Below are 57,671 nucleotides of genomic sequence, written 5' to 3' on the forward strand. Positions count from 1 at the left end.
CGGTGCGCCCCCGGGAGCCGGTGGCCTCGCCGGGGCGGACCGCTGCCCGGTGCGGCCAGGAGGAGTAGCCCCACCCGGACACGGGACCGCCGGCACCGGTCCCGGCACCGCGGGCGTCCTGCGGCCGAGCCCGCCCGGCGGCCGCGCCGCGCGCCCGGACGTCCGGCGCCGAGTGCCGCCGCAGCGGGTCCGTCCCGTGCCCCGGCCGCCCTGCCGGGCGCGCGTGCTCCGGTTTCCCGGGGCGCTGCCGTGCGGTGCGGTCCGCACCCAGGGCACCGGCCGAGGGGCCGGGGACCGGGCGGGGGCCGTGCGGCGCCGCGTCGCCGTCCGCCGGACCGCTGCCCGCCGGTGCCTCGGGCGCCTCGCCGTGCCCATCCGCCTCCCCCTTGCCGTGTCGTCTCTTGTCGTGACCGTCGTCGTCGTGCCGGTCCTGCGCCCGACGGCCGCCTTCGCCGTGCCGCCCCTCGCCCTCCTCGCCCCCGCCGTGCCGGCCGTGCCCCAGCACGTCCCTCCCGGTGGCCGGGACCGGCTCGGGGCACGGATCCGGCGCTTCCTCGCCGTGGTCCTCGCCGGATGTGCCCGACCTGTCCGACGTCAGGTCCGGAGGGGCGTCGGGGCTGCCCGGGGCGGAGTGGTCCGGGGGCGCCGGGTCGAGGGGGCGGGGGGTCATGACAGGGCCTCGGAGTCGTCGTACGGAGTGAGCAGATCCGCGATGTCCAGGACGTGGTGGCCACGCATCGAGGGGAGGCAGCTGCCGCGGACGGGGCCGATCGCGGCGGCCCAGTCCGACGGGATGGCGGAGGCGCCCGACATCGCGCCGGCCAGCGCCCCCGCGACCGCCGCGGTGGTGTCGGCGTCGCGGCCCATGTTCACCGCGGTCAGCACCGACGTGCGGAAGTCGCCGCGGGCCGCCGCGAAGGCCCCGAAGGCGAGGCCGACGGCCTCGGGAGCCAGGTCGGTCCACGGGTAGCCGCCGACGACGACGGCGGAGCGGACCGTCCGTTCCCGGCCGAGCGGGTCCGTCCCGGCGCGTTCCGCCGCGACGACCGCCCGGCGCATGGAGCGCGAGGTCCAGGAGTCGAGGGGGACGACGGACAGGGCCGCCCCGATCACTCCCGCCGGGCCGGCCCCGGCCATCGCCGCGGCCACCCCCGCCGCCACCGCCTGCCCGCCGTAGATGCCCTCGCCGTCGTGGCTCACGGAGCCGTCGACGGCCACCAGCCGCGCGGCCTCGTCGGGCCGGCCCGCGGCGAACACGCCGAACGGTGCCGCCCGCATCGCGAGCCCGTCGCTCCAGGCGTGCCGGTGCTGCGCGGTGATCGGAGCCGCCAGCCCCCGACGCAGGTTCTCCAGTGTGCCGCGCTCGCTGAAGCCGGCGCCGCGGAACGGCCCCTCGTCCAGGTCCGCGATCCAGTGGTGCCACGCCTTCTCGACGTGGGCCACCGTCAGCGCCGATCCGTGCCGGGCGAGCAGCAGCCCGGAGAAGATCGCGTACTCCGTGTCGTCCGTGCCGGCGGGGCTGTCGGTCACGAAGCCCTCGATGCGGCCCCAGCGGCGGCGGATCTCGGACGGCCGCATGTTCTCCGCCGGTGCGCCGAGGGCGTCGCCCACCGCCAGCCCCAGAAGTGCGCCGCGGGCCCGATCGCATGCAATCCAGTCCACCGCGCCACTCCTTCGCACCCCCTCGGGCCTGTTCCCCGATCTGTCCCCCGCGGGGCGCCGGGTGGGGGCGCGGGGGACATCGGTTCACGCGTCCGGCCCAAGGAGGGAGTGCACCGCGCGCCAGGTAAGTAAAGCCTGCCTTGCTGGCGCGCCCCTTACATCGCGCGTACTTTCGAGAGCGGGAAAAGGGGCGGGACGCGGACGCGGACCGTTCGGGTTCGAGGGGAGAGCTGTGTCCATCATCGAGACCGAGGCGACGCTTCACGAGGCGCACCGCGACAATCACACGCACCGCGACGTCAGCGGCGGCTGGCTGCGTCCCGCGGTGTTCGGCGCGATGGACGGGCTCGTGTCCAACCTCGCCCTGATGACCGGGGTCGCCGGGGGCTCCGCCTCCCCGCAGACCATCGTGATCACGGGCTTCGCCGGTCTCGCGGCCGGCGCCTTCTCGATGGCCGCCGGTGAGTACACCTCGGTCGCCTCGCAGCGCGAGCTCGTCCAGGCGGAACTGGACGTCGAGCGCCGTGAGCTGCGCAAGCACCCGGTCGACGAGATGGAGGAGCTGGCCGCGCTGTACGTGGCCCGCGGTGTCGAGCCCCGGCTGGCCCGCGAGGTGGCCATCCAGCTGTCCAGGGACCCGGAGCAGGCGCTGGAGATCCACGCCCGCGAGGAACTGGGCATCGACCCGGACGAGCTGCCCTCGCCGGCGGTCGCCGCCGTCTCGTCGTTCGCATCGTTCGCCCTGGGCGCGCTGCTCCCGGTCCTGCCGTACCTGCTGGGGGCCGCCTCGCTGTGGCCGGCGGTGCTGCTGGCGCTCCTGGGGCTGTTCGCCTGCGGCGCGCTGGTGTCCAGGGTGACCGCCCGCGGCTGGTGGTTCAGCGGGCTGCGGCAGCTGGCCCTGGGCGGTGCCGCGGCGGCGGTGACGTACGGGATCGGGAACCTGGTCGGCGCCGCGGTGTAGGGCGTGTTCCGAAAGCGGCGTCGTCACGGCCTACGGAGGGGGCCTCCGGAGGCTGTGACCTATGTCCTGCTGCCCTATCGGCCCGTGAAGTGCGACACTTGGTCTTGGCCTCACATCATGAGCCGTTACCCGGCGGTTTCGAATCCTTAACCGCGGGGCATGAGCCACAAGCGCTGTGGGCAACGAAGCCTGCTCAGCATCCCGGGTCCGTGGACGCCGATCCCAAGCCGATCTTGTCCGCACCCGCCCCCACCTGCGCCGCCATCAGATCCCCATAGCGCGGTGTCCGCATGTTGGAATGGGCTATCCGCTTCCCGAGAACCACTCCATCATGTAACCTGCACGAAATTTCAGCGGAGGGCCAACGTCGTCCCTCGGCACCGCCACATGCCACGACGACGACGGGAGAGCCGATGCGTTCCGACGCCTGGTCGCCCATGGACGGTCGCCCCGCTCCGCAGGGGATGTACGACCCCCGTAACGAACACGACGCCTGCGGTGTCGGGTTCGTGGCCACCCTCACCGGTGTTGCCAGCCATGAGCTGGTCGAGCAGGCGTTGACCGTTCTGCGCAACCTCGAGCACCGCGGCGCCACCGGCTCCGAGCCCGACTCCGGCGACGGGGCCGGCATCCTGCTCCAGGTCCCCGACGCCTTTCTGCGCGAGGTCGCCGGCTTCGAGCTCCCCGAGGCCGGTTCGTACGCCGTCGGCATCGCTTTCGTCCCCCAGGGCACCGAGGACGAGGCCGTCTCACGGATCGAGACGATCGCCGCCGAGGAGGGGCTCGATGTCCTCGGCTGGCGCGACGTCCCCGTCGCCCCCGAGCTGCTCGGCGCCACCGCCCGTTCGACGATGCCCGTCTTCCGCCAGCTCTTCGTGAGTGGTGGTACCTCCCAGGCCGAAGGCCCCGGGGGAGGCGAGATCAGCGGGATCGCCCTCGACCGCAAGGCGTTCGTGCTGCGCAAGCGCGCCGAGCGCGAGGCCGGCGTGTACTTCCCGTCGCTCTCCGCCCGCACCATCGTCTACAAGGGCATGCTGACCACCGGCCAGCTGGAGCCCTTCTTCCCGGACCTCTCGGACCGCCGTCTCGCAACCGCCGTGGCCCTGGTCCACTCGCGCTTCTCCACGAACACCTTCCCGAGCTGGCCGCTCGCCCACCCGTACCGCTTCGTGGCGCACAACGGTGAGATCAACACCGTCAAGGGCAACCGCAACTGGATGCGTGCCCGTGAGTCGCAGCTGGTCAGCGACCTGTTCGGGGACAGGGACCTGGACCGGGTCTTCCCGGTCTGCACCCCGGACGCCTCGGACTCCGCCTCCTTCGACGAGGTCCTGGAGCTGCTCCACCTCGGCGGCCGCTCGCTGCCCCACAGCGTGCTGATGATGGTCCCCGAGGCGTGGGAGAACCACGACTCCATGGACCCGGCCCGGCGCGCCTTCTACCAGTACCACTCCACGATGATGGAGCCCTGGGACGGCCCGGCGTGCGTCACCTTCACCGACGGCACCCAGGTCGGCGCGGTCCTCGACCGCAACGGCCTCCGCCCCGGCCGCTACTGGGTCACCGACGACGGCCTCGTCGTGCTCTCCTCCGAGGTCGGCGTCCTGGACATCGACCCCGCCAAGGTCGTCCGCAAGGGCCGCCTCCAGCCGGGCCGGATGTTCCTCGTCGACACCGCCGAGCACCGCATCATCGAGGACGACGAGATCAAGGCGTCACTGGCCGCCGAGCACCCCTACGAGGAGTGGCTCGATGCCGGGATCATCGAGCTCGGCGACCTGCCCGAGCGCGAGCACATCGTCCACACCCACGCCTCGGTCACCCGCCGCCAGCAGACCTTCGGCTACACCGAGGAGGAGCTGCGCGTCCTGCTCGCGCCGATGGCCCGCACCGGAGCCGAGCCGATCGGTTCCATGGGCACCGACTCTCCGATCGCGGCCCTCTCGGAGCGCCCGCGGCTGCTCTTCGACTACTTCACCCAGCTGTTCGCGCAGGTCACCAACCCGCCGCTGGACGCCATCCGCGAGGAGCTCGTCACCTCGCTGATCTCCTCGCTCGGCCCGCAGGGCAACCTGCTGGAGCCGACCGCGGCGTCCTGCCGCTCGGTCACCCTGCCGTTCCCGGTGATCGACAACGACGAGCTGGCCAAGCTCATCCACATCAACGCCGACGGCGACATGCCCGGTATGAAGGCCGTCACCCTGTCCGGTCTCTTCCGGGTCTCCGGCGGCGGCGACGCCCTCGCCGCCCGGCTGGCCGAGATCTGCGCCGAGGCCGACGCCGCCATCGAGGGCGGCGCCCGGCTGATCGTGCTGTCCGACCGGCACTCCGACGCCGAGCACGCGCCGATCCCCTCGCTGCTGCTCACCTCCGCCGTCCACCACCACCTCATCCGCACCAAGCAGCGCACCCACGTGGGCCTGCTGGTCGAGGCCGGCGACGTCCGCGAGGTGCACCACGTCGCGCTGCTCATCGGCTTCGGCGCCGCCGCGGTCAACCCGTACCTGGCCATGGAGTCCGTGGAGGACCTGCTGCGCGCCGGTACGTTCATCGAGGGCCTGGAGCCCGAGCAGGCGATCCGTAACCTGATCAAGGCCCTCGGCAAGGGCGTCCTCAAGGTCATGTCCAAGATGGGCATCTCGACCGTCGCCTCCTACCGCGGCGCCCAGGTCTTCGAGGCCGTCGGTCTCGACGACGCCTTCGTCGCCAAGTACTTCGACGGCACCGCCACGAAGATCGGCGGGGCCGGTCTCGACGTCGTCGCCGAGGAGGTCGCCGCCCGGCACGCCAAGGCGTACCCGGTCAGCGGCATCGCCCCGGCGCACCGCGCGCTGGAGATCGGCGGCGAGTACCAGTGGCGCCGCGAGGGCGAGCCGCACCTGTTCGACCCGGAGACCGTCTTCCGCCTGCAGCACGCCACGCGCACCAAGCGGTACGACATCTTCAAGCAGTACACGGGCCGGGTGAACGAGCAGTCCGAGCGCCTGATGACGCTCCGCGGCCTGTTCGGCTTCAAGTCCGACCGCCCGTCGATCCCCGTCGACGAGGTCGAGCCGGTCAGCGAGATCGTCAGGCGCTTCTCCACCGGCGCCATGTCGTACGGCTCCATCTCCAAGGAGGCGCACGAGACCCTCGCCATCGCCATGAACCAGCTGGGCGGCAAGTCCAACACCGGTGAGGGCGGCGAGGACCCGGACCGCCTGTACGACCCGGCGCGCCGCTCCAGCATCAAGCAGGTCGCCTCCGGCCGCTTCGGCGTGACCTCCGAGTACCTGGTCAACGCGGACGACATCCAGATCAAGATGGCCCAGGGCGCAAAGCCCGGCGAGGGCGGTCAACTGCCCGGCCCCAAGGTCTACCCGTGGGTCGCCAAGACCCGGCACTCCACCCCGGGCGTCGGCCTGATCTCCCCGCCGCCGCACCACGACATCTACTCGATCGAGGACCTGGCGCAGCTGATCCACGACCTCAAGAACGCCAACCCGGCCGCCCGCATCCACGTGAAGCTGGTGTCCGAGGTCGGCGTCGGCACGGTCGCCGCGGGCGTCTCCAAGGCCCACGCGGACGTGGTCCTCATCTCCGGCCACGACGGCGGCACCGGCGCCTCGCCGCTCACCTCGCTGAAGCACGCGGGCGGCCCCTGGGAGCTCGGCCTCGCCGAGACCCAGCAGACGCTGCTGCTCAACGGCCTCCGCGACCGGATCGTCGTGCAGACCGACGGCCAGCTGAAGACCGGCCGTGACGTCGTCATCGCCGCGCTCCTCGGTGCCGAGGAGTTCGGTTTCGCGACCGCTCCGCTCGTCGTGTCCGGCTGCGTCATGATGCGCGTCTGCCACCTGGACACCTGCCCGGTCGGCATCGCCACGCAGAACCCGGTCCTGCGCGAGCGCTTCAACGGCAAGGCCGAGTTCGTCGTCAACTTCTTCGAGTTCATCGCCGAGGAGGTCCGCGAACTGCTCGCCGAGCTGGGCTTCCGCACCCTGGACGAGGCGGTCGGCCACGCCGAGCTGCTGGACACCACCCGGGCCGTGAACCACTGGAAGGCCCAGGGCCTCGACCTGGCACCGCTGTTCCACGTGCCAGAGCTGCCCGATGGCGCCGTCCGCCACCAGTTGGTCGAGCAGGACCACGGCCTGGAGAAGGCCCTGGACAACGAGCTGATCAAGCTGTCCGCGGACGCGCTGGCCGCGGCCACCGCCGAGGAGGCCCAGCCGGTCCGCGCCCAGGTCGCGATCCGGAACATCAACCGGACCGTCGGCACCATGCTCGGCCACGAGGTGACCAAGAAGTTCGGCGGTGCGGGCCTGCCCGACGACACCATCGACATCACCTTCACCGGCTCCGCCGGCCAGTCCTTCGGCGCCTTCCTGCCGCGCGGTGTCACGCTGCGCCTGGAGGGCGACGCCAACGACTACGTCGGCAAGGGCCTCTCCGGCGGCAGGGTCGTCGTCCGCCCCGACCGCGGCGCCGACCACCTGGCCGAGTACTCGACCATCGCGGGCAACACCATCGCCTACGGCGCCACCGGCGGCGAGCTGTTCCTGCGCGGCCGCACCGGCGAGCGCTTCTGCGTCCGCAACTCCGGTGCGCTGGTGGTCTCCGAGGGCGTGGGCGACCACGGCTGCGAGTACATGACGGGCGGCCACGCCGTCGTCCTCGGCGAGACGGGACGCAACTTCGCGGCCGGCATGTCCGGCGGTGTCGCGTACGTCGTCGACCTCGACGAGGACAACGTCAACGCCGGCAACGCGAACGCCGTCGAGGCCCCGAGCGACGCCGACAAGGAGTGGCTGCACGACGTCGTGCGCCGCCACCACGAGGAGACGGGTTCCACCGTGGCCGAGAAGCTCCTCGCCGACTGGCCCGCCGCCGCGGACCGGTTCAGCAAGATCATCCCGACCACGTACAAGGCCGTGCTCGCCGCCAAGGACGCCGCTGAGCTCGCCGGTCTCTCCGAGCGGGAGACCACCGAGAAGATGATGGAGGCGGCGACCCATGGCTGACCCCAAGGGCTTCCTGACCACCGGGCGCGAGGTCGCCGAGACCCGCCCCGTCGCCGAGCGCGTCAAGGACTGGAACGAGGTCTACGTTCCCGGCTCCCTGCTGCCGATCATCAGCAAGCAGGCCGGGCGCTGCATGGACTGCGGCATCCCGTTCTGCCACAACGGCTGCCCGCTCGGGAACCTCATCCCGGAGTGGAACGACTACGCCTACCGCGAGAACTGGCAGGCGGCCAGCGAGCGGCTGCACGCCACGAACAACTTCCCGGAGTTCACCGGACGGCTGTGCCCCGCCCCGTGCGAGTCGGCGTGCGTCCTCGGCATCAGCCAGCCCGCCGTCACCATCAAGAACGTCGAGGTCTCGATCATCGACAAGGCGTGGGACACGGGTGACGTCAAGCCGCAGCCGCCGGAGCGGCTGTCCGGCAAGACCGTCGCGGTGATCGGCTCCGGGCCGGCGGGCCTCGCCGCCGCCCAGCAGCTGACGCGGGCCGGCCACACCGTGGTCGTCTACGAGCGCGCCGACCGCGTCGGCGGGCTCCTCCGCTACGGCATCCCCGAGTTCAAGATGGAGAAGCGGCACGTCAACCGCCGTATCGAGCAGATGCGCGCGGAGGGCACCAAGTTCCGTACGGGCATTGAGATCGGCCGCGACCTCACGGCGACGGACCTGCGCAAGCGGTTCGACGCGGTCGTCATCGCCGCCGGTGCCACGACCGCGCGCGACCTTCCGGTGCAGGGCCGCGAACTGAACGGCATCCACCAGGCGATGGAGTACCTGCCGCTCTCCAACAAGGTCGTCGAGGGCGACTTCGTGACCCCGCCGATCACCGCCGAGGGCAAGCACGTCGTCGTCATCGGCGGCGGCGACACCGGCGCCGACTGCGTCGGTACCGCGCACCGCCAGGGCGCGGCGTCCGTGACCCAGCTGGAGATCATGCCCCGGCCGGGCGAGGAGCGCAGCTCCGGCCAGCCGTGGCCGACGTTCCCGATGCTCTACAAGGTGACGTCCGCGCACGAGGAGGGCGGCGAGCGGGTCTACTCCGTCTCCACCACCCACTTCGAGGGCGACGCCGAGGGCAACGTCCAGTCACTGCACCTCGTCGAGGTCGAGTTCGTCGACGGCAAGCTCACCCAGAAGCCGGGCACCGAGCGTGCCATCCCGGCCCAGCTGGTCACCCTCGCCATGGGCTTCACCGGCACCGACGTCGAGAACGGCCTGGTGTCCCAGTTCGGCCTGGCGCTGGACGAGCGCGGCAACATCGCCCGCGACGCGGACTTCGCCACCAACATCGACGGCGTCTATGTCGCCGGCGACGCGGGCCGCGGCCAGTCCCTGATCGTCTGGGCCATCGCCGAGGGCCGCTCCGCGGCGCGCGGAGTGGACCGCTACCTCACGGGCGCGAGCGAACTGCCCGCCCCGATCCGCCCGACGGACCGCGCGCTGACGGTCTGACCCGGCAGCCCACCATCCGGGCCGTTCGCTGACGGCCCCTCACATACGTCCCGTACAAAGGCGTACGGAACAGACGCGGCGCCTGCCCCCGTCCCCGACCGGATGATGGGCAGGCGCCGCGGCGTCTTCCGCGGTGACGGTACGCGCGCGTAGCCTCGCGGTCCGCGCACCCGGGTGGCGCGTGTGCGGACCCTCGCCCCGGATTCCGGGCATTCGCCCCCTGCGCATCCCGGTTCCGCGCGTAGTCTCACGGCACGGGCGCGGCCCGGAGCGGCACCCGAGAGCCCGGCGAACGGAGACACGTCCATGGCGGCGATCAGCCTGCGCAAGATTGAGGAGACCGCTCCGGCGCTCGTCAGCCTCTACAAGTCCGCGGCGGTGTCGCTGGCGAAGCACGGGCTGGGGGACCGGCGCGCGGCGGTCTACCTGGTGCTCGACCACTCCGGTTCCATGAGGCCGTACTACGGGGACGGCAGCGTCCAGGCCCTCGCGGACCGGGTCCTCGGGCTCTCGGCCAATCTGGACGACGACGGGCGCGTCCCCGTCGTCGTCTTCTCCACGGACATCGACGCCGAGACCGACATCGAACTCGCCGACCACGAGGGCCGGATAGACCGGATCGTGGCCGGGCTCGGTCACATGGGCAGGACCAACTACCACCACGCCATGGACGCGGTCATCGACCACTATCTGGACAGCGGCGCAACCGAGCCCGCACTGGTCGTCTTCCAGACCGACGGCGGCCCCAGCAACCGGGCCGCTGCGGAACGCTATGTGTGCAAGGCGGCCAAGCTGCCTATGTTCTGGCAGTTCATCGGCTTCGGCGACCCCGGCAGCCGGCAGTTCGAGTTCCTGCGCAGACTCGACGACCTCGCGGTCCCCGCCAAGCGCCCCGTCGACAACGCGGGCTTCTTCCACGCCGGGCAGGACCCGCGGAAGGTCCCGGACGCGGAGCTGTACGACCGCCTGCTGTCCGAGTTCCCGGTGTGGCTGGCGAACGCGCGCGAGTTGGGGATCGTACGCTCCTGACCCCGGTGTCCCCCGGACCCCCGGCACCTCCCCGGGCCCCGACCGGGTCGCGGTACGAGGTGGCCGCCGTCGGGGTGATGCGCCGGCCGTCACGGCACCCTGCTCGGGACACCGGACGGCAGATGTCCGGTATTCGGGGTTTCCTGGGCCCATGAGCAACAGCTGGGCAGGTCGTGGCGGTGCCACGTTCGCCCGGTCGCCGGAAGGGGGGCGCCCCGCGCGGTCCCGGGCGGTAGCTCAGAGCCCGGCCACCTTGGCGCTCGCCGACAGTTCGTAGACCAGTGTGACCGTGCGGTGGCCGCCGGGCGGGAGGGCGACGTCCCAGCGGGCCATGCCGTCGGCGTCGAGCACGTCGGGCGCCGGCGAGCAGGCTTCCTTGCGCAGGCTGACCTCCACCGCCGAGACCTCGGACACCGGGATCCGCTCGCGGAGGACGACCACCCGGTCCCCGTGCTCCCCGGGGGCGGAGAAGCGGGACACGTGCAGCCGGACCGTGCGGGTGACCACGGTCCGCTGGGTGAGCCCGGCGGTGGCGCGGGTCTCCTCGGCCTCCCTCACCACACGGTGGTCGTCGGAGCTGCCGAAGGCCAGCTCGACGGGGGCGCCCGGGGCCGTGAAGCCCAGCGCTCCGCGGCCGGTGAAACCGCTGTCGCGGATCAGGTCCACGGGCCCCGCGAGCAGTGCGTGGCCGGACCGGTTGTCGCACCACACCACCTGTGTGACCAGCGGGGACAGTTCGGGGGAGCAGGCGAACTCACTTCGCGCGTCGGTCGTGAAGGCGGACACCGGCACCCGGTGGGCGCGACCGTCGCCGGCCACCGAGACCGGGGCCGGGGACTCCAGCACCCGCACCTCGCCTCCGTCGTCCACCCCGGGCAGGCCGACCACAGGGACCGGGCCGAGGTCCCCGATCTCCTCCTCGCGCAGTTCGACGTCGACCGTGCGGCGCTCGGCCGCGGAGCGGTCCCTGAGCGTCAGCCGGTCCTCGCCGAGCCGCGGCGGGTCGGTGGCCAGTGCCGAGCGGGCGGTGGAGAACGTCAGCCGTGCGTCCGACCAGTCCTCGCCGGTGCGCTGCCAGACCATCGCGTCGGTCTCCAGCGTCAGGGTCCCGCCGTCGAGCACGGCCCGGTAGGCGGGCCGCCACAGGGCACACGGAGTCAGATGGGTCAGCCGCAGGCGGGCCGGTCCGGCCGCCGCGGCGTCCACGGTCAGCTCGACGTGGCCGATCAGCTCGGCGGGCTCCGTCTCGGCGAGGGCCAGCGCCCCTCGGGTCTCCCCGAGTCCGGCCGCGACGGCGGCCAGCCGGGCCTCCACGGTGCGGAGTTCCTCGCCGTAGGTGTCGCGCTCGGTGTCCACCCGGTCCAGTTCGCGGGCCCAGCGTTCCGGTTCGGCCTCGCCCGCCCCGGCGCCCTCGCCGATCTCCCGCAGCAGATCGGCGGCGAGCCGACCGAGCAGGTCGAGGCGGGCCCGGAGGCGGTCGCGCCGCTGTTCCAGGGCCCGCTGTTCCTCTTCGAGTTCGTGCTCGCGACGGCGGAGCGCCGAGTCGTCGCCGGTGGGCGGCTGCGGGTTCCGCGGCGTCCGGTCGCGGACGATCCGCAGATCGAGCACGCTCGCCGGACGGTCCGCGTGATCGGTCGTCAACTCGGCGTTCAGGGTGCGGTCGACGGCCGTCGCGGCGACGGGTCCGAGACGCAGCCGCTGGACCCCGGCCTCCAGGCCGAGCACCGCGACGCGCTCGACGTGGGCCCGGTCCTCCAGACAGGTGACGGCGGTGACGGGAAGGGAGATCGGCGGCGGGACGGTGGACATGGCGTCAGCTCCTCCGGTTGCCGCCGGCCAGCGCCTTGCCGGCCGGGACGCGGATCTCGTAGCCGCCGTCGAGCGCGGCGGTGCCGCCGGCGGGCAGGTCCACCCGCCAGACACGGGTGCCCGGGGCGTGGTGCTCGGTCCCTTCACCGTCCACGGGCGCCACCCAGTCGGCCCGCTCCTCGATCCGGACGTCCGGTTCCGAGGTGACCGGGACGCGCTCGTGGACCTCCACGGTGACGGGGCTCCCCAGCCGGTTGGCCAGCTCCACGTGGACGCGGTGGTCGAGCACGGTCGTGCTGTTGCGCAGCCCCGCGGCGGACTCGCGCAGCTCGGTGCGCCGGGTGACCCGGACGGCCTCGGCCGGTCCGAGGCCCACCCGGCGCTCCCCGCCGGGGGCGAGCGTGGGCAGTGCTGCGGTCAGGACGAAGCCGTCGTCCACGGTGACCTCCACCGGGCCGGCCAGCAGCGCCCGTTCGGTCGCGTTGGAGAGCACCAGCGTGGCATACACGATCTCCTCCACGGACGGTACACAGAGGTATTCGGTACGCAGACCGACCGGCATCTCCGTGACGGTGACGGTGTGCCAGGTGCCGTCCGACGGGATGTCGGCGCGTGCCGCGGCGTCGAAGCGGTGGTCGAAGGAGCCCGCCGACTCGCGGGGTCGTACGGCGTGCCCGGGCAGTGGCAGGGCGGCCACGCCCTCGGCCCGGCGGCGGTGCTCGGCGGCCACCAGGTCGCCGGAGGAGGCCGGGAAGAGCCGCCCCCGTCGACCGCGCTGCTCGTCCGGGCCGCTGAGGACGAGGCCGGCGTAGTCGAGCTCGGCGCCGCTCGGCCGCGGAGGCCCGGCCACCGGTTGCTGCGGCGGTGGCGGTGCGGGACTGCCGGGAGCGGCAGGTGCCACGGGGGCGTGGGCCGCGAAGGACGCGCCGCGCGCACGAGGCCCGCCGCCCGGTCGTGCCCCGGCCGGTCGCGCGAGGTCGGGCACCCCGCCGCCGAATGCCGCCGGGGCGGGGCCGGCCGTACCGCCGGGGACCGGGAGCGCCCCGGGCGGAGCGCCGTGGCCCTGCGGAGCCGGCGGGGGTGGCGGGGCGGGAACGGGCGGTGGGCCGGCAGTGACGGGCAGGGCGCCGACCTTGGCGCCGGCCCCGGCGGCAGGACGCGGACCCGCCGCGTCGTAACCCGTGAACAGGTCGGCGAGTCCTGCCGGGGGCTCACGCCAGCCGGAGGGCGCGGGGGCGGGCTGACGGCGCCCGATCCGGATCGAGCGGAGCCTCGGCAGGTCCGTACGCCGCCGCAGGTCGGCGGTGGACAGACCGACGCGTACCCCCGTCCAGTCCTCGCCGGTGCGCTGGGCGACCGAGGCGCGCAGCACCAGTCGGCCGCTGCCGTCGCCCTGACGGTGGGTGAGCCGGTAGGCGGGCACCCAGACCGCGCCCGGCACCCCGTACTCCAGTTCCACCTCGACCTCCGCCGCGTCCGCCCCCGGCTCCCGCTCGCCGTCCCCGGCTCCGATCCCGGCTTCGGATCGCGCTCCGACCTCGGCGTCGTCTCCGGCCCCCTTGAGTGTCAGCACCACGGAGACCGCGGTCTCCACATGCGCCGACGGTGCGTCGGTGGAGGCGCGTTCGAGCTTGGCCACGGCGACGTCGAAGTCGTGGTCGACGTCGCGCAGTGCCTTCTCCAGTTCGGCGAGCCGGGCGTGAAGAAGCGTCAGCCGTTCCTCGACGAAGTCGCCGAGCCCGAGCCAGGCGTCGACCGGTGTGCGGCGGTGCGGGTCCTCGCGCCTGCGGGCGGGCGGGACCGGACGCAACGCCTCGACCTCCTCGATCAGGCCGAGTTGACGGTCCCTGCGCCCCTCCGCCGCCGCGCGCTCGTCGCGCAGCCGTTCGACCTCGCGCCACAGGCCGTCGGCGTTCTCGCCGGCGGCCGGCTCCGCCTCGACCTCAACCCGGGCTTCGACGACCCGTACACCGGACCTGCCGAGGACCCGGGCCCGCAGGGAACCTGCGTCCAGCGAGCGGGGGAGTCCCTCCACCCGCACCCGGCCGTCCGGCGGCACGACTCCCCGGGCCAGCCGGCGGCAGAGCGCGCCCTGCGCGTACACCACCACCGAATCGAGGGTCGATCCCCAACCCTGTGCCGTCTCGGCCGCCATCGGCCCGCCCCCGCCCCCAGTTGCGTCCACGTGGAGCGAAGCCTACGCGAGCGGCCGGCCCGCCCGGCGGCGTCCGGACGACCCGGATGCCGGCGCGCTCGACTCCGGTGCGGTACCGGACGCCCGGGTCTGCGGCGGCACCGGAGCGCTCGGCCCCAGTGGCTCCGGCGGTCGGGGTTCCGGTCCCGTTCGGCTCCGGTGGTACCGGAGGTGCAGGGTCTCGGTGGGTGGCGATGCCCGGGTCTGCGGTGGCGTCGGAGGGCGCGGCTCAGGCGGCTCACGCGGTTCCGGCGGTCCCGGGTGTCGGAGGTACCCGCTCGGGTTCCGGCACCGTCCGCGCCGCCAGGGCCGGCGGCGTCGGCGTGCACGGACGCACCGGCCGGCCGTGTCCGCGGGTGGCCGGGCGGCGCGCCGGCGACGGAGGCGGTTCGGGCAGCACCGGCGCACGGCGTATCCGCACGCCCCGCGCCGCGTCCCGGCCATCCCCCGCGCCGCGTCCCGGCCATCCCCCGCGCCGCGTCCCGGCCACGCCCCGGCTCAGGTCCAGCCCTCCAGTACCGCCGCCCTGCACTGCGCAGGGGTGCCCCACGCGTCCCGCAGCGGGCGCGCCTTGCGCAGCCACAGGGAGAGGTCCAGTTCGTCGGTGTAGCCCACCGCACCGTGGAGTTGGAGCGCGGTGCGGGCGGCGGCGTACGCGGCCTCGCCCGCGGCGGTCTTCGCCGCCGCGACATCCGCGGCGGTGAGCGTGAGCGCCGCCCCGTGCACGAGCGGCCGGGCGAACTCCAGGGCGATCAGCGTGTCCGCCAGCCGGTGCTTGACCGCCTGGAAGGAGCCGATCGGCGCCCCGAACTGGCTGCGCTGCCGCACGTAGGCGACGGTCCGCTCCAGCAGCGCGAGCCCGACGCCGAGCGCCTGGGCCGCCGTCGCGAGCCGCGCCCAGCCCGTCGCCTGCCGCACCGCCGCCGCGACCGCCGGCCCGGCGGCGACCGTCTCCCCGCCGGCGCCGGGCACGGCGAGTCGCCGCACCGGGTCGACGGAGGCGCGCACGGGCCCGTGCCCGGCGGCGATCCGCAATGCCGCGCCGTCGCCGTGATCGACCACGAGCAGACGGTCCGCCGCGTCCGCGTCCAGGGCGTACGGTCCCGTCCCGGGCATGTGCAGCGAGACCAGCAGGCCGCCCGACGCGATGCCGGGCAGCAGGCGTTCGGCGAGTGCGGGCTCGTCCAGTGCCGCCACGAGTACCGCGCCCGCGACCGTCTCCACCAGTGGCCCCGGCGCGGCGCGCCGGCCCAGCTCGACGAACGCGAGGGCCAGTTCGACCGGCAGCGGCCCGACCCCCTCGTACGCCTCGGGCACGGCCAGCGCCAACACGCCGGCATCGGCGATCCGCGACCACAGCGCCCGGCCCGGTGCCGGGTCGCCCGCCGCCCAGGCGCGCGCCGCCGCGGGCGTGTCCGCGGCCGACAGCAGCGCGTCCAACGAGCGGACGAACGCGAGCTGTTCGTCGGTCGGCAGGAAGCGCATGGTCAGCGGCGTCCCTTCGGCAGGCCGAGCAGCCGCTCGGCGATGATGTCGCGCTGGATCTCGTTCGTGCCCGCGTAGACCGGCCCGGCCAGGGCGAAGACGTATCCCTCCGTCCACCCGCCGGGCCCGTCGGCCGGTTCGCCCGCCGCGCCGAGCAGGTCGAGCGCCGTCTCGTGCAGGGAGATGTCGTACTCGGACCAGAACACCTTGTTCAGGCTCGACTCCGCGCCTGCCGGTGTGCCGGCCGCGAGACGCGAGGCGCCCGCGTACGTGAACAACTGGTACGCCCGCGCGCCGATCACCGCGTCGGCGACGCGGTCGCGCAGGGCCGTGTCGGACGGGTCGGCCGCGGCCCCCCACAGCTCCACCAGGCGCCGCGCAGCGGCCAGATAGCGGCCGGGGGAGCGGAGCACGAGCCCGCGCTCGCTGCCCGTCGTCGACATGGCGATGCGCCAGCCGTGCCCCGGTTCGCCGATCACGTCCTCGTCCGGGACGAACACCTCGTCCAGGAACAGCTCGGCGAACGCGGGTTTTCCGTCCAGCCGGCGGATCGGCCGGACCGTGACCCCGGGGGCCCGCAGGTCGAACATCAGGTACGTCAGCCCCCGGTGCCGCCGCCCGGCGTCCGGGTCGGTGCGGAAGAGACCGAACGCCCGGTCCGCGAAGGCCGCCCGCGACGACCACGTCTTCTGGCCGGACAGCAGCCAGCCGCCCGCCGTTCGGACCGCGCGGGAGCGCAGCGACGCGAGGTCCGAGCCGGCCTCCGGCTCGGACCAGGCCTGGGCCCACACCACCTCGCCGCTCGCCATGGGCGGCAGGATCCGGGCCCGCTGCTCCTCCGTGCCGTGGTCGAACAGGGTGGGTGCCAGCAGGCTGATGCCGTTCTGGGAGACCCGGCCGGGGGCGCCCGCCGCGTAGTACTCCTCCTCGAACACCAGCCAGCGGAAGACGTCCGCCCCGCGGCCGCCGTACCGCTCCGGCCACGACACCGCCGACCAGCGGCCGGCGGCCAGCCCCGCCTCCCACCGCCGGTGCTCGGCGAAGCCCTCCCGGGTCTCCAACGAGGGCAGCGGCGCGTCCGGGACGTGCGCGCGCAGCCAGGCGCGGGCCTCGGCGCGGAACGCGTCCTCGTCCGCCGTGTGCGTCAGTTCCATCAGCGCACCTCGGTTCCCTAACAAGTGTTTGGTAGGTTAACGTGCCGGTGTGACGGACAACAAGGCTCAGTACGTTCCGGGGCACGCGCTGCTGGCCGGTCGGACCGCCGTCGTCACGGCCGCCGCCGGGGCCGGGATCGGCGGGGCCACCGCCCGGCGGTTCCTGGAGGAGGGCGCGCGGGTCCTCATCTCGGACGTCCACGCCCGACGTCTGAAGGAGACGGAGGAGGCGCTCGCGGAGGAGTTCGGTCCGGACGCGGTCGCCTCCCTGGTCTGCGACGTCACGGACGAGACGCAGGTGCGTGCCCTCCTCGGCGAAGCCGTACGGCTCCACGGCGGTCCCGACGTCGTCGTCAACAACGCGGGCCTCGGCGGGACGGCCGCGCTCGTCGACATGACCGACGCCCAGTGGTCCCGTGTTCTCGACGTCACCCTGAACGGCACGTTCCGGTGCACCCGGGCCGCGCTGCGGGCCTTCCGCGACACCGGCCGCGGGGGAGTCGTCGTCAACAACGCCTCCGTCGTCGGATGGCGGGCCCAGGCCGGGCAGGCCCACTACGCGGCCGCCAAGGCCGGGGTCATGGCCCTCACCCGGTGCGCCGCCGTCGAGGCGGCGGAGTTCGGGGTCCGCGTCAACGCCGTGGCCCCCAGTCTCGCCATGCACCCGCACCTGGTGAAGGTCACCTCCGCCGAACTGCTGGCGGACCTCGCCGCCCGCGAGGCGTTCGGCCGGTACGCCGAGCCCTGGGAGGTCGCCAACGTGATCGTCTTCCTCGCCAGCGGCTACTCCTCGTACATGACCGGCGAGACCGTGTCCGTCAGCTCCCAGCACCCGTAGGGGCGCCGGGATGGACCGGACGACCGCAGGCCCGGGGTGGGACCGGCCGCGCCCGCCACCCGGGCGGGACCGGCCGTCCGCGGGCCGCCCCGAGCCGGACCAGAATGGACATGTGGCCACGACCAAGAAGAAGAACCAGGTGAGCGCCTCGCCCGAGCGGCGCCGCGAACTCCTCGGCACCGCCGCCGAGGTCTTCGCCGCCCACGGCTACAACGCCACCACCGTGCGCAGGATCGCCGACGAGGCGGGAATGCTCGCGGGCAGCCTCTACTACCACTTCGACTCCAAGGAGTCGATCGTCGACGAGATCCTCTCCACCTTCCTCGACGAGCTGTGGGCGGGGTACGACGCCGTCCTCGCCGCCGGGCTCGGGCCGAGGGAGACCATCGAGGCGCTCGTCACCGAGTCCTTCCGGGAGATCGACCGGCACCGCGCGGCCGTCGCCATCTACCAGAAGGAGTCCCGGCACCTCTCCGCCCTGCCCCGCTTCCGCTATCTCGCCGACTCCCAGCAGCGGTTCGAGAAGGCGTGGCTCGGGACGCTGGAGCGCGGGGTCGCCGCGGGCGTCTTCCGGGACGACCTGGACGTCCGGCTCACCTACCGCTTCGTCCGCGACACGGTGTGGGTCGCGGCGTCCTGGTACCGGCCGGGCGGCCACCACGCCCCCGAGGAGATCGCCCGGCAGTACCTGTCGATGGTCCTGGACGGCATCGCCGTACGGGACTGAGCGCCGCACGTCCGCCGACCCTGGAGGAACAGTCATGGCCGAGGCATTCATCGTCGAAGCGGTCCGCACCCCGGTGGGCCGGCGCGGGGGCGGCCTCGCCGCCGTGCACCCCGCCGACCTGGGCGCGCACGTGCTGCGGGCCCTGGTCGACCGCTGCGGGATCGACCCGGTGGCCGTGGACGACGTCGTCTTCGGCTGCCTCGACACGGTCGGCCCGCAGGCGGGCGACATCGCCCGGACGAGCTGGCTGGCCGCCGGGCTGCCGGAGGAGGTGCCCGGCGTGACCGTCGACCGCCAGTGCGGCTCCTCGCAGCAGGCCGTGCACTTCGCCGCGCAGGGTGTGATGTCCGGCACCCAGGACCTCGTCGTCGCCGGCGGTGTGCAGAACATGTCGCAGATCCCCATCGCCTTCGCCTCCCGGCGGGCCGCCGAGCCGCTCGGGCTGACCGAGGGCCCGTTCGCCGGCAGCGAGGGCTGGCGGGCCAGGTACGGCGACGCGCCCGTCGACCAGTTCCACGGCGCCGAACTCATCGCCCGGGAGTGGGGCGTCTCCCGCGGCGACATGGAGGAGTACGCCCTCGGCTCGCACCGGCGGGCCGTGCGCGCGATCGACGAGGGCCGCTTCGCCCGGGAGACCGTCGCCCACGGCGACGTCACCGTGGACGAGGGACCGCGCCGCGACACCACCCTGGAGCGGATGGCCGCCCTGCCGCCCGTGGTCCCGGGCGGCACGATCACCGCCGCCTGCTCCTCCCAGGTGTCGGACGGCGCGGCGGCGATGCTGCTCGCGGGCGAACGCGCCGTACGGGAGCACGGGCTGACCCCCCGCGCCCGCGTGCACCACCTCTCGGTGCGCGGTGAGGACCCGGTCCGGATGCTCTCCGCGCCGATCCCGGCGACGGCGCACGCGCTGGAGAAGACCGGACTGACGATCGACGACATCGACCTCTTCGAGATCAACGAGGCGTTCGCCCCGGTGGCCCTGGCCTGGCTGAAGGAGACGGGCGCCGACCCGGACCGCGTCAACGTCAACGGCGGCGCCATCGCGCTCGGGCACCCCCTGGGTGCCACGGGGGTCCGGCTGATGACCACGCTGCTGCACGAACTGGAGCGCACGGGCGGCCGGTTCGGGCTCCAGACGATGTGCGAGGGCGGCGGCCAGGCGAACGTGACGATCATCGAACGGATGTAGTGCCGGGCACCGGCCGCGGGCTCCGGCGTGCCGATCGCCGCGGCCGGACCGGTCCCCGTTCCCGGGCACACGGGGCGGAACTCGCCGAGCGGGGGGAACGGAGCAGCGGCGAAGCGTGCTACGTTGTAACGGTTGCAGTTTGGTACCCATGAACTTTATGCGCGCCTGACGGGAATGATCCGCAGGCGCTTTATCGTTTTTCCGGCATCTCCGGATGGGGCCCCTACCTATCGGGAGAATGACATGGCCACCGGCACCGTGAAGTGGTTCAACTCGGAAAAGGGCTTCGGCTTCATCGCGCAGGACGGCGGCGGCGCCGACGTCTTCGCCCACTACTCCAACATCGCCACCCAGGGCTTCCGTGAGCTCCAGGAGGGCCAGAAGGTCACCTTCGACGTCACGCAGGGCCCGAAGGGCCCGCAGGCGGAGAACATCGTCCCCGCCTGACCCTCGGGACGCGTACCACGCGGCCGGGGCCCGCACCCTCGCGGTGCGGGCCCCGGCTTGTGCTGTGCTCAGCACCAGGAAGGCAAATCGCATGACTCGTTCCGCACGCCCCGTCCGCAAGCGGCCGGCCGAGCGCACGGCGAAGCGGTCCCCGAAGGGGACCGGCGGTGTCCGCCGTACGGCGGGCCCGCAGGAGTTCACCGTTCCGGAGCCCCGTGTCCCGGCCCTGCCCGCCGTACGGGCCTTCGAGGAGCTGACGGACCTGCCGCCGGCGCTGCTGAAGGCCCTCGCCGCGCAGGGGGTCACGGAGCCGTTCCCGATCCAGGCGGCGACGCTGCCGAACTCGCTCGCCGGCCGTGATCTCCTCGGGCGCGGGCGTACCGGATCCGGCAAGACCCTCGCCTTCGGGCTGGCGCTGCTCGCCCGCACCGCCGGGCGCCGGGCGGAGCCGGGAGCCCCCCTCGGCCTGGTGCTCGTGCCCACCCGGGAGCTGGCACAGCAGGTGACGGACGCCCTCGCCCCCTACGCGACCGCGGTCAACCTGCGTCTGGCGACGGTCGTCGGAGGGCTGTCGATCACCAAGCAGGCCAACCAGCTGCGGCGCGGGGCCGAGGTGCTCGTGGCGACGCCCGGGCGGCTGCAGGACCTCGTCGAGCGAGGCGACTGCCGTCTCGGCGAGGTGGCGGTCACGGTGCTGGACGAGGCCGACCAGATGGCCGACATGGGCTTCCTCCCCCAGGTCACCGTCCTGTTGAAGCAGGTGGATCCCGGCGGGCAGCGCATGCTGTTCTCGGCCACGCTGGACCGGAACATCGACCGGCTGGTACGGGGGTTCCTGAGCGACCCCGTGGTGCACTCGGTCGACCCGTCCGCCGGTGCGGTCACCACCATGGAGCACCACGTCCTCCACGTCGCCGACGAGACCGACAAGAAGGCCGTCACCGTGCGGATAGCGGCGCGCGACGGCCGCGTCATCCTCTTCCTCGACACCAAGCGCTCCGTGGACCGTCTGGTCAAGCGGCTGCTGGCCAGCGGTGTACGGGCGGCCGGCCTGCACGGGGGCCGGAGCCAGCCGCAACGCAACCGCACCCTCGACCAGTTCAAGAACGGCCAGGTCAGCGCACTGGTCGCCACCAACGTCGCCGCCCGCGGCATCCATGTGGACGCTCTGGATCTCGTCGTGAACGTCGATCCGCCGACGGACCACAAGGACTATCTGCACCGGGGCGGCCGCACCGCGCGGGCGGGCGAGTCGGGCAGCGTCGTGACCCTCGTGCTGCCGGACCAGAAGCGGGAGATGACCCGGCTGATGGCGGACGCCGGCATCACTCCGCGCACCGCCGCGGTCAGGTCCGGGGACGAGGAGCTGGCCCGGCTGACCGGAGCCCGTGAACCGTCGGGTGTGGCGGTGACCATCGAGGCGCCCCACGCCCCGCAGCCGGCTGCCGCGAAGTCCCGGCCCAAGCGCAGACGCGCGCAGGGCGGCGGCCGTGCCGGTGGACGTGACGAGGCCCTCCGAGAGGACGCAGGCGCCCGCACCGACGGCGGGCGCAGGACCGGAGCGCGCGCCGAGGCCGGCCGCACGGAGCGCGGATCGGGCGACAGCGGACGTGCCAAGAGCGGCCGCGCCGCCCGGGGCGGCGCCGAGCGCGCCGGGAACGGCCGTGCGGCCCAGGGCGGAGCCGGACGTGACGACGGCGGACGCGCGAGGGGAGGGCGGGCTGCCCAGGGCGGCGCAGGACGCGGCGAAACCGGACGCACCGGTGCCGGACGTGCCGGGGACGGCGCGGGGCAGAACCGCGGACGCACCGCGGGCCGGCCGCCGGGCGGGTCCAGGGGCAGCAGGGCCGCGGCCCGCTGACGCCGTGACCGGGACCGCGAGGGCAGCCGCCCGGCGGTCCCGGCCCGGTCGGGAGCGCGGGCCGCGGCCCGCGGCCGGTACGGACGGTTCAGGCCACGGTACGCAGCTCCCGCAGTACCCCCTCCGCCTCCGCCATCACCCGGGCGACCAACTCCCCGCAGCTCGGCAGGTCCCCGATCACCCCCGCGACCTGGCCGGACGCCATCACACCGAGATCGGTGCGGCCCTCGACCATCGCGGCCCGCAGCAGCATGGGCGTGTTCGCGGCGAGGAGCACCTGGCTCCAGGAGAGGTCCTTGCCGTGCCGCAGCGCGAGGCCGTCGCGGACCATCTCCGGCCAGGACAGCCCGGAGAGCTTCCGGAAGCCCGCCGCCCTGCGCAGCGCGTGCAGCAGGGCGCGGATGCGACCGGAACGTTCCAGGGTCTCGACGAGGTCGGAGCGGAGCATACGGTGCGGCAGGCCGTCGACGGCGGTGGTGACCGTGACGTCCCCGACGGACGCCGCCAGATAACGGGCCTTCACCGCGTCCGGCACCGTCGAGTCGGACGTGAGCAGGAAGCGCGTGCCCATGGCGATGCCCGCGGCCCCGTACGCGAGCGCGGCGACCAGACCGCGCCCGTCGTGGAATCCGCCCGCCGCGACGACCGGGACGTCCACGGCGTCCACCACCTGCGGCAGCAGCACGGTCGTCGCCACGTCCCCGGTGTGCCCGCCGCCCTCGCCGCCCTGCACGATCACGGCGTCGGCGCCCCAGGCCGCGACCTTCTCGGCGTGGCGCCGCGCGCCGACCGACGGGATCACGACCACGCCCGCGTCCTTGAGCTCCGCGATCAGCTCCCGGGACGGGGCCAGCGCGAACGACGCCACCGGTACGCCCTCGTCCACGACGATCCGCACCCGTTCCCGGGCGTCCCCGGCGTCGGCCCGCAGATTGACCCCGAACGGCGCCTGAGTGCGGGCCTTCACCTCGCGGACCGCCTGCCGCAGCCGGGCCGGCGTCATCGTCGCGGAGGCAAGGACGCCCAGGGCGCCGGCGTTCGCGGCCGCCGAGACCAGCCGAGGTCCCGCCACCCAGCCCATGCCGGTCTGGACGATGGGGTGCCGCACTCCGGTGAGCTCGGTGAGCGCCGTCCTCATCGGGCCCCGATCTCACGGTCGCGCCGGCCGTCCGGATCGAGCACCTCGCGGATGAGCCGCAGCTCCTCGGCGGTGGGTTCGCGGGTGCACGGGACGGGGCCGCCGCCGGAGACGGCGAGCGGGAAACCGGTCGCCTCCCGGGCCTCCTCCACGGTCACGCCCGGGTGCAGTGAGCACAGCCGCATCGACCGGTCCCGTGTCTCGAAGTCGAACACGCCCAGATCCGTGACGACACGCGGGATGCGGTGGAAGCGCGCCCCCTCCGCGCGGTCGTACCCGACGCCGCAGACCATGTCGACCTTCTCGACGAAGACCCTGCGCGACTGCCGGGGGACCCAGTAACTGACCCGATTGTTGAGCGTGTTGACCGGCGCTCCGCGCACACCGAGCAGCTGGCGCGCCGGCCGGGCCCAGTCGCCGATGCAGGAGATGTTCTGGTTGCCGTACCGGTCGAGCTGGCTCGCTCCCATCATGACGTGCCGTCTGCCGCCGGTCACCATCGTGAGATGGCGGCGGTACGGGAGCCATCCCTCCACCTCGCCCCCGGGGCCGACGAGCAGCGCCTCGCCGTCGGTGAGCAGCAGATCGGGGGAGAAGGTGTGCCGGGCGAGCCGGGCCCCGAGGGACGGGATCACCCCCATGGGGCTCGCCAGCACCTCCCCGTCGCCGCGCCAGGCCTCGGCGCAGGCGATCACGCAGTACTCGGAGCGGGACGGTGCGGGGACACGGGCCTGGTCGACGCTCACCGCTGCTCCTCGTGCCAGGTCCGCACGGCGGACCGGTAGGCGTGCTCGTCGGGACCGGACAGGAAGCGCTCGGCGAACTCCGGCCACCGCGTGGTCGCGTACAGCCGCTGGAAGGACTCGTCACGGGCGTGGTCGGGGGCGCAGGACGTGAAGTGCGCCCCGTCCGGGGCCTCGACGACCCCCGTGACGCTGTGCCGACCGACCAGCAGGGTCTGCGGGGCGGCTTCCTCGGTCAGCTCGGCCGTCTCCACGAGCCGCTCGCACGAGACGTACGCCTCGTCGGCCGCCTCGCAGAAGAGGTCGTCGAAGTAGGGGTCGGGCCCGAGGTACTGGCCGTTGCCGAGGCGGTCGGCGCGATTGAGGTGGACCAGGGCGGCGTCCAGGCGCAGTGCGGGGACGGCGACGAACTCCTCGCCGTCGTCGTACGGCGAACGGACCGTGCGCAGCTCCGGGTTGACCCGCATGACGTCCGAACCGAGGCCGGCCCGCACGGGCATGAAGGGGAGCCGGTTCGCCGCGGCGTGCAGTCCCCACATGAACATCGCCTCGTCCAGCTCCGTCATCGCGATCGCCCCCGCTTCGCGCGCCGCCCGGAAGTGGGGTTCCAGCGGCACCGAGTCGAGCGTCGCGAACGGCGCGACGAGCCTGCGGACCCGCCCCGCCGCACAGAGCATCCCCACGTCCGGGCCGCCGTAGGAGACGACGGTCAGACCGGTGACCCCGGACCGCAGCAGCGCCCGTACCAGGGCCATCGGCTTGCGGCGCGAGCCCCAGCCGCCGATGCCGAGGGTCATGCCGCTGCGCAGCCGTCCCGCGACGTCGTCGGCGGTCATCGTCTTGTCCGCCACGGGTCACGCCTCCTTGCCGAAGGCGTCCCGGACGCGGCCCGCGGTCCCGGCGAGGTCCGCCTCGAAGGTGAAGCCCTGCTCGTACCGGTAGCTGCGGTGCACGTCCACGGGGTCGATACCGTTGATGGCGGCCTTGGCCAACCGGATCAGACGGCCGTCCTTGGCGGCGATCTCGCGCGCCAGCCCCAGGGCAGCGGCCCGGAGCCCCTCGCGGGGGACGACCCGCCAGACCGACCCGTGGGCGTGCAGCTCGGCGGCCGTCACGGTGCGGGAGGTGTAGTAGAGGGTGCGCATCAGGTGCTGGGGGACGAGCCGGGAGAGGTGCGTGGCCGCCCCGAGCGCGCCCCGGTCCAGCTCCGGCAGCCCGAAGACGGCGTCCTCGGAGGCCACGGCGGCGTCGGCGTTCCCGACGAGCCCGATCCCGCCTCCCAGGCAGAAACCGTGCACGGCGGCGACGACGGGGACCTCGCACTCGTAGACGGCCCCGAAGGCCTCGTGGCAGCCCCGGTTGGCGCCGATCAGGGCATCGTGCCCGGCGTCGCGCTGCAACTCCTTGATGTCGACGCCGGCGTTGAAGCCGCGGCCCTCGGCGGCCAGGACCACACAGCGGACCTCCGGGTCCCGGCCGGCGCCGCGCACGGCGTCGGCGAGTGCGTACCAGCCGTGGACGGGGAGGGCGTTGACGGGCGGGAAGTCGACCGTCACGAGGCGAACGCCCTTCTCCGGGCTTGCGGTGGAGACACCCATCAGCGGATCAGCTACCTTTCCACCAAACGTTTGTTAGGTGACTGCTCGTCAGAAAGGTAGCAGCCGATGGAGCTGGACGGGAGGGTCGCGGTCGTCACCGGCGGAACGCGCGGTGTCGGCGCGGGCATCGCGAGGGCGTTCCTGGCGGCCGGGGCGGACGTCGTCGTCTGCGCCCGCAGGCCACCCGGCGCACCCGTCGTCTCCGCCGGCCGCACGGCCCGGTTCCAGCCCGTCGACCTGCGGGACCCGGCGGCCGTCGAGGACTTCTTCGCCGGGATCGCACGCCACCACGGCCGGCTCGACGTCCTGGTCAACAACGCGGGCGGGGCGCCGTACCGGCCGCTGGACGACGGCGGCCCGGCGCGGCACGCGCGGGTGCTGGAACTGAACCTGGTGGCACCGCTGACGGCCTCGCTCGCGGCCCACCCGCTGCTGCGCGCCGTGCGCGGGTGCGTCGTGATGGTCGGCAGCGTGAGCGCGACCCGGCCGTCGCCAGGGACGGCCGCCTACGGAGCCGCCAAGGCGGGGCTGGAGAGCCTCGCCCGGTCCATGGCGGTGGAGTGGGCGCCGGACGTGCGGGTGAACACCGTCGTGCCCGGAATGGTCCGCACCGAGCTGTCCCATCTCCACTACGGCGACGAGCGCGGGGTCGCGGCGGTGGGCCGGACCGTACCGCTGGGCCGGCTCGCCGAGCCGGACGAGATCGGGGACGCGGCGGTGTTCCTCGCGTCCCCACGCGCGGACTACATCACCGGGGCCTCCCTGCTGGTCCACGGGGGAGGGGAGCGCCCCGCGTTCCTCGGCGCGGCGACGGTCAACGGGGGCGGGCCGGGCGGCGGGGCCGCGACGGCCGGTGGGGCAGTGGATGACGGCGACGGGGCCGGGGCGGACCGCGACCGGTCAGGGGCGGACGGCGAAGGGCCCGGGGCGGACGGCGCCGTGGGCGGGGCGGCCGGCGTCCCCGCGAGGGCCGCCGACGACAAGGAGGGCTGAGATGAACGCAGTTGCCGGGATCTGCCGCGGTCGGGTCGTGGCCGTGACGGGTGCGGGCCGGGGACTGGGGCGCGCACACGCGCTGGCGTTCGCGGCGGAGGGCGCGCGGGTCGTGGTCAACGACCTGGGCGTCGGGCCGGACGGCACGCCAGGCGGGGACAGCCCGGCCGGCCGGGTCGTCGAGGAGATCCGCGCGCGGGGCGGAGAGGCGGTGCCCCACTCGGGCGACGTGGCCTCGGCCGAGGGCGCCGCCACGCTGGTGGCGACGGCGCTCGACTCCTTCGGGCGGCTCGACACGCTCGTCAACAACGCCGGGTTCCTGCGCGACCGGATGCTGGTCAACCTCGACGAGGACGACTGGGACGCCGTGGTGCGGGTCCATCTGAAGGGCCACTTCCTGCCCCTGAAGCACGCGGCGGCGCACTGGCGGGCCGAGGCCCGGGCGGGGCGCGAGCCGGCGGCCCGCGTCGTCCACACCTCCAGCGGAGCCGGCCTGCTGGGCTCGGTCGGCCAGGGCGGCTACAGCGCGGCCAAGGCCGGCATCGTGGGCCTGACCCTCGTCGCGGCGGCGGAACTGTCGCGATACGGCGTCCAGGTCAACGCCATCGCCCCGGCCGCACGGACGCGCATGACGGAGCGCACCTTCGCCGAGACGATGGCGGCGCCCGAGGACCCCGGGGCCTTCGACGCGATGGCGCCGGAGAACGTCTCGCCGCTGGTGGTGTGGCTGGGCTCGATGTCGTCGGCGGGCGTGACCGGCCGGGTCTTCGAGGCGGAGGCGGGCCGCATCACGGTCATGGAGGGCTGGCGGCGGGGTCCCACGGCCGACCGCGGGGGCCGCTGGACCCCGGCGGAGGCCGGGGAGACCGCACTGAGACTCCTCGCGGAGGGAACGCCGCCGCAACCGGTGTACGGGGCGAGGTAGCCGGCCCCGGCGGCCCGCCCGGCGGACCCGGGTGCCGGGTCCGTGATGTCGGGGCGCGGTCAGGGCGCCGGCGAGTGCTCCCGGAGCGTCGCCGGTGGCCGGTGGCCGGGGGCGTCGCGGCCGTGGCCCGGGGCCGGTGTTGGAGGCGTGAGGCCGCAGGTCGGGGCCGCCCGGGTGCGGTGTGCCGGTGGGGGGCGGCGTGTCGTGGTGAGGCGGCTCGGCGTCCGTCGCGGCCTTGGGTGCGGTGGTGGTGCGGGGTCGCGGTGGCGGGTTCCCCGGGGGCGTCGGGGCCGTGGCCCGGGGCCGGTGTTGGAGGCGTGAGGCCGCAGGTCGGGGCCGCCCGGGTGCGGTGTGCCGGTGGGGGGCGGCGTGTCGTGGTGAGGCGGCTCGGCGTCCGTCGCGGCTTTGGGTGCGGTGGTGGTGCGGGGTCGCGGTGGCGGGTTTCCCGGGGGCGTCGCGGCCGTGGCCGGGTCACGGTACCGCCGGGCCCGGTCGGCGGTCGCGCGGCCGGCACCGCCGGGCCCGGCACGGGAGGCGTCGCTCGGGATCGGGCCAGGACCGCCTGTCACCGGCGCCCGCCCGTCACCGCGATCTGGGTACCGTCGCCTCCAGGAGCCGTCGCACCCCTTCGTCCTCCACGTACTCCACCGCCTGGTCCGCCGTGGAGTACGCGTATCCGTCCGGGTCCTCGGTCTCCAGGATGCGGGCCAACGCCCCGGCGGCCCTGGCGTCCTGACGCATCGCCAGCCCGCGTGCCGCCTCCGCCTCGATGTCGGGCACGGAGTCTTCGAGGCGGGCGGCGAGGGCGTCCCGGATCGCGGGGGTGTCCTCCTCGACGTCGGCCAGCACCGTCGTCGCCCAGTCCCTGACCCCGTCGTCCGGGTCCCGGGTGAGCGCGACGACCGCCTCGACCCCGTCCGCGCGGTCCGCCGGCAGCAGCCCGTGCAGCGCCACGGCCACCCCGAAGCGCACCTCGGGATCCGGGTGCCCGGCGTGCCGGAGGATCTCGGTCACCCCGGCCGGGTCGGCCTGCTGCCCGAGCGCCGCCACCGCCGCCCGGATCACCTCGGGGTCGCGGGCCTCCCGCGACAGCTCCCGCAGCAGCGGCACGGCCCTCGCCGGCATCCCGTCGTCCGCGAGCCCCGCCAGTACGTCGGCCGCGAACATCTGCCGCAGCGGGTCCTCCGTCCCGCACCACGCGGTCGCCGCGCGGAAGGTGTCCTCGTCGCCGCGGCGCTGGAGGACCGCCACGGCCTCGGTCCAGTCGTCCTGGTCCGGGTCCCCGCCGCGCAGGGCGCGCTCGGCCAGGGTGCCGGCCGGGGTGCGCAGTCCCAGCTCCTCCTCGAGGAGCGTCGCCACGGCCGCGTGCCCGGTCTGCTGCTCGGCACCCGTGACCCCGCCCCCGTCGTGGTGCAGCTCGACCACGACGGTGACCCCGCCGTCCTCCTCCACCCGGTGCGCGAGAGCCCCCACGAAGGTCGCGCAGTCGTCCCCGTGCTCCTCGCGGTGCCGATCGGCCAGGGTCCGGCGCAGCTCGTCCTCGATGTCGACACCGAGCCAGCGCCGGGCCTCCGTGAGCGCGTCCTCCTTCGCCGCCGCGCCGTGCCGCAGCAGAGCCCGGACGCTCGAGGGCGAGCCGCGCCGGACGGCCGTGACCAGCGGGGGTTCCTCGCCGGGGCCCGGCAGGTCCGGGTCCGCCCCGTTCGCGAGCAGTAGTTCCACGGCCTCGGCACGGCCCTGGCGGCAGGCCCAGGTCAGGGCGCGGACGCCGCCGTCCCCCTCTTGGAGGTCGGGGCGGGCCCCCGCCGCCAGCAGCGCCCGCATCACCTCGGTGCGGCCCCACACGGCGGCCCCGCACAGCGGCAGCTCCGCCCCGTCGGCACCGCTCGCCCGGTTCGGGTCGGCGCCCGCCGCCAGCAGCAGGCGCACCATGACCGGCCGGTCCTGGGCCGTCGCCACGTACAGGGCGGTCTGCCCGTCCTCGTCCGTGGCCTCGGCCGGCGCCCCGGCCCGCAGCGCCCGCACCACCGCGTCGTCGTCGCCCCCGTACAGCCCCTCGAAGAGATCTTCGGCCGGATCGAGCGCTTCGGCCGGATCCAGGACCGGTCTGCCGGTGTCCTCGGTCTCCTTGGTGCCCATACCAGAACCCTACGGAAGCTCCCTCAGGTGTCGCATTCGAGAATCGTCCGGCACAGCCCGCACCGCGCCCGTACCCGGCCCCGCACCGGCACCCGGATCCGCTGGTGGCAGGTGGGGCAGGGGAACGACACGCGCAGCCCGCCGCCCGGCGCGTACTCGAAGGCGTACGGCGAGCCGTGCCCCGGCCGGCCCGGTCCCGGATGGTCCACGGCGTACCGCCGGTCCTTGGCGTAGCGGCGCCGACCGTTCCATCCGGCCGCCGAGAGCGGGGGCTGCCGGCCGTCGCGCAGCGCCCGGTCCCGGCCCCTGGTGTACGCGGTGTACCCCTGCGGGCTGGTGAACCAGACCGACGGGTCCTCGTCGAAGACCAGTGCGCGTTTGGCGAGCACGTAACCGAATTCCTCAGGGGTCAGATAGCCCAGTTTCTGGCTGGATACCTCGTCCTCGCGGTAGGCGTCGAGCAGCAGCCAGCCCGCCCCGAGATAGGTCGTCACCGTGTCGGTGAGGATCTCGTTGTCCCGGGTCCCGTGGAACTCCAGCCCGAGCCGGTGCAGCAGCACGTGCGTGATCTCGTGCGCGAGGGCCGCCCCGATGTCGCGGCGGTGGCGGCGGAACCGGTCGTTCAGTTCGATGAAGTACTCGGGGCCCGCCGTGAGTTCCACGCTCGCGGCGTGGTGCATCTCGCGGAAGCTCACGATCATCCGGGCCTCCGGCAGCCGCAGCTGACGGACCAGCGCACGGGCCACCCGCTGGGCCCCGAGATGGAGGTCGTCGCCGTCGGCGAAGGCGACGTCGGCCGGCGGGACGCTGCTCGCGTAGGCGCGTACCCCGTCGTACGAGAGCCGCTTGTGCAGCGCCGTGATCGCCGCCCGCACCGTGTCGAGGTGCGGGAAGCCGTGTACGACCTCGCTGCCGTTCGCCACGCCCGAACCCCCTGTGGGTGCTGTCCGAGGCCGGTCCACCACCGGCCGGGAGGACGGCCGGACCCTCCCGACTCTACGGCGCGCGACGGCCTCCCGACGGTTGCCCGCGGTGCCGTCGAGAGCTCTCGTCTGGCTCAAAAGCGCTTCTTGTGGGGCCCATGTGACGCTCCCCATAATCCGAACACGCTTTGACGGGCTCATGTCACTACCCATGGCGCGGGTCCGCCTGAGCGCACGCGTCAACCCCCCACGAAAGAAGGCAGACCTTGAACAAGTTCGTTCGCGCCCTCAAGAGATGCGCGGTCGTCGGTGCCGTCGTCGTCGCGGCCGTCAGCCTCCAGCCCGCCTCCGCCTCCGCCGCCCCTCCGCCCGTCGTCGGCGGAACCCGCGCCGCCCAGGGCGAGTTCCCCTTCATGGTCCGGCTCTCCATGGGCTGCGGCGGCTCCCTGCTCACCCAGCAGATCGTCCTCACCGCCGCCCACTGCGTCGGATCCTCCGGCAACAACACCAGCATCACCGCCACCGCCGGTGTCGTGGACCTCCGCAGCTCCAGCGCCATCAAGGTCCGGTCCACCAAGGTCCTCCGGGCCCCCGGCTACAACGGCGACGGCAAGGACTGGGCGCTGATCAAGCTCGCCCAGCCGATCAACCTGCCGACGCTGAAGATCGCCGAGTCGGCCGCGTACAACAACGGCACCTTCACCGTCGCCGGCTGGGGTGCGGCCCGTGAGGGCGGCGCACAGCAGCGCTACCTGCTCAAGGCACAGGTCCCCTTCGTCTCCGACGCCTCCTGCCGGCAGTCCTACCCGAGTCTGATCACCGACGAGGAGATCTGCGCGGGCTTCACCCAGGGCGGCGTCGACACCTGCCAGGGCGACTCCGGCGGCCCCATGTTCCGCCGCGACAACGCCGGCGCCTGGATCCAGGTCGGCATCGTCAGCTGGGGCCAGGGCTGCGCCAGGCCCAACTACCCCGGTGTCTACACCGAGGTCTCCACCTTCGCCTCCGCGATCAAGTCCGCCGCGGCGACGTTGTGACCCGGCCGGGCGCCCCTCGCGCCTTACCGGCCGCGCGCTGATCTGAGAGCGCGGCGGGGAAGCCGTCGCCGTCGCCACCGGCGTAGGTCCTCCCCGCCGCGTTCCAGCTCCGCCACCCGCGCCCCAAGGCCCGGCCCCCGTCCCGCCGGGCGTGACGACCCCGCCCGCTTCTCCCGGCCGTTCACCCACCGTGCCGGCACCGCTCCGATCCGCTTCCGCGAACGGCAGGGCCGGAGCGCCCCCGGCCTCCACCGCGGCCGCGTCCCGGATCCCGAACACCCCCCGACCATCACCCCCCGGCCGACGTAAGCTCCCACCCCATGACCACCAGCGAGACGAGCGGCACCGACGACTCCGTCCTGGCCGAGCTCACCAGGCTGCGCGAAAGCATCGACAACATCGACGCGGCCGTCGTCCACATGCTCGCCGAGCGCTTCAAATGCACCCAGCAGGTCGGCCACCTCAAGGCCGAACACGATCTCCCGCCCGCCGACCCGGCCCGCGAGGCCCGCCAGATCGCCCGGCTGCGCAGGCTCGCCGAAAGCGCCAAGCTCGACCCCGGTTTCGCCGAGAAACTCCTGAACTTCATCATCGCCGAGGTCATCCGCCACCACGAGCAGATCGCCGACACCCCCGGCGCCGCCACCGGCAAAGGCTGATCAACACACATACCCCGTGTACGGGACCGGGGCCATCGGGCAGCATGGCCCCCATGCCCGTACTCACGCATGACGAAGCGCAGACCCGAGCCCAGCTCCTGGACGTCCGCCGTTACTCGGTCGAACTCGACCTCACCACCGGCGAGACCTTCGCGTCACGCACCGTCATCGGGTTCAACGCCCGCGCCGCCGGCGACACCTTCGTCGAGCTCAAGCCCGCGACCCTGCGCTCGGCGACCCTCGACGGACAGCACCTCGACCCGGAGAAGCTGCTCGACAACCGGCTCCCGCTCACCGGACTCGCCGAGGGAGAGCACGAGTTGCGCATCGACGCCACCATGCACTACTCCCGCACGGGCGAGGGCATGCACCGCTTCACCGACCCCGCCGACGGCGAGACGTACGTCTACACCCAGCTCTTCCTCGACGACGTGCAGCGCGTCTTCGCCGCCTTCGACCAGCCCGACCTCAAGGCGGTCTTCGAACTGTCGGTGACCGCCCCCGAGGGCTGGACCGTCCTCGCCAACGGCGTCACCACCGACCACGGCGACGGCCGCTGGACCGCCGCCCCCACGCCCCGCATCTCCACCTACCTCGTCGCCGTCGCCGCCGGCCCCTGGCACTCCGTACGCACCGAGCACCGGGGCCTGCCCTTCGGCATCCACTGCCGCCGCTCCCTCGCCCCCCACCTGGACGAGGACGCCGACGAGATCCTCGACATCACGCGCCAGTGCTACGACCGCTACCACGAGAAGTTCGAGGAGCCCTACCCGTTCGACTCCTACGACCAGGCCTTCGTACCCGAGTTCAACGCCGGCGCCATGGAGAACCCCGGACTCGTCACCTTCCGCGACGAGTTCGTCTACCGCTCCGCCGTCACCGACACCGAACGCCAGACCCGCGCCATGGTCATCGCCCACGAGATGGCCCACATGTGGTTCGGGGACCTCGTCACCCTCCGCTGGTGGGACGACATCTGGCTGAACGAGTCCTTCGCCGAGTACATGGGCTACCAGACCCTCACCGAGGCCACCCGCTTCACCGACACCTGGACCGACTTCGCCATCGGCCGCAAGTCCTGGGGGTACGACGCCGACCAGCGCCCCTCCACCCACCCCGTCGCCCCCGACCCGGACAAGGTCCCCGACACCGCCTCCGCGCTGCTCAACTTCGACGGCATCTCCTACGCCAAGGGCGCCTCCGCGCTCCGCCAGCTCGTCGCCTGGCTCGGCGAGAAGGACTTCCTCACCGGGATCAACATCCACTTCGCGCGCCACCGCTTCGGCAACGCCACCCTCGCCGACTTCATCGACTCCCTCGCCGAGGCCACCGACCGCGACGTGCACACCTGGGCCGCCGCCTGGCTGCGCACCACCGGCGTCGACACCCTCACGCCGCGGATCACCGCGGGCACCGGCACCTGGCGCCTCGACATCGACCAGGACGGAAGCAGGCCGCACCGCATCGCCGTCGGCGCCTACGACCGCGACCCTGTCGACGACCGCGCGCTCGTCCTGCGCGAACGCTTCGAGACCGACGTCCCCCAGGGCGAGAACAGCACCGTCCGCACCGGCCGCCGCCCCGACCTCGTCGTGCTCAACGACGGCGACCTCACCTACGCCAAGATCCGCCTCGACTCCGCGTCCGAGGAACCGGCTCTGCGCGGCCTCTCCGGCATTCCCGACGCACTCACCCGCGCCGTCGTCTGGAACAGCCTCCGCGACATGGTCCGCGACGGCCGGCTCGAACCCGCCGCATACCTGGAGACCGCCCGCGCCCACCTCCCGCACGAGCGCGATCTCGCCGTCGTCCAGGGCGTCCTCGCGTTCGCCCGGGCCCAGATCGCCGACCGCTACCTCACGCCCGGGGACCGCCCCGCCGCGCTCTCCCTGCTCACCGGCCTCACCCGCGACCTCATCCGCCGCACCGAGGACGGCAGCCACCCGGACCTCCGCCTCACCGCCGTACGCCACTTCATCGACGCCGCCGCGCACCCCAACGGACTCCACGACTGGCTCGCCGACGGCAGCGTGCCCGGCGGCCCCGCCCTCGACGCCGAGTTGCGCTGGCGCGTCCTCGGCCGACTCGCCGTCCTCGGCGCCACCGACGAGGCCGAGATCGCGGCGGAACTCGACCGCGACCCCAGCGCCACCGGGCAGGAGGGCGCGGCCCGCTGCCGTGCCGCACTGCCCACCCCGGAGGCGAAGGCGGCCGCCTGGTCCCGGCTGTTCGACACCGACGACCTGTCCAACTACGTCTTCGCCGCGACCGCGCAGGGCTTCTGGCAGCCCGAACAGGCCGAACTCGTCAGCGAGTACGTGCCGCGCTTCTTCCCCGCGGCCGTCGCCCTCGCGGACCGGCGCGGGCCCGCGATCGCGGAAGCGGCCGGGCGCTACGCCTTCCCCCTCCACGCCGTGGACGCGCAGACGTTGCGCCTCGGCGAGGAGTGCCTGAGTGACGCGACGATGATCCCGCTGCTCCGGCGCAAGCTGATGGACCAACTGGACGACCTGCGCCGGGCACTGGGGGTGCGCGGGTATGGCGCGTAGGGCGGGCGCGCCGGGGGCGCGCGGCGCGTGGAGGTGCGCGCCGCGACGCCTGCGGGCGGGAACCGCCCCGGTGGCGTGAGGCCCCCCGCTACGGGCTGCCCCGTGACGCAGCGCCTCCCGCCCACCCTGGGCCGGGGCTCCTCGCACCGGCCCCGCGAACGGCGGGGCCGCCGCGGGGGAACCGCCCCGCACCGGCCCTCGCGCGGAAACCGCACCCGACCGCGACTTCGCCCACGGGAACCGTCCGTGACGGCCTGCCCGGTCCCGCCCGGTCCCGCTCCCGCCTTGCGCGGCAGCCGTCCCGCACGGCCCGTGCGCGCCGTGCGTGAACCGTCCCGTCCCGGGAGCGTGAGCCCCGCCCCGCACCGGCCCTCGCGCGGAAACCGCAGCCGACCGCGACTTCGCCGCACGGGAACCGTCCGTGACGGCCTGCCCGGTCCCGCCCGGTCCCGCTCCCGCCTTGCGCGGCAGCCGTCCCGCACGGCCCGTGCGCGCCGTGCGTGAACCGTCCCGCACCCCGGCGCCGCGCACCGAACCGTCGCACGACGAGCGCGGGTTCGGGCGGGCGCAAGGCGCGGCACCAACGTCCCACAGCAGAAGAGGCGTACCACTTTCGGGTTCTGATCGTTGAGCTCTGAGGGCAGCCCACCCCGACCCCGTACACCCTGGCGGGAGGCCCGTCCGCGCCCCGCAGGGCCAACGCCGCCGTCCCCTAAGGACCCCGCATGACGACGCCGCCGCGCCTGACGTCGAGCCCCGGCCCCGGTGGCGGGATCCCGCCGCTCGCCGGCGGGACCGAAGGACCCGACGCGCTGCGGCCCCTCCTCGGCGTGGTGCTGGACGCGCTTCGCGCGGGCGCCGTCGCGCGCAACGGGCCGCTGCCCCCCGGCGGGCCCGAACCCCTGGGCAGGGCCGTGGCGGAGACCGTCGCCCCCGTGATCCCCGACCACGGCCGCGGTGCCGAGGAAGCGCTCCGCAGCATCGTCGAGGCCGTCGCCTACGGCGCCGCCGACCCCGCCGACCCCCGCTGCGCCGCCCATCTCCACACCTCGCCCCTCGCGCTCGCCGTCGCCGCCGACCTGGCCGCGTCCGCGCTCAACCCGTCCCTGGACTCCTGGGACCAGGCGCCGGCCGCCTCCGCGCTGGAGACCGAGGTGACCCGCGCCCTCGCCGCCGAGGTGTACCCGCGGGCCGCGCGCCCCGACGCCCTCGTCACCACCGGAGGCACCGAGGCCAACCAACTCGCCGTCCTCCTCGCCCGCGAGCACCACGGACCGGTCCGGATCGTCTGCGGCGCCGGCACCCACCACTCGGTGCGCCGCTCCGCCTGGCTCCTCGGGCTCCCCGAGCCCGTCACCGTCCCCGCCCCGGGCGGCACCACCGACCTCGCCGCCCTCGACGCCGCCCTCACCGCCCTGCCCGAAGGCCCCGTGCTCGTCGCGGCCACCGCGGGCACCACCGACGCCGGACTCGTCGACCCGCTCCCCGCCATCGCCGACCTCTGCGCACACCACGGCGCCGAACTGCACGTCGACGCGGCCTACGGCGGTCCGCTGCTGTTCAGCCCCCGCCGACGGGACCTGCTGTGCGGCCTCGACCGCGCCCACTCCGTCACGTTCGACCTCCACAAACTGGGCTGGCAGCCGGTCGCCGCCGGAATCCTCGCCGTCCCCGACGGCACCCGGCTCGCCCCGCTCGCCCACACCGCCGACTACCTCAACCCGGACGACGACACCGAGGCCGGCCTGCCCGACCTCCTCGGCCGCTCGCTGCGGACCACCCGCCGGCCCGACATCCTCAAGATCGCGGTCACCCTCCGGGCCCTCGGCCGCGACGGCCTCGCGGACCTCGTCGACCGCACCTGCGCCGCCGCCCGGGAATGCGCCGACCTGATCGAGAAGCACCCGGCCCTGGAACTCCACCGCCGGCCCGTGCTGACCACGGTCCTCTTCCGGCCCCGCGGTGCGAGCGACGCCGCCGTAGCAGCGCTCCGCCGCAGGCTGCTGCACGACGGCCGCGCCGTCCTCGGCCGCGCCCGCGCGGACGGCAGGCTCTGGCTCAAGGCCACCCTGCTCAACCCCCACACCACCGCGCACGACCTCGACACCCTCATCGCACTCGTGGAAGGCAGCAGCACCCGATGACCGGCACGTCCGCCCCCGGCGCCCCCCAGCCCCACCGGCCCCACGATCTCGTGGGCATCGGCATCGGGCCCTTCAACCTCTCCCTCGCCGCCCTCGCCCACGGGCTACGGGCCGGGGACGCCGCGGGCGGTCTCACCGCCGCCTTCTACGACCAGCGCCCCGCGTTCCAGTGGCACGCCGGACTGCTCATCGACGGCAGTACCCTCCAGGTGCCGTTCCTCGCCGACCTCGTCACCCTCGCCGACCCCGCCAGCCCCTGGTCGTTCCTCCGCTACCTCAAGGACCGCGAGCGGCTCTTCCCCTTCTACTTCGCCGAGCGGTTCCACATCGAGCGCGCCGAGTACGACGCCTACTGCCGCTGGGTCAGCGACCGGCTGCCCGGCCTCCACTTCGGACACCAGGTCGACGCCGTCCGCTGGAATCCGGAACGCTCCCTGTTCGAGGTCGACTTCACCCAGCTCGACCCGCACGGGGGAGCCGAGTCACTGGGCCGCGCCCACGCCCGCCACATCGCCGTCGGTATCGGCACCGAGCCGCACGTCCCCGAACCGCTGCAACCCCTCGTCGACGCCCCCGGCGTCCGCGTGATCCACTCCGCCGACTACCTCGAGCACCGCGAACACCTCCTCGCCGCAGGGCACATCACCGTCATCGGCTCCGGCCAGTCCGGCGCCGAGGTCTTCCTCGACGTGCTGCGCGCCCGCCCCGCCGGTGCCGAGCGGGTCCACTGGCTGGCCCGCACCGAGGCGTTCGCCCCCATGGAGTACTCCAAGCTCGGCCTGGAGCACTTCACGCCCGACTACACCCGCTACTTCCACGCCCTGCCGGAGACCGTGCGGGACGACCTCGTTCCCCGGCAGTGGCAGCTCCACAAGGGCATCGACACCGGCACCATCGCCGCCATCCACGACGAGCTGTACCGGCGCGCCCTGCACACCGGCTGGCCCGACGCCGTCCTCACCCCGGGCGTACGCGTCCGCACCGCCGGCCGGGTCGCCACCACCAAGGTCGAACTCCACCTGGAACACGTCCAGCAGGGCAGCCGCTCCCGGCTCACCACCGACGCCGTCGTCCTCGCGACCGGCTACCGCGAGCGCCCCCTCGACCGGATCCTCGTCGGACTCGACCCGTACATGCGGCGCGACGCCTCCGGCAGGCCCCGCATCGACGAGCACTTCCGGCTGGTGCTCGACCCGGCGGTCGGCGGCTCCGTGTACGTGCAGAACGCGGAGCGCCACACCCACGGCGTGGGCGCACCCGACCTCGGACTGGCCGCCTGGCGCAGCGCGACCATCCTGAACTCCCTCACCGGCAAGGAGCCGTACCCGCTGCCCCGCCGCACCGCCTTCACCAGCTTCGGCCTCGAACGGCGCGAGGCGCCCGGCATTCCCGGCCAGGCGCCCCGTCCCGCACCGCTCCAGGCACGGCACCGGGTCCGCTAGGCAGTGTCGCGAAGGTCCGTCCTGGCCCGCGGCGTCCGGCACGCACTCCCGCGCAGCCCTTCGGGCACGGTAGCTGCCCCACGCCGCGTTGTCGGGGTCATCCGAGTACGTCCGGTACGAGGACGATCCTCCGCCTTGCGGTCCTTCCCCTCGGCCCGGAGGGCCGGGGGAGACCTCATGCACGGGACACCGCGGGCCCCGCCCTGCGGGCGCGGGCGGAGCTGCTTCCGTCACACGCCCCAGGGGCCGTGCCGGACGTTCCCGGCCGGACGGGACAACACCACCTAGAAGACCGGAACACCGTCCCGGGTCAGCTTCCAGCCCACCGACGCGAACGCCGCCGGGTCCACGGTGCCCTTCGCCTGCACCCACTGGATGATCGTGTTGCGGATCTCGTCCGAGTTCGACCACACCTGCCGGGCGCCGGCGACGTGAGGGAACGCGCCGCCGCCGCCGGCCCGGTAGTTGTTCACCGCCAGGACGAACTGCGCCGCCGGGTCCAGGGCCTCGCCCTCGAACGACAGGTTCACGATCCGCGACCCCGCCGGCTTCGCGATGTCGATCTCGTACGTCAGACCCGATACGGCGTCGTAGTTGTAGTCCGGAACGCCGTCGGCGTTCGTCAGCTTCGCCGTGTCCACCGGGGCCCCCGCCGGTGTCCGTACGTAGTACCGCGCCGAGTACTCCAGATAGTCCTTCAGCTGGGCACCGGTCATCAGCCGTGCCTCCAGCGTGTTCTCGAACGGGTACAGGCCGGCCGCGTCCCTGATCGTCACCCGCCCGGCCGGGATCGCCGCCGTGCGCGAGAAGCACGACGCCTGCGACAGCACCGGCAGCGCCGCCCACTGCCCGCCCGCCAGCGCCGACTTCACCGTCTCCGTCTGCACCTGGTTGATCAGGTCGATGATCGGCTCGTCCTTCCACGGCGCCTCCGCCGAGGCCATCGCCGCCGTCGAGGTCCCGATGACCTGGTTGACGTAAGCGACGACCTTCTCGTGCTCGTCCCCCAGCAGCCTCGTGATCCGCGGGTCCTCCGGGACCGTGTTGGAGTTCAGGACCTGTGCCCCCACCTTCACCACCGTCCACCTGCCCCGCTCCCACACGAGGTCGAAGTCGAACAGGGTCAGCCGCTGGCCCCACTTCAGCGGCTCGGACAGCACGACCGGCCTGCCCGTCTCCTCGTTGGTGACCGTGTACTCGGCGATCTCGGTGTGCGCGTGCCCCACCAGGATCGCGTCGATCCCCGGGACCTGCTCGGCGACCAGCGCCGCCGCGTTCTCGACGTACGGCAGCTGGTCACCGTACGAGGAGGTGCCGCTGGACCCGGAGTGCGCCGACACGATCACCACGTCGGCACCCATCGAGCGCAGCTTCGGCACCCACTTCGCCGCCTGCTCCTCCAGGCCGGGGAACACCATCCTCCCGCTGACGTTGGCCTTGTCCCAGATCGCGATGCCCGGGTTCGTCAGCCCCAGCACCGCCACCCGCACATCACGCCCGTGCGGCGTGCGCAGCCGGTGCATGCTGTACGGCGGGAACGCGGGCCGCAGCGTCCTCGCGTCCAGGGCGTTGGCGCCGAGCAGCGGGAAGTCGCACTGCTCCTGGAACGCCCGCAGCACCGGGATGCCGTAGTTGAACTCGTGGTTGCCGAGCGCGGCGGCGTCGTAGCCGATGGCGTTCATCGCCTGCGCCATGGGGTGCACCGGACCGCGACGCGCGGTGATCGGGTCGACCTTGGCGTAGTAGTACGACAGCTGGGTGCCCTGGATCGTGTCACCGGCGTCGACGAGGAGCGTGTTGCACCGCCCCTTCTCCCGGCGCACCTGCTCGACCAGGGTGGAGATCTTCGCCAGGCCGACGTCGTTGTGGGCCTTGTCGTCGAACTCCCGGTCGGTGAAGTAGTCCCAGTTGAAGACGTTCCCGTGCAGGTCGGTCGTGCCCATCACGGTGAACGAGTACCGCTTCTCCCGCCCGTGACGGCCGTGGGCCGCGGCGGGGACGGCAGCGCCGCCCGCGATGGCGGCCCCGGCGCCTGCGGCGGCCGAACGGCCCAGGAACGTCCTGCGATTGAGCGGCATGTGGTCTCCCCTGTCCTCCATGGCACTACGCGCGTGGAACAACGCGCGTAGAGTCTGGCGCAGGGCCGCCCCGTGCGAAAGTGCCGGAGACCGATCAGCGAGGGAGCCCACATGAACAGCGACATGCCGACACCCGTCCCCGCGCCCTACGGCACCCCCGAGACGCCCAGAGTCGCGGTACGCGGTGAGGCCCGGCTGGAGATCGATCCCGAGATCGCCACGATCGGCGTCACCGTCAGCGCACGCGGCACGGACCGGCGTAGCGCCCTCGACGACCTGACCCGCCGCAACGGACAGGTCCTCGAACTCGTCAGGTCCTACGGCGACGCCGTCGAGAGGCTCGAGACCGGCGTGTTCTCCATCAGCCCGGAACCGGCCCGGCACGGTCGAGGCGAACGCGTCCGCGCCTACCACGGCCGTGTCCGTCTCACCGCCGTCCTCGCCGACTTCACCGCACTCGGCGAACTCACCACCCGCCTCGCCGACCTCGACCTCACCCGCGTCGACGGCCCCTGGTGGGCCCTGCGTCCCGACTCCCCGGCCCACGGCGAGGCCCGTCGCCAGGCCGTCCTCGGAGCCGTACAGCGGGCCCGCGAGTACGCCGCCGCGCTCGGGGCCCGCCTGGCCGCGCTGGTCGAACTCGCCGACCTCGGCGCAGAGGCCCCGGCCCCCCAGGGAGGACCCCCGGCGACCGGAGTGCTGCGCTCCGCCGCCTTCGCCGGCGCCGCCCACGAAGGAGCGCCGGCCCTCGATCTCGAACCCCAGCGGCAGACGGTGTACGCCCAGGTCAATGCACGCTTCACCATGACGCCCCCGGAACTCTGACAGCGCCGCGGCCACCCGAATGCTCAGAAGAGCACCCCCATGCACAATTCAATACTTGTCAATAAGGCTTCATGGAAAGGTTGTTGAGTAGTCACGCACAGCCAATTCTCTACCGGCGGGTAAGACATAGGCTCGAACCATGCGCCGAGCAAAGATCGTCTGCACACTTGGGCCCTCCACCGACTCGTACGAGCAGATCAAGGCACTCGTGGACGCCGGAATGGACGTCGCCCGCCTCAACCTCAGCCACGGCACCTACGTCGATCACGAGGAGCGGTACCGCCACGTCCGCAAGGCCTCCGACGAAACCGGCCGCAGCGTCGGCGTCCTCGCCGACCTTCAAGGCCCGAAGATCCGCCTTGGACGTTTCCGCGAAGGACCCGTACTCCTTGAACGCGGTGACGAATTCACCATCACCGTCGAACCCGTCGAGGGAGACCGCGACATCTGCGGCACCACCTACGTCGGCCTCGCCTCCGACGTCACCCCCGGAGAGCGCATCCTCGTCGACGACGGCCGCGTCTCGCTCGAGGTCACCGCGGTCGACGGCCCCCGCGTCCGCACCACCGTCGTCGAAGGCGGCGTGATCTCCGACCACAAGGGACTCAACCTCCCGGGAGTCGCCGTGTCCGTCCCCGCCCTCTCCGACAAGGACGTCGACGACCTCCGCTGGGCCATCAGAACCGGCGCCGACGTCATCGCCCTCTCCTTCGTCCGCAGCGGACGCGACATCGAGGACGTCCACCGCGTCATGGACGAGGAAGGCCGCCGCCTTCCCGTCATCGCGAAGATCGAGAAGCCCCAGGCCGTCGACGACATCGACGACATCGTCGCCGCCTTCGACGGCATCATGGTCGCCCGCGGAGACCTCGGCGTCGAAATGCCCCTGGAACAGGTACCCCTCGTCCAGAAGCGCGCGATCAAGCTCGCCCGGCGCAACGCCAAGCCCGTCATCGTCGCCACCCAGATGCTCGACTCGATGATCGACAACTCCCGGCCCACCCGCGCCGAGGCCTCCGACGTCGCCAACGCCGTCATCGACGGCACCGACGCCGTCATGCTCTCCGGCGAGACCAGCGTCGGCAAACACCCCGTCGAAACCGTCCGCACCATGAGCCGCATCGTCGAAGCCGCCGAGCAGGAGATCCTCGCCCAGGGCCTTCCCCCGCTCACCGAACGCAACAAGCCCCGCACCCAGGGCGGTTCCGTCGCCCGCGCCGCCGCCGAGATCGGCGACTTCCTCGGCGCCAAGTTCCTCGTCGCCTTCACACAGTCCGGCGACACCGTCCGGCGCCTCTCCCGCTACCGCTCGCCCATCCCCCTCCTCGCCTTCACCCCCGACCCGGCCACCCGCTCCCAGCTCAACCTCACCTGGGGCGTCGAGACCTTCCTCGGCCCCCGTGTCGACTCCACCGACGCCATGGTCGCCCAGGTCGACGAGGAACTCCTCCGCATCGGCCGCTGCGAGCGCGGCGACACCGTCGTCATCACCGCCGGCTCCCCACCCGGCGTCGCCGGCTCCACCAACCTCGTACGCGTCCACCACATCGGCGAGGACGACACCCCACGCCCCTGACACCGGCCGCGCCGGGGCGACGGCGTGTTTGTGCGGACAGGTCCTGGGCAGTCGGCCCCACAAGAGGCCCCGACACAAAGGGCCCCCGCCGACAACGGATGCATGCGGAGGTCCGGATGTCCACAGGAACACTCATCGCCGTCATCGTCTTGATCGTCGCCGTCCTGCTCCTGATCGCGGTGGGCGCATGGCTGGTCACCCGCCGGCGCCACCTCCGGGAACGCTTCGGCCCCGAGTACGACCGAACCGTCGAGTCCGGTGACAGCAGGCACGCCGCCGAGCGCGAACTGCGCTCCAGGGAGCAACGGCACCGCGACCTCGACATCCGGGAGCTGCCCCCGGAGGCCAGGGACCGCTACTCGACGGAATGGACCGGAGTACAGGAACGCTTCGTCGACGACCCCTCCCGCTGCGTCGACGACGCCGACCGGCTCGTCACCCGGCTCATGAGCGACCGCGGCTACCCCACGGAAGGCTACGAGCAGCAACTCAGGGACCTCTCCGTCGAACACGGCAACACCCTGGAGCACTACCGGGCCGCCCATGACGTCGGTCTGCGCAACAGGGAGGGCCGGGCGACCACCGAGGAACTGCGCGGAGCGATGGTGCACTACCGCGCCCTCTTCCAGGAACTGCTCGGCGACGACCCCCGCACGAGCCCGGATCCGGCCACCGACACCCGACGACGTCACGACGCCGCCTGACCCCGCGCGACGTACGAGGTGAGTTGACATGCGAGACCCCAAGAACACGCACGACACGGCCAGGAGCGGCCTCACGACCGACGACCTGGCACACCCCCGGACCGGAACGCCCCCCGAGGACAACGGCGTCGGCGAGCGCACCCCGCCCACCTTCCCCGGTGAGGCGACGGACCTGCCGGGGAACAGGGCCGGGGCCCCCGCGGAGCGCCGCGACCGCGCCGCCGAGCCGCGCGGCGCCGAAGAGAGGACCGGCCGCGCCTCCACGACGGAACCCATGACCGACCGGGAGCCCGCTGCGGACCGTGAGGGCCGGGAGCCCGAGGCGGACCGTGAGGACCGGGAGCCCGCTGCGGACCGTGAGGACCGGGAATCCGCGGCGGACCGTGAGGGCCGGGAGCCCGAGGCGGACCGTGAGCCCAGGGCCGAGCACGAGTCCGCGGCCCCCGCGGCGACGGAGGGGCGACCGGGGCCCGACCGCGGCACGCCCCTGATCGCCGGCGAGGACGCCGAAAGCTACCGGGACCGCTGGCAGCAGATACAGGCGAACTTCATCGACGACCCCCGGGACTCCGTCCGCGCCGCCGACTCCCTCGTCGCCGATGTGATCCAGACCCTCGCGGCGACCTTCGCCGACCACAAGCAGGACCTCGAGTCCCAGTGGAGCAGGGGCGAGGAGACGGAGACGGAGGACCTGCGCGTCGCACTGCAGCACTACCGACTCTTCTTCAACCAACTTCTCGACGCCTGACGCCACCACAGCCAACGACGAACGCGCACATCGGGCCCGCTCAGTACCTGGGCCCGATGTGCGCGTCCATGAGGGCGACGGAGGTGCGCCGGGCGACGGATATGTTGTACGGCCTGCCGTACCGGGTGCATTCCTTCCACTCGGCCCCGAGCCGGTCGAGCGTGTCCGTGTAGAGCCGGCGGATGTCGTCGGAGACGTTCGTGAACCAGTAGCGGGGATACTCGTAGCGCTTGCGCACTCCGCCGACGAGTCGGGTCGTCCAGTTGATGTTCCGGCACCCGTCGGAGTGAATCAGTCCGCGGACGAACTCCCACGGATGGGCGTCCACGATCTCCCGCTGCCACGACTGCAGGACGATCCGGCGTTCGTGCTTCCTGCCGGGCCCGTGCTGGGGGAAGAGGCACCACGGGTGGTGCGAGTACAACTTGACGGTGCGACAGCCCTGCCTGCGCACCCGGCAGACGGAATTGTCGGGGAGGACCGCCCGCATCGCGGTCTCGCACTCGTCCATGAGGCCGGGCCACTGCTCCGCGCACGTGATCATGAGGCTGGGCACACGGTGCCCCGAGTAGCGGATGATGTGCCCGTCGCCGAGGTACAGCCCGAGCAGATAGGCGTAGGCGGCTCCGTCGAGCTCCCGGCCGTCGCATCTCGGACACGGGGGCGCGTGCCTCCCGGGACACACACCGCGCTCCGCCCGGTCCCGGTGCCGCCAGTACGCCACGGTGCCGGCGGGCACGCCCAGCAGGCGACCCACGTCGGCGTTGCGGGCGCCACCGCTCAGCAGGGCCAGCGCCTTCAGTCGTACGTCCGTGCCATGGAGCTTCATATGACTACATTGCGCGACGGCTCGTCGCGGCGGGTGACAGAAAGCGGATGTTCACGAGAACGTGAACATCCGCTTGTGGTGCCGGGTGCGGGACTCGAACCCGCACGTCCTTTCGGACAGATGTGTTTGAGACATCAGCGTCTGCCACTTCCGCCAACCCGGCGATGCCGCTGGTGGGAGTGTACCGGGTGAAGGTAGGGGGCCTCAGCTAGGTAGGCTTTCCAGTGCAGCACCGGCCCCGCAACGAGGAGCTCCCGTGACCGCCCCCGAGTCGCCCCAGCCCGTCGCCGACGACGGCAACGCGTCGCACGTCCCGCCGCTGACGACCCGCGTCGTCATCGCAGAGGACGAGGCACTCATCCGCCTCGACCTGAAAGAGATGCTCGAGGAAGAGGGCTACACGGTCGTCGGCGAGGCCGGGGACGGGCAGCGAGCCGTCGAGCTCGCCCGGGAGCAGCGGCCGGATCTGGTGATCCTGGACGTGAAGATGCCGGTGCTCGACGGGATTTCCGCCGCCGAGAGGATCGCGGAGGAGTCGATCGCACCGGTCCTGATGCTGACGGCCTTCTCCCAGCGCGATCTCGTCGAGCGCGCGCGGGACGCGGGGGCGATGGCGTATCTGGTGAAGCCGTTCAGCAAGAGCGACGTGGTGCCGGCCATCGAGATGGCGGTGTCGCGGTTCGCGGAGCTGCGGGCGCTGGAGAAGGAGGTCGCGGATCTCGCCCAGCGGCTGGAGACGCGGAAGCTGGTGGACCGGGCGAAGAGCATTCTGCAGACGCAGTACGGGCTGACCGAGCCTGCGGCGTTCCGGTGGATCCAGAAGACGTCGATGGACCGGCGGCTGTCGATGCAGCAGGTCGCGGAGGCGGTCATCGAGGACGCCGAGGAGAAGAAGGCGGCCAAGGGGCGGTCGGAGCAGTAGCGGCGCACCGCCGGGCAGGGGCCCTCGGTCACAGCGGTGACCGAGGGCCCTGTGATGTCGAAGTGGAAGTCGTGAAGGTCGATTCCCATTCGCCCGCGCGGCGGGCCGCCGCGCACTACGGTGACGTGACCTGCCGGCGGGGACTGACCGGTGAGACGGGCGGTGCTGCAGAATGGTGCGTATCAGCCGGCGGGGGACCGTGATCCGGCCGCCTCGATGACCCGGCACCGACGGAGAGTTCCCTGGTCAGGGCCCTTTCGGGGAGCTGGGCGACACGGTGGCGAAGATCCCGTACAGGTGTGTCGGGGCGTTCTGGATCACGGCTGATACGTCCGGTCGCCGGTAAGGAGTGTTCTGTTTCCGGCGCATGACTCAGGTCACAGGGCGATCACACATCGTTCGGTCACCTATCCGTGCGCCCGAACGCGCGATTACATTCCCCGCACACCGCACCGTTTGGCGGTGTCCTGCGAGGAAAGGCCAACTTCCTCCGCAGACAAGATCGTTCGGGCGGCTCCAAGGGGTTCGTAGTGCTGAACAAGAACATCGTCAAGCTGGGCATACCGCTGGCAGTGGGCGCGCTCGCGCTCACCGGATGCGCCAACGATTCCGGCAGCAGCGGCGACACCGTCAAGATTGCCTTCCAGGGCCCGCTCTCCGGTGACAACGTCGCGCTCGGTCAGAACATGGAGCGTGGCATCCAGCTGGCTATCGAGCAGGCCAACGCCAAGGGCGACCTCGGCGTCAAGCTCGAGTACTTCCCGGTCGACGACCAGGGTCTGCCGGAGAAGGCCACGGCCGCTGCGCAGAAGGCGATCGACGACCCGGACGTCCTCGCGCTGGTGGGGCCGGCGTTCTCCGGCGCCACCAACTCGGCGGCTCCGCTGCTCGGTGACGCGGGTCTGACGGCCATCTCCCCGTCGGCCACCAACCCGGGCCTGACCGAGCAGGGCTTCAAGACCTTCCTGCGCGGCGTGCCCAACGACAACGCGCAGGGCGCCGGTATGGCGGACTACTACGCGAAGAAGCTGAAGGCCAAGAAGGTCTACCTGCTCGACGACAAGTCGGACTACGGCGTGGGCCTGGCGCAGGTCGCCAACGACAAGCTCACGGCTGCCGGTGTCGAGGTCGTCAAGAAGTCGGTTCCGGCGAAGACCCCGGACTACAGCGCCACGGCGAAGGACGTCGTCAACTCCAAGGCCGACGCGCTGATCTACGCGGGCTACTACCAGGACGCGGCGCCGTTCGCGAAGAAGCTGGCGGAGGCCGGTTACAAGGGTGCCGCGATCTCCGGTGACGGCACGAACGACATGAAGTTCGTCGAGCTGGCGGGTGACGCGTCGGAGAACTGGTTCCTCACCTGCCCGTGCACCGACGCCACGGTGGAGGCGAGCACCAAGCAGTTCACCGAGGACTACAAGAAGAAGTTCAACGTCGCCCCGGGCACCTACTCGGCGGAGGCGTACGACCTCACCAACTACGTCATCCAGGAAGTCAAGCGCCTCGGCGACAAGGCGGACCGTGCGAGCGTCTACGACGCGCTGGCGAAGGGTTCGTACAAGGGTCTGACGAAGGAGTTCTCCTTCGACGACAAGGGTGAGCTGAAGATCTCGAACATCTACCTGTACCAGGTCAAGGGCGGCAAGATCGCCTACCAGGGGTCCATCCAGGAGCTGGCCGGTAGCTGATTTCGGTCGCCGGGCCGCGTCCAGTCCCCCCAGGACGCGGCCCGGCGTCGTCCCTGCACACGTGGTGCGGGTCCCACAGCCGTGTGCCGATCGCACCGCAGACCCGCCCGCTCAGCTCCCACAAGGAAGTACGTTTGATGTCCCTTGTTGAATTCTGGGACTATCTGGTCCTAGGGGTGGTGCTCGGCTCCATCTACGCCGTCATCGCCATCGGTTACACACTCGTCTACGGCGTCCTCCAGCTGATCAACTTCGCGCACAGCGAGGTGTTCATGCTGGGCGCCTACGGCGGTCTCATCGCCCTGACCGTGGTCGCGCCGGGGAATGCTCCCTCGGGTCTCGCATCGGTCGGATACGTGGTACTCGGTCTCGCGGCCGGCGCCGCCTTCGGTGCTCTCACCGCGTACGGCCTGGAGAAAGTGGCCTATCGGCCGCTGCGCCGCAGAGGCTCTCCACGGCTCATCTTCCTGATCACCGCGATCGGTGCGTCGTTCTTCCTGTACAACCTCGCGGGCAAGCTCTTCGGCCGTGACCCGCTGCCGATGCCGGAGGCCTACGAGAACAAGAAGGTCCTTACGGTATTCGGCGCCGATCTCAACGTGACGCAGTTGCTGCTGCTCGCGTCCGCCGTGGTCATGATGGTCGGCCTCGACATGGTGGTGAACCGCACCAAGCTCGGTTCCGGTATCCGGGCGGTGTCCCAGGACGCCGAGGTCGCCGGCCTGATGGGTGTGGACATCGACAAGGTCGTCTCGCGCACCTTCGTCATCGGTGGTCTGCTCGGCGGCGCCGCGGGATTCCTGTACGGCACGTTCACGCAGGTCAAATTCGACATGGGCTTCATCCCCGGCATCACCGCGTTCGCCGCGGCGGTCGTCGGCGGTATCGGCAACATCCGCGGTGCCATGCTCGGCGGACTGATGCTGGGCATCGTGGAGACGCTTACGGTGCCGGCCTTCGGAGGCGAGTGGCGCCACGTCGGCGCGTTCGTCGTACTGATCGCCGTGCTGATGTTCCGTCCGACCGGCATTCTCGGTGAGCGTGTGGGGAGGACGGCATGAGCACGAGCACAACCGTGAAGTCGCCGTCCACGGCGGCGAAGCTGCGCAGGACCGCGTGGTACCAGCAGCCCCGGTACACGCGGCTGGGCGCGCTGATCGCGCTGGCCCTGGTGCTCACCCTGATGGTGGGCGAGCAGGGCAACACCCGTGACCTCTTCTACTCCGTGCGGACGAGTCTCACGGGGGTCAACCTGTGGATCTGCCTGGGCGGCGCACTGGTCATCTGGCTCGTGCGGGAGTTCGGCTCGCGGCAGGTGTCCGGTGCGGTCGGCGGTATCAAGTCCGTGCACAACCTGGGTCCGTGGAAGCGGGCGCAGGAGGCGTTCCGTACCCAGCCGAGGGTCAAGTGGACCGTGATGATCGCGCTGCTGCTCGCAGCGCTCTTCATCCCCGGCCAGCTGACCGGGTACTGGCAGACCGTGCTGATCGACCAGATCGCCACGTACGCGCTGCTGGCCATCGGCCTCAACGTGGTGATCGGCTGGGCCGGCCTGCTGGACCTGGGCTTCGTCGCCTTCTTCGCGGTCGGTGCCTACAGCGCGGCGTTCTGGACGGGCAGTCTCCCGGTGGAGCCGCCCATCGTGCTGAACAACTTCCTGATCATTCCGGTGGCCGTGGTCACCTGTCTGATCGCGGGTGTGCTGCTCGGGGCGCCGACACTGCGACTGCGCGGTGACTACCTGGCCATCGTGACGCTGGGCTTCCACGAGATCGTGTACCTGGTGGCGAAGAACGCCGAAGGGGTCACGGGTGGTCCCGCCGGTGCGCGCCAGGTGCCGAAGTTCTCCGCTTTCGGATACGAGTGGGGACTGGAGAAGATGCCGTACTGGTATCTCCTGGTCACCTTGATCGTCGTCCTGATCATCGTCTTCGCGCGGCTGGAGCACTCGCGGGTGGGCCGCGCCTGGACCGCGATCCGTGAGGACGAGGTCGCGGCTGCCGCGAACGGCGTCGACACGGTCCGCTTCAAGCTGATGGCCTTCGCCATCGGTGCGTCGACGTCCGGTGTCGCCGGTGTCGTCTACGCGAGCAAGGTCGGGTACTTCAACCCGGAGAACTTCATCATCCTCAACTCCATCCTGGTGCTGTCGTACGTCATCTTCGGCGGCATGGGATCGATCCCGGGCGTGCTGCTGGGTGCGGCGATCCTGGTGTGGCTGCCGGAGGTGCTCCGTGACTTCGTGGACCCGGCAGACCGGTACATGTATCTGGGCGCACTGCTGGTGGTCATGATGATCTACCGCCCGCAGGGTGTGTGGCCTTCCCGTCGACGGCAACGGGAGCTGAAACTGACGCAGGAAGGCATCGGCGACGCCGATGCGATGACGGAGCCGGCGGGAGGTGCGGTCCGATGACCACCGATGTGACAAAAGGCGTGGCCGCTGCGGCCGACGGCTCGGCGGCCGGTCAGGACAACGTCCTGGAGGCCTCCGGTGTGACGCTGAGATTCGGCGGTCTGACCTGCCTGAACAGCGTCGAGCTGGGGATGCGCCGGGGCGAGGTCCTCGCCGTGATCGGCCCCAACGGTGCCGGCAAGACGTCGCTGTTCAACTCGCTGACGGGCGTCTACAAGCCGCAGGAGGGACGGATCTCCTTCCGTCCCAAGGACGGTGGCGAGAAGCAGCTGCTCGGCAGCAAGCCGCACTTGGTGAACCGGTTGGGACTGGCGCGTACGTTCCAGAACATCCGGCTGTTCTCCGCGCTGACGGCGCTGGAGAACGTGAAGATCGCGGCGGAGACCCGGCAGCGGGTGGGCCCGGTCTCGATCATGCTCGGTCTCCCGAACGCCCGCCGGGCCGAGCGGGAGAGCGACGAGCGGGCCCACCGGCTGCTGAAGTTCGTCGGCCTGGAGGGCAAGCTCAACGAGATCGCGGGCAGCCTGTCCTACGGCGACCAGCGCAGCCTGGAGATCGCGAGGGCACTGGCCACCGATCCGCAGGTGCTGCTCCTCGACGAGCCGGCCGCGGGCACGAACCCGACGGAGAAGCTGGAGCTGGAGCAGCTGATCCGCCGTATCAACGCGGAACTGGGCGTCAGTGTGCTGCTGATCGAGCACGACATGCGCCTGGTGATGTCGGTGGCAGACCGGGTGATGGTCCTCAACTTCGGCAAGAAGATCGCCGAGGGGACACCGAGTGAGGTGCAGCAGCATCCGGCTGTGATCGAGGCCTATCTCGGTGCCGAAGCCGCGGCCGATGCGGAGCCGGTTCCAGCGGTGATCGCCGAGCAGCGGAGCCCGGTGGACGGGGACGAGACCACCTCCGCACCCGCGGGCGATGATGCGGAGGATCCCGGTCCGGAGGGCGGCTCCGACGCGGATGGCGCGTCCGGTTCGGACGAGACGCCGTCGTCGGACGACACGACGTCGGACGGTTCCGCGTCGGACGAGGAGAACGGCAAGTGACCACGACCGAACTCGAGAAGGACGCCGGCGGAGCCGGCGCCGTGACGGACACACTCCTCGAACTCAAGGGCGTCCGGGTCTTCTACGGCGCCATCGAGGCCATCAAGGGCATCGACCTGACCGTCCGCAAGGGTGAGATCGTCGCCCTGCTCGGCGGCAACGGCGCGGGGAAGACCACCACGCTGCGCACGATCTCGGGCATGCTCCGGCCGCGCCACGGCGAGGTCCTGCTGCACGACGAGCGCATCGACGGCATCAAGTCCCATGAACTGGTCCAGTTCGGTGTGGGACACGTGCCGGAGGGCCGCAGGGTCTTCGCACGGATGACCGTGCGGGAGAACCTGGAGATGGGCGCCTATCGGTTCAAGTCGGTCGACTCGGCCGAGATGGAACGGGTGTTCACCCTCTTCCCGCGGCTGGCGGAGCGGCGCTCGCAGCTCGCCGGGACCCTGTCGGGCGGTGAGCAGCAGATGCTCGCCATCGGACGGGCCCTGATGGGCAAGCCCGAGTTGCTGCTGCTCGACGAACCGTCGATGGGCCTGGCTCCACTGATCGTGCAGCAGATCTTCGACATCGTCGAGGAGATCAACAAGCAGGGCACGACGGTGCTGCTGGTGGAGCAGAACGCCACCCAGGCGCTCGCCCTGGCCAACCGCGGCTACGTCCTGGAGACGGGTGAGATCGCCATGTCGGGTCCCTCGGCGGACCTGCTGGCGGATTCCCGGATCCGTGAGGCGTACCTCGGTGAGGGCGCGGCCTGACCTTCCGCAGAGCCGCCGAGGGCCGGGGAGCGATCGCTCCCCGGCCCTCGGCGTCGTGCCGGGCAGGATGGTTCGGGGGTGTCGTCACCTCCGGCGTTCCGGGCGGCCGGCGCGAGTCCGGGGCCTGTGGCGCACCCCGCGGCGCCCCGGCGGGAATCCGGCGGTGCCGCACCCCGGGCGGCGGACCGTCCGCCCGGTGGGCCGGGCGAGCCGGACGGCCCGGACCCGGTCGGTCGAGGCGCCGCCGCCCGAACGGCGGTACGGGGCGGCGTGAACCGGTCCGCCGGGGGCAATGGGGCACGACGGCAGCGGTGTTGGGTCTGGTGCCGCTGGGGCGCACAGGGTGGAATGTGTCCGCGCTCACCGCGTGATCGTCACCCGTGATCGTCACCAACCCCGGCCCTGGAGGGCACGAATGGCGAGATCCACCCGAACAGGCGCGGCCCACAAGGCGCGTGCGCGCACGGCATCCCGATGGGGCACGGCCGCGCTGGCCGTGTCGCTGCTGTCGGCGCTGCCCGCACCGGCGGCCCGGGCGGACGACCCGGCGCTGAGCATCGTGGGCAACCGGACCCAGCCCGTGTTCTCCCGCGCCGACGCCGTCCATCAGCAGGTCGACATCGAGACCGAGGTGGACAGCGACGGCAACGGCCGGCGCGACACGGTACGGATGAGGATCCTGCGTCCCAAGGAGACCGACGCGGGGCTGAAGGTCGCCACCATCGTCGAGGCCAGCCCCTACTGGGCGGGCGGCAACGACGTCCGCAACCACGACGTCGACGTGGACGTGGACGGTCTGCCTCCGCGCGGCCGGCTCACCGGGGACGAGCGGGTCCCCGGGCTGGTGACCCCGTACGAGGAGCCGGGATCCGCCGGACTGTCCGCCTCGTCGGTGCCCTGGTCCGGTTACACGGACAACTACTTCCTCCCGCGCGGCTACGCGGTCGCGCAGGTCGACAGCCTCGGCACGGGCGGCTCGACCGGCTGCCCGACCTCGGGCGGCCGCAACGAGACGCTCGGCGCGAAGGCCGCCGTCGACTGGCTGAACGGCCGCGCCCGCGGCTGGGACCCCGACGGCCGGCCCGTGGGTGCCGCCTGGTCGACGGGCGACACGGCGATGATGGGCATCTCGTACAACGGCACCCTGCCGACGGCCGTCGCCACGACCGGGGTAGAGGGACTCAAGGCCATCGTGCCGATCTCGGGGATCTCGTCCTGGTACGACTACTACCGCGCGGGAGGCGGTGTGGTGGCGCCCGGCGGCTACCAGGGCGAGGACGCCGACGTCCTCGCGAAGTACGTGCACACCCGCGCCGACCGGGAGGTCTGCCGGCCCGTCATCGACCGGCTCACCGCCGAACAGGACCGGGTGACGGGGGACTTCACCCCCTTCTGGAAGGAGCGGGACTACCTCCGCGACGTCGGCAGGATCAAGGCGGGTGTCTTCCTCGTCCACGGAGGCAACGACTGGAACGTGAAGACGCGGCACTTCGGGCGGTTGTGGGAGGCGCTGAAGAGCCACGGCGTCCCGCGGAAGCTGTGGCTCCATCAGGCGGGCCACGTCAACCCGATGCCGCTGCGCATGGAGGAGTGGCTCGACCAGCTGCACCAGTGGTTCGACCACTGGCTGTACGGGCTGGACAACGGCGCACTCACCGCACCGGCCGTCGAGGTCGAGCAGTCGGACTTCAGCTGGCGGCGGCAGTCCGACTGGCCCGCGCGCGGCACCCGTGACGTCAGACTGTGGCTGACCGAGGGCGGGCTCTCGCCGTTGCCGGGCAGGCCGGTGCGGCAGCAGGCGACCGACCGGGGCCGCACCGTACCCGCCGAACAGCTGGTGACGGACCCCGGTGCGGCACGGCCCGACCGGCTCGCCTACACCACCCGCCCGCTGCCGGCCGATCTGAGGCTCAACGGCACTCCGGAGATGTCGGTACGCGCCTCGCTCGACGGTTCGTCGCCGTACGTGACCGCGCTGCTGGTCGACTACGGCACCGACACCCGGGCGACGGCCGGCACCGTCGCGGACACCACGCAGCAGGTCTGCTACGGCGAGGGCATCCCCGGGGACACCGGATGCGCCTACCGCACCCGCCACCGCACCGAGACCGCCGACTTCAAGATCGTCTCGCGAGGCTGGCTGGACATCCGCAACCGGGACTCCATCGAGCGGCAGAGCACGGTCGTCGAGGGCCGCGAGTACCGGCTGGAGTGGGCGATGCAGCCCCAGGACCACGTCTTCAAGAAGGGGCACCGGCTGGGAGTCGTGCTGATCTCGACCGACCACGACCACACCCTGCGCCACCCGGCCGGGACGGAACTCGCCGTCCGGGCCGGTATCAGCAGCGTCACCCTGCCGGTCGCGCCGTAGCACCGCGGGCGCGCGTCAGCCGTTCGCCCCCGGGACGTGATCCGCGTCCTGGGGGCGGACGTCCCTCAGCAGGCAGGTCAGCCGGGCCGTGCAGACCCGCTTGTCCTGCTCGTCGGTGATCACGATCTCGTAGGTGGCGGTGGAGCGGCCCCGGTGCACCGGCGTCGCCACGCCCGTGACCTGCCCGGAGCGCACACCCCGGTGGTGCGTGCAGTTGAGGTCCACACCGACGGCGATCCTCGAGCTGCCGCCGTGCAGCATCGACCCGACCGACCCGAGGGTCTCGGCCAGCACCGCGGACGCCCCGCCGTGCAGCAGCCCGTACGGCTGGGTGTTGCCCTCGACCGGCATCGTGCCGACGACGCGCTCCGCGGAGGCCTCGACGATGCGCACACCCATCCGGTTGCCGAGGGTCCCCGCCGAGAACAGCGCGGGCAGGTCGACACCGAGTGCGGCGTACTCGTCGATGACCTCCTGCGGGAACTTCACCGTCGTCTGCTCACCCATGGCCGGCTCCGATCGTCGTGCGTCTCTGGTGTCCTGGGGATCCGTCGCCTGAGCGGACGCTCAGTCGGTCGGTGATTGTTCCAGACGCACGATCACGGACTTGCTGGCGGGGGTGTTGCTGGTGTCCGCGGTGGCGTCCAGCGGCACCAGGACGTTGGTCTCCGGGTAGTACGCGGCGGCGCAGCCCCGGGCGGTCGGGTAGTGCACCACGCGGAAGCCGCGGGCCCGCCGCTCCACGCCGTCCGTCCACTCGCTGACGAGATCGGCGTACACGCCGTCCGCGAGGCCCAGCTCCGCCGCGTCCTCCGGGTGGACCAGGACGACGCGGCGGCCGCCCCTGACGCCGCGGTAGCGGTCGTCGAGCCCGTAGATCGTCGTGTTGTACTGGTCGTGGGAGCGCAGGGTCTGCAGCAGCAGCCGGCCCTCGGGAACCTCCGGGTACTCCACCGGCGCCGCCGTGAAGTTGGCCCGGCCCGTCGCCGTGGGGAAGCGGCGCTCGTCGCGCGGGGCGTGGGGCAGGGTGAACCCGCCGGGGCGGGCGATCCTCGCGTTGAAGTCCTCGAAGCCGGGCACCACCCGGGAGATCCGGTCCCGGATCGTGGCGTAGTCCTCCTCGAACTCCTCCCACGGCGTCCTCGACGCCGGGCCGAGCACCGCCCGGGCCAGCCGGGCCACGATCGCCGGCTCGGACAGCAGGTGCTCACTCGCCGGCGGCAGGTTGCCGCGGGACGCGTGCACCATGCCCATGGAGTCCTCGACCGTCACGAACTGGCGGCCGCTCCTCTGCTCGTCCCTGTCGGTCCGGCCGAGCGTGGGCAGGATCAGCGCCCGCGTCCCGGTCACCGCGTGCGAACGGTTGAGCTTCGTCGACACGTGCACGGTGAGTCGGGCGCGGCGCATCGCCGCCTCGGTGACGTCCGTGTCGGGGGAGGCGGCCACGAAGTTGCCGCCCATCGCGAAGAACACCTTCGCCTCCCCGTCCCGCAGCGCCCTGATGGCCCGGACCGTGTCCAGGCCGTGGTGCCGCGGCGGGGCGAAGTCGAACTCCTTCTCCAGGGCGTCCAGGAAGGCCTCCGAGGGGCGCTCGAAGATGCCCATCGTCCGGTCGCCCTGGACATTGGAATGCCCGCGCACCGGGCACACGCCGGCGCCGGGACGGCCGACGCAGCCGCGCAGCAGCAGCAGGTTGACGACCTCGCGGATGGTCGCGACGGAGTGCTTGTGCTGGGTCAGCCCCATCGCCCAGCAGACGATCGTCCGCTCCGAGGCGAGGACCATGTGCGCCGCGCGTTCGATGTCCGCGCGGTCGAGGCCGGTCGCGGCGAGCGTCTCGTCCCAGTCCGCGGCGCGCGCCGCGGCGGCGAACTCCTCGTAACCGTGCGTGTGCTCCCGTACGAATGCCTCGTCCACACCGCCCGGCGCCTGAAGGACCAGCTTGTTCAGGAGCCGGAAGAGGGCCTGGTCGCCGCCGATGCGGATCTGCAGGAAGAGATCGGTGAGCCGGACGCCCTTGATCATGCCCCGCGCCGTCTGCGGGTTCCTGAACCGCTCCAGCCCGGCCTCCGGCAGCGGGTTCACCGAAATGATCTTCGCTCCGGACCGCTTGGCCTCCTCCAGCGCGGACAGCATCCGCGGGTGGTTCGTCCCCGGGTTCTGCCCGGCGACGACGATCAGGTCGGCCCGGTGCAGATCCTCCAGGGAGACGCTGCCCTTGCCCACGCCCAGCGTCTCGGTCAGCGCCGAGCCCGAGGACTCGTGGCACATGTTGGAGCAGTCCGGCAGGTTGTTGGTGCCGAACTCGCGGGCGAAGAGCTGCAGCAGGAAGGCGGCCTCGTTGCTGGTGCGGCCCGAGGTGTAGAAGAGGGCCTCGTCGGGGGAGCCGAGCGCCGTGAGCTCCTCGGCGACGATCGCGAAGGCGCGCTCCCAGGTCACCGCCTCGTAGTGGTCGGAGCCCTCCGCCAGGTACACGGGCTGCGTGATACGGCCCTGCTGGCCCAGCCAGTACCCGCTGCGGGACGCCAGGCCGGACACCGGGTGGGCGGCGAAGAAGTCCGGCGTGACCCGGCGCAGCGTCGCCTCCTCGGCCACCGCCTTCGCGCCGTTCTCGCAGAACTCCGCCACATGACGGCGCTCGCCCTCGGGCCAGGCGCAGCCGGGGCAGTCGAAGCCGTCCTTCTGGTTCACCCTGAGGAGGGTCCGCGCGGTGCGCGCCGGCCCCATCTGCCGCTGCGCGACCCTGAGCGTGTGCCCGATCGCCGGGAGCCCGGCCGCGGAGTGCCGGGGCGCCTCGACCCGGGGTGCGTCCTGCACCGGGTCACCTTCGGGCGGCGTGGTGGCCATCGTGCTCCCTTTCGAGCGCGGACGAGAGGACGTGCTGAACATCGTCGATCCTGTCACGTGCCCGGAGCGGCCGGACCCCGGCGGCCGTGGGCGGCTTTGTCGGTGGTCCGTGGCAGGATCGTGTCCGTGGCTGAGACAGCATCGAGGAAGACCTCAGAGGAAACCCGTCCCCGCCTGCTCCTCATGGACGGGCACTCGCTGGCGTACCGGGCGTTCTTCGCGCTGCCCGCGGAGAACTTCACGACCGCGAGCGGCCAGACGACGAACGCGATCTACGGCTTCGCGTCGATGCTGGCGAACACGCTCCGCGACGAGGCGCCCACGCACTTCGCCGTGGCCTTCGACGTGTCCCGCAAGACCTGGCGCTCCCAGGACTTCCCCGAGTACAAGGCCAACCGCTCCTCGACGCCGGACGAGTTCAAGGGCCAGGTCGAGCTGATCGGGGAACTGCTCGACACGATGAACGCGGTGCGGTTCGCCGTGGACGGGTTCGAGGCCGACGACATCATCGCGACCCTCGCCACCCGGGCCGAGGCCGCCGGCTTCGAGGTCCTGATCGTCACCGGCGACCGCGACTCCTTCCAGCTGGTCTCCGACCACGTCACCGTGCTGTACCCGACCAAGGGCGTCTCCGAGCTGACCCGCTTCACCCCGGAGAAGGTCCAGGAGAAGTACGGGCTGACCCCCTCCCAGTACCCGGACTTCGCCGCCCTCCGCGGCGACCCGTCCGACAACCTCCCGGGCATCCCCGG

At 72.6% G+C, this 57,671-nt stretch carries 44 protein-coding genes, 1 tRNA gene and 1 pseudogene (2 of these 46 running past the window's edge); 29 read left to right on the top strand and 17 right to left on the bottom strand.

The annotated features are described in order from the left end of the window. Positions 1-82 carry the 5' portion of an ADP-ribosylglycohydrolase family protein gene (locus O7595_RS25710; RefSeq protein WP_443071861.1) on the bottom strand. The gene continues 1,235 nt to the left of window position 1, outside the view, so only the first 82 of its 1,317 coding nucleotides appear in the window; its start codon is at positions 80-82; its stop codon lies off the left edge, out of view. A gap of 584 nt (positions 83-666) precedes the next feature. Then, a complete protein-coding gene (locus tag O7595_RS25715) occupies positions 667-1,662 on the bottom strand; it encodes an ADP-ribosylglycohydrolase family protein (RefSeq protein WP_269730981.1) in 996 nt (331 codons plus the stop codon). Between the two features lie 232 nt (positions 1,663-1,894). On the opposite strand from O7595_RS25715, the gene O7595_RS25720 reads away from it, so the two are divergent. From O7595_RS25720 to O7595_RS25735, 4 genes are all read left to right on the top strand, one after another. Then, positions 1,895-2,623 carry a VIT1/CCC1 transporter family protein gene (locus O7595_RS25720; RefSeq protein WP_269730982.1) on the top strand — a complete coding sequence of 243 codons (729 nt, stop codon included), beginning with the start codon at positions 1,895-1,897 and terminating at the stop codon, positions 2,621-2,623. A 413-nt stretch (positions 2,624-3,036) separates the two neighbouring features. Beyond that, entirely contained in the window at positions 3,037-7,626 is a 4,590-nt protein-coding gene (gene gltB / locus O7595_RS25725) for a glutamate synthase large subunit (protein WP_269730983.1), read from the top strand. Next, entirely contained in the window at positions 7,619-9,079 is a 1,461-nt protein-coding gene (locus tag O7595_RS25730; RefSeq protein ID WP_269730984.1) for a glutamate synthase subunit beta, read from the top strand. Before gltB ends, O7595_RS25730 begins: the two co-directional genes overlap by 8 nt. A gap of 306 nt (positions 9,080-9,385) precedes the next feature. Continuing rightward, positions 9,386-10,108, top strand: coding sequence for a vWA domain-containing protein (locus O7595_RS25735; RefSeq protein ID WP_269730985.1), 723 nt, complete (start codon positions 9,386-9,388; stop codon positions 10,106-10,108). Positions 10,109-10,345: 237 nt separating this feature from the next. Here the strand turns inward: O7595_RS25735 and O7595_RS25740 are convergent, their stop codons facing one another. The 4 genes from O7595_RS25740 to O7595_RS25755 all read right to left on the bottom strand — a co-directional run bounded on the left by O7595_RS25740 (position 10,346) and on the right by O7595_RS25755 (position 16,750). Continuing rightward, positions 10,346-11,917, bottom strand: coding sequence for a DUF4139 domain-containing protein (locus O7595_RS25740; RefSeq protein ID WP_269730986.1), 1,572 nt, complete (start codon positions 11,915-11,917; stop codon positions 10,346-10,348). 4 nt (positions 11,918-11,921) lie between these two features. Further along, complete coding sequence (locus tag O7595_RS25745; protein ID WP_269732625.1) at positions 11,922-14,072, bottom strand: DUF4139 domain-containing protein; 2,151 nt, start codon at positions 14,070-14,072, stop codon at positions 11,922-11,924. A gap of 537 nt (positions 14,073-14,609) precedes the next feature. Further along, a complete protein-coding gene (locus tag O7595_RS25750; protein ID WP_269730987.1) occupies positions 14,610-15,596 on the bottom strand; it encodes an acyl-CoA dehydrogenase family protein in 987 nt (328 codons plus the stop codon). Positions 15,597-15,598: 2 nt separating this feature from the next. After that, positions 15,599-16,750 carry an acyl-CoA dehydrogenase family protein gene (locus O7595_RS25755; RefSeq protein ID WP_269730988.1) on the bottom strand — a complete coding sequence of 384 codons (1,152 nt, stop codon included), beginning with the start codon at positions 16,748-16,750 and terminating at the stop codon, positions 15,599-15,601. 49 nt (positions 16,751-16,799) lie between these two features. Between O7595_RS25755 and O7595_RS25760 the strand changes: the two genes are divergently transcribed. The 5 genes from O7595_RS25760 (at position 16,800) to O7595_RS25780 (ending at position 21,815) form a co-directional block, all read left to right on the top strand. Further along, on the top strand, positions 16,800-17,588 hold the full coding sequence (locus O7595_RS25760) for an SDR family oxidoreductase (protein ID WP_269730989.1): 789 nt from the start codon (positions 16,800-16,802) through the stop codon (positions 17,586-17,588). Positions 17,589-17,700: 112 nt separating this feature from the next. Continuing rightward, positions 17,701-18,315, top strand: coding sequence for a TetR/AcrR family transcriptional regulator (locus tag O7595_RS25765; protein ID WP_269730990.1), 615 nt, complete (start codon positions 17,701-17,703; stop codon positions 18,313-18,315). A gap of 34 nt (positions 18,316-18,349) precedes the next feature. Then, positions 18,350-19,507: an acetyl-CoA C-acetyltransferase gene (locus tag O7595_RS25770; RefSeq protein ID WP_269730991.1), complete on the top strand. Its 1,158-nt coding sequence runs from the start codon at positions 18,350-18,352 to the stop codon at positions 19,505-19,507. 243 nt (positions 19,508-19,750) lie between these two features. Continuing rightward, on the top strand, positions 19,751-19,954 hold the full coding sequence (locus tag O7595_RS25775; protein ID WP_017947512.1) for a cold-shock protein: 204 nt from the start codon (positions 19,751-19,753) through the stop codon (positions 19,952-19,954). Between the two features lie 91 nt (positions 19,955-20,045). Beyond that, a complete protein-coding gene (locus O7595_RS25780; RefSeq protein WP_269730993.1) occupies positions 20,046-21,815 on the top strand; it encodes a DEAD/DEAH box helicase in 1,770 nt (589 codons plus the stop codon). Between the two features lie 88 nt (positions 21,816-21,903). Here the strand turns inward: O7595_RS25780 and O7595_RS25785 are convergent, their stop codons facing one another. From O7595_RS25785 to O7595_RS25800, 4 genes are read right to left on the bottom strand one after another with little or no spacing between them, the layout of a single operon-like run. Continuing rightward, the gene (locus O7595_RS25785; protein WP_269730994.1) at positions 21,904-22,953 is read right to left on the bottom strand and encodes an NAD(P)H-dependent flavin oxidoreductase; all 1,050 of its coding nucleotides are present in this window, start codon (positions 22,951-22,953) and stop codon (positions 21,904-21,906) included. Continuing rightward, entirely contained in the window at positions 22,950-23,699 is a 750-nt protein-coding gene (locus O7595_RS25790) for a CoA-transferase subunit beta (protein WP_269730995.1), read from the bottom strand. Before O7595_RS25790 ends, O7595_RS25785 begins: the two co-directional genes overlap by 4 nt. Then, on the bottom strand, positions 23,696-24,547 hold the full coding sequence (locus tag O7595_RS25795) for a CoA transferase subunit A (RefSeq protein ID WP_269730996.1): 852 nt from the start codon (positions 24,545-24,547) through the stop codon (positions 23,696-23,698). Before O7595_RS25795 ends, O7595_RS25790 begins: the two co-directional genes overlap by 4 nt. Before the next feature lie 3 nt (positions 24,548-24,550). Beyond that, on the bottom strand, positions 24,551-25,294 hold the full coding sequence (locus O7595_RS25800) for an enoyl-CoA hydratase family protein (protein ID WP_269730997.1): 744 nt from the start codon (positions 25,292-25,294) through the stop codon (positions 24,551-24,553). A 66-nt stretch (positions 25,295-25,360) separates the two neighbouring features. Between O7595_RS25800 and O7595_RS25805 the strand changes: the two genes are divergently transcribed. Continuing rightward, on the top strand, positions 25,361-26,287 hold the full coding sequence (locus O7595_RS25805) for an SDR family oxidoreductase (RefSeq protein ID WP_269730998.1): 927 nt from the start codon (positions 25,361-25,363) through the stop codon (positions 26,285-26,287). Position 26,288: 1 nt separating this feature from the next. After that, positions 26,289-27,212 (top strand): SDR family oxidoreductase, encoded by a 924-nt coding sequence (locus tag O7595_RS25810; RefSeq protein ID WP_269730999.1) that lies wholly within the window; start codon positions 26,289-26,291, stop codon positions 27,210-27,212. 582 nt (positions 27,213-27,794) lie between these two features. Here O7595_RS25810 and O7595_RS25815 read toward each other — a convergent pair. Together O7595_RS25815 and O7595_RS25820 are read right to left on the bottom strand one after the other, a co-directional pair. Beyond that, a complete protein-coding gene (locus O7595_RS25815; protein WP_269731000.1) occupies positions 27,795-29,351 on the bottom strand; it encodes a HEAT repeat domain-containing protein in 1,557 nt (518 codons plus the stop codon). Positions 29,352-29,374: 23 nt separating this feature from the next. Next, positions 29,375-30,274 carry a hypothetical protein gene (locus tag O7595_RS25820; protein WP_269731001.1) on the bottom strand — a complete coding sequence of 300 codons (900 nt, stop codon included), beginning with the start codon at positions 30,272-30,274 and terminating at the stop codon, positions 29,375-29,377. Between the two features lie 266 nt (positions 30,275-30,540). Here O7595_RS25820 and O7595_RS25825 point away from each other — a divergent pair, with 266 nt between their 5' ends. The 6 genes and pseudogenes from O7595_RS25825 to O7595_RS25850 all read left to right on the top strand — a co-directional run bounded on the left by O7595_RS25825 (position 30,541) and on the right by O7595_RS25850 (position 38,105). Continuing rightward, positions 30,541-31,311 carry a S1 family peptidase gene (locus O7595_RS25825; protein ID WP_269731002.1) on the top strand — a complete coding sequence of 257 codons (771 nt, stop codon included), beginning with the start codon at positions 30,541-30,543 and terminating at the stop codon, positions 31,309-31,311. Between the two features lie 138 nt (positions 31,312-31,449). Further along, a pseudogene (locus O7595_RS25830) lies at positions 31,450-31,620 on the top strand (AraC family transcriptional regulator); the annotation flags it as partial. 11 nt (positions 31,621-31,631) lie between these two features. Continuing rightward, positions 31,632-31,970 (top strand): chorismate mutase, encoded by a 339-nt coding sequence (locus tag O7595_RS25835; protein WP_138055910.1) that lies wholly within the window; start codon positions 31,632-31,634, stop codon positions 31,968-31,970. A 44-nt stretch (positions 31,971-32,014) separates the two neighbouring features. Continuing rightward, entirely contained in the window at positions 32,015-34,519 is a 2,505-nt protein-coding gene (gene pepN, locus O7595_RS25840; protein WP_269731003.1) for an aminopeptidase N, read from the top strand. Positions 34,520-35,244: 725 nt separating this feature from the next. Beyond that, positions 35,245-36,663 (top strand): pyridoxal phosphate-dependent decarboxylase family protein, encoded by a 1,419-nt coding sequence (locus O7595_RS25845; protein WP_269731004.1) that lies wholly within the window; start codon positions 35,245-35,247, stop codon positions 36,661-36,663. After that, positions 36,660-38,105, top strand: a complete 1,446-nt coding sequence (locus O7595_RS25850; RefSeq protein ID WP_269731005.1) for a lysine N(6)-hydroxylase/L-ornithine N(5)-oxygenase family protein — start codon at positions 36,660-36,662, stop codon at positions 38,103-38,105. The genes O7595_RS25845 and O7595_RS25850 overlap by 4 nt, the downstream gene beginning before the upstream one ends. Positions 38,106-38,389: 284 nt before the next feature. Here the strand turns inward: O7595_RS25850 and O7595_RS25855 are convergent, their stop codons facing one another. Next, entirely contained in the window at positions 38,390-40,183 is a 1,794-nt protein-coding gene (locus O7595_RS25855; protein ID WP_269731006.1) for a bifunctional metallophosphatase/5'-nucleotidase, read from the bottom strand. 111 nt (positions 40,184-40,294) lie between these two features. Here O7595_RS25855 and O7595_RS25860 point away from each other — a divergent pair, with 111 nt between their 5' ends. From O7595_RS25860 to O7595_RS25875, 4 genes are all read left to right on the top strand, one after another. Further along, on the top strand, positions 40,295-41,008 hold the full coding sequence (locus O7595_RS25860; RefSeq protein WP_269731007.1) for an SIMPL domain-containing protein: 714 nt from the start codon (positions 40,295-40,297) through the stop codon (positions 41,006-41,008). Positions 41,009-41,147: 139 nt separating this feature from the next. Then, positions 41,148-42,584, top strand: a complete 1,437-nt coding sequence (gene pyk / locus O7595_RS25865; RefSeq protein WP_269731008.1) for a pyruvate kinase — start codon at positions 41,148-41,150, stop codon at positions 42,582-42,584. 116 nt (positions 42,585-42,700) lie between these two features. Beyond that, positions 42,701-43,288 carry a transmembrane domain-containing protein gene (locus O7595_RS25870; protein WP_269731009.1) on the top strand — a complete coding sequence of 196 codons (588 nt, stop codon included), beginning with the start codon at positions 42,701-42,703 and terminating at the stop codon, positions 43,286-43,288. A gap of 28 nt (positions 43,289-43,316) precedes the next feature. Beyond that, positions 43,317-44,036, top strand: coding sequence for a hypothetical protein (locus tag O7595_RS25875; protein ID WP_269731010.1), 720 nt, complete (start codon positions 43,317-43,319; stop codon positions 44,034-44,036). 40 nt (positions 44,037-44,076) lie between these two features. On the opposite strand, the gene O7595_RS25880 is transcribed toward O7595_RS25875, so the two are convergent. After that, complete coding sequence (locus O7595_RS25880; RefSeq protein WP_269731011.1) at positions 44,077-44,865, bottom strand: helix-turn-helix domain-containing protein; 789 nt, start codon at positions 44,863-44,865, stop codon at positions 44,077-44,079. Positions 44,866-44,941: 76 nt separating this feature from the next. Next, a tRNA-Leu gene (locus O7595_RS25885) sits at positions 44,942-45,028 on the bottom strand. 93 nt (positions 45,029-45,121) lie between these two features. Between O7595_RS25885 and O7595_RS25890 the strand changes: the two genes are divergently transcribed. The 7 genes from O7595_RS25890 (at position 45,122) to O7595_RS25920 (ending at position 54,072) form a co-directional block, all read left to right on the top strand. Beyond that, the gene (locus O7595_RS25890; RefSeq protein ID WP_269731012.1) at positions 45,122-45,787 is read left to right on the top strand and encodes an ANTAR domain-containing response regulator; all 666 of its coding nucleotides are present in this window, start codon (positions 45,122-45,124) and stop codon (positions 45,785-45,787) included. Between the two features lie 530 nt (positions 45,788-46,317). After that, positions 46,318-47,475 (top strand): branched-chain amino acid ABC transporter substrate-binding protein, encoded by a 1,158-nt coding sequence (locus O7595_RS25895; RefSeq protein ID WP_269731013.1) that lies wholly within the window; start codon positions 46,318-46,320, stop codon positions 47,473-47,475. Between the two features lie 137 nt (positions 47,476-47,612). After that, complete coding sequence (locus O7595_RS25900; RefSeq protein WP_138055919.1) at positions 47,613-48,536, top strand: branched-chain amino acid ABC transporter permease; 924 nt, start codon at positions 47,613-47,615, stop codon at positions 48,534-48,536. After that, the gene (locus O7595_RS25905; protein ID WP_026165234.1) at positions 48,533-49,891 is read left to right on the top strand and encodes a branched-chain amino acid ABC transporter permease; all 1,359 of its coding nucleotides are present in this window, start codon (positions 48,533-48,535) and stop codon (positions 49,889-49,891) included. Before O7595_RS25900 ends, O7595_RS25905 begins: the two co-directional genes overlap by 4 nt. After that, the gene (locus tag O7595_RS25910; RefSeq protein WP_269731014.1) at positions 49,888-50,940 is read left to right on the top strand and encodes an ABC transporter ATP-binding protein; all 1,053 of its coding nucleotides are present in this window, start codon (positions 49,888-49,890) and stop codon (positions 50,938-50,940) included. Before O7595_RS25905 ends, O7595_RS25910 begins: the two co-directional genes overlap by 4 nt. Next, the gene (locus tag O7595_RS25915; RefSeq protein WP_269731015.1) at positions 50,937-51,701 is read left to right on the top strand and encodes an ABC transporter ATP-binding protein; all 765 of its coding nucleotides are present in this window, start codon (positions 50,937-50,939) and stop codon (positions 51,699-51,701) included. The genes O7595_RS25910 and O7595_RS25915 overlap by 4 nt, the downstream gene beginning before the upstream one ends. 415 nt (positions 51,702-52,116) lie before the next feature. After that, the gene (locus tag O7595_RS25920; protein ID WP_269731016.1) at positions 52,117-54,072 is read left to right on the top strand and encodes a Xaa-Pro dipeptidyl-peptidase; all 1,956 of its coding nucleotides are present in this window, start codon (positions 52,117-52,119) and stop codon (positions 54,070-54,072) included. 15 nt (positions 54,073-54,087) lie between these two features. On the opposite strand, the gene O7595_RS25925 is transcribed toward O7595_RS25920, so the two are convergent. Further along, positions 54,088-54,579: a PaaI family thioesterase gene (locus O7595_RS25925; protein WP_269731017.1), complete on the bottom strand. Its 492-nt coding sequence runs from the start codon at positions 54,577-54,579 to the stop codon at positions 54,088-54,090. 60 nt (positions 54,580-54,639) lie between these two features. Beyond that, positions 54,640-56,919, bottom strand: coding sequence for an FdhF/YdeP family oxidoreductase (locus O7595_RS25930; protein WP_269731018.1), 2,280 nt, complete (start codon positions 56,917-56,919; stop codon positions 54,640-54,642). 126 nt (positions 56,920-57,045) lie between these two features. Between O7595_RS25930 and polA the strand changes: the two genes are divergently transcribed. Next, positions 57,046-57,671: the beginning of a DNA polymerase I gene (gene polA / locus O7595_RS25935; RefSeq protein ID WP_269731019.1), read on the top strand. The gene runs 2,089 nt beyond the window's last position; 626 of the gene's 2,715 nt are visible here — the first part of the coding sequence; it begins with the start codon at positions 57,046-57,048; its stop codon lies beyond the right edge, outside the window.

The organism is Streptomyces sp. WMMC940, from assembly GCF_027460265.1.
In the GTDB taxonomy this organism is placed as follows: domain Bacteria; phylum Actinomycetota; class Actinomycetes; order Streptomycetales; family Streptomycetaceae; genus Streptomyces.

What these genes read in the sequence shown, in the direction of transcription:
- pyk (WP_269731008.1), top strand. Translation starts at nt 41,148, where the DNA reads ATGCGCCGAGCAAAGATCGTCTGCACACTTGGGCCCTCCACCGACTCG.
- O7595_RS25910 (WP_269731014.1), top strand. Translation starts at nt 49,888, where the DNA reads ATGACCACCGATGTGACAAAAGGCGTGGCCGCTGCGGCCGACGGCTCG.
- O7595_RS25905 (WP_026165234.1), top strand. Translation starts at nt 48,533, where the DNA reads ATGAGCACGAGCACAACCGTGAAGTCGCCGTCCACGGCGGCGAAGCTG.
- O7595_RS25815 (WP_269731000.1), bottom strand. Translation starts at nt 29,351, where the DNA reads ATGGGCACCAAGGAGACCGAGGACACCGGCAGACCGGTCCTGGATCCG.
- O7595_RS25880 (WP_269731011.1), bottom strand. Translation starts at nt 44,865, where the DNA reads ATGAAGCTCCATGGCACGGACGTACGACTGAAGGCGCTGGCCCTGCTG.
- O7595_RS25855 (WP_269731006.1), bottom strand. Translation starts at nt 40,183, where the DNA reads ATGCCGCTCAATCGCAGGACGTTCCTGGGCCGTTCGGCCGCCGCAGGC.
- O7595_RS25730 (WP_269730984.1), top strand. Translation starts at nt 7,619, where the DNA reads ATGGCTGACCCCAAGGGCTTCCTGACCACCGGGCGCGAGGTCGCCGAG.
- O7595_RS25835 (WP_138055910.1), top strand. Translation starts at nt 31,632, where the DNA reads ATGACCACCAGCGAGACGAGCGGCACCGACGACTCCGTCCTGGCCGAG.
- O7595_RS25770 (WP_269730991.1), top strand. Translation starts at nt 18,350, where the DNA reads ATGGCCGAGGCATTCATCGTCGAAGCGGTCCGCACCCCGGTGGGCCGG.
- O7595_RS25860 (WP_269731007.1), top strand. Translation starts at nt 40,295, where the DNA reads ATGAACAGCGACATGCCGACACCCGTCCCCGCGCCCTACGGCACCCCC.
- O7595_RS25810 (WP_269730999.1), top strand. Translation starts at nt 26,289, where the DNA reads ATGAACGCAGTTGCCGGGATCTGCCGCGGTCGGGTCGTGGCCGTGACG.
- O7595_RS25755 (WP_269730988.1), bottom strand. Translation starts at nt 16,750, where the DNA reads ATGGAACTGACGCACACGGCGGACGAGGACGCGTTCCGCGCCGAGGCC.
- O7595_RS25750 (WP_269730987.1), bottom strand. Translation starts at nt 15,596, where the DNA reads ATGCGCTTCCTGCCGACCGACGAACAGCTCGCGTTCGTCCGCTCGTTG.
- O7595_RS25900 (WP_138055919.1), top strand. Translation starts at nt 47,613, where the DNA reads ATGTCCCTTGTTGAATTCTGGGACTATCTGGTCCTAGGGGTGGTGCTC.
- O7595_RS25850 (WP_269731005.1), top strand. Translation starts at nt 36,660, where the DNA reads ATGACCGGCACGTCCGCCCCCGGCGCCCCCCAGCCCCACCGGCCCCAC.
- O7595_RS25930 (WP_269731018.1), bottom strand. Translation starts at nt 56,919, where the DNA reads ATGGCCACCACGCCGCCCGAAGGTGACCCGGTGCAGGACGCACCCCGG.
- O7595_RS25735 (WP_269730985.1), top strand. Translation starts at nt 9,386, where the DNA reads ATGGCGGCGATCAGCCTGCGCAAGATTGAGGAGACCGCTCCGGCGCTC.
- O7595_RS25805 (WP_269730998.1), top strand. Translation starts at nt 25,361, where the DNA reads ATGGAGCTGGACGGGAGGGTCGCGGTCGTCACCGGCGGAACGCGCGGT.
- pepN (WP_269731003.1), top strand. Translation starts at nt 32,015, where the DNA reads ATGGCCCCCATGCCCGTACTCACGCATGACGAAGCGCAGACCCGAGCC.
- O7595_RS25800 (WP_269730997.1), bottom strand. Translation starts at nt 25,294, where the DNA reads ATGGGTGTCTCCACCGCAAGCCCGGAGAAGGGCGTTCGCCTCGTGACG.
- O7595_RS25780 (WP_269730993.1), top strand. Translation starts at nt 20,046, where the DNA reads ATGACTCGTTCCGCACGCCCCGTCCGCAAGCGGCCGGCCGAGCGCACG.
- O7595_RS25775 (WP_017947512.1), top strand. Translation starts at nt 19,751, where the DNA reads ATGGCCACCGGCACCGTGAAGTGGTTCAACTCGGAAAAGGGCTTCGGC.
- gltB (WP_269730983.1), top strand. Translation starts at nt 3,037, where the DNA reads ATGCGTTCCGACGCCTGGTCGCCCATGGACGGTCGCCCCGCTCCGCAG.
- O7595_RS25925 (WP_269731017.1), bottom strand. Translation starts at nt 54,579, where the DNA reads ATGGGTGAGCAGACGACGGTGAAGTTCCCGCAGGAGGTCATCGACGAG.
- O7595_RS25920 (WP_269731016.1), top strand. Translation starts at nt 52,117, where the DNA reads ATGGCGAGATCCACCCGAACAGGCGCGGCCCACAAGGCGCGTGCGCGC.
- O7595_RS25745 (WP_269732625.1), bottom strand. Translation starts at nt 14,072, where the DNA reads ATGGCGGCCGAGACGGCACAGGGTTGGGGATCGACCCTCGATTCGGTG.
- O7595_RS25785 (WP_269730994.1), bottom strand. Translation starts at nt 22,953, where the DNA reads ATGAGGACGGCGCTCACCGAGCTCACCGGAGTGCGGCACCCCATCGTC.
- O7595_RS25740 (WP_269730986.1), bottom strand. Translation starts at nt 11,917, where the DNA reads ATGTCCACCGTCCCGCCGCCGATCTCCCTTCCCGTCACCGCCGTCACC.
- O7595_RS25870 (WP_269731009.1), top strand. Translation starts at nt 42,701, where the DNA reads ATGTCCACAGGAACACTCATCGCCGTCATCGTCTTGATCGTCGCCGTC.
- O7595_RS25845 (WP_269731004.1), top strand. Translation starts at nt 35,245, where the DNA reads ATGACGACGCCGCCGCGCCTGACGTCGAGCCCCGGCCCCGGTGGCGGG.
- O7595_RS25875 (WP_269731010.1), top strand. Translation starts at nt 43,317, where the DNA reads ATGCGAGACCCCAAGAACACGCACGACACGGCCAGGAGCGGCCTCACG.